Origin of the sequence: Escherichia sp. E10V10 (assembly GCF_004211985.1) — a bacterium.
Lineage (GTDB): Bacteria > Pseudomonadota > Gammaproteobacteria > Enterobacterales > Enterobacteriaceae > Escherichia.
Genome location: NZ_RHJO01000003.1, coordinates 345,779 through 403,449, shown reverse-complemented (window position 1 = coordinate 403,449; position 57,671 = coordinate 345,779). Strand labels below are relative to the sequence as shown.

Sequence of the window (57,671 nt, the reverse complement as noted above, 5' to 3'; positions counted from 1 at the left end):
CACCAACTATCTGACCGAAATGTATGGCATGTCGCTGGTGGCGGCGAGCTACATGGGGATTGTGATCAACAAAATCTTCCGCGCACTGTGCGGCCCACTTGGCGGCATTATCACCACCTACAGTAAAGTGAAATCCCCTACCCGCGTGATTCAAATCCTTTCCATCATCGGCCTGCTGGCACTGACTGCCCTGCTTGTTACCAACTCTAACCCGCAATCGGTCGCGATGGGGATTGGCCTGATTTTACTGCTGGGATTCACCTGCTACGCCTCACGTGGACTGTACTGGGCCTGCCCCGGCGAAGCGAGAACACCGTCTTACATTATGGGTACCACGGTAGGTATTTGTTCGGTGATTGGATTCCTGCCGGATGTCTTCGTTTACCCGATTATCGGTCACTGGCAGGACACCCTGCCCGCTGCAGAAGCCTACCGCAACATGTGGCTGATGGGCATGGCGGCCCTCGGCATGGTGATCGTCTTTACCTTTTTGCTGTTCCAAAAAATTCGTACTGCTGATATCGCCCCCGCAACGGCTAACAGCAAGTAAGCCAGAAAAATTACAGGAGAAAAATCATGTCGAAGAAATACATCATAGGGATTGATGGCGGAAGTCAGAGCACAAAAGTAGTGATGTACGATCTGGAAGGTAATGTGGTTTGCGAAGGGAAAGGCTTATTGCAGCCGATGCACACGCCAGATGCCGATACCGCAGAACATCCTGACGACGATTTATGGGCATCATTATGTTTTGCAGGTCACGATTTAATGAGCCAGTTTGCCGGGAATAAAGAAGATATTGTTGGCATCGGCCTGGGCTCCATCCGTTGCTGCCGTGCGTTGTTGAAAGCCGATGGCACGCCTGCTGCGCCGTTGATTAGCTGGCAGGATGCACGCGTTACACGCCCTTACGAACACACGAATCCTGACGTGGCGTATGTCACCTCTTTTTCCGGTTATCTGACGCATCGCTTAACCGGCGAATTTAAGGACAATATCGCCAACTATTTTGGTCAGTGGCCAGTGGATTATAAGACCTGGGCATGGAGTGAAGATGCTGCGGTAATGGAGAAGTTTAATATCCCCCGTCATATGCTGTTTGATGTGCAAATGCCTGGCACCGTCCTCGGACATATCACACCACAAGCCGCACTGGCGACACATTTCCCGGCAGGACTGCCGGTTGTTTGTACCACCAGTGATAAACCGGTAGAAGCTCTGGGAGCCGGGTTACTGGATGATGAAACTGCGGTAATTTCTCTTGGCACTTACATCGCATTGATGATGAACGGCAAAGCACTGCCGAAAGCTCCGGTAGCGTACTGGCCGATTATGTCTTCTATTCCGGAAACATTGCTGTATGAAGGTTACGGTATCCGAAAAGGCATGTGGACAGTGAGCTGGCTGCGCGACATGTTAGGCGAGTCGTTAATTCAGGATGCCAAAGCACAGGATCTTTCACCGGAAGATTTGCTCAACAAAAAAGCTTCTTGTGTGCCGCCTGGCTGTAATGGTCTGATGACGGTGCTGGACTGGCTGACCAATCCGTGGGAACCGTACAAACGCGGGATTATGATCGGTTTTGATTCCAGCATGGATTACGCATGGATATACCGTTCAATACTGGAAAGCGTGGTGCTGACGCTGAAGAACAATTACGACAATATGTGTAATGAAATGAATCACTTTGCCAAACATGTGATCATTACTGGCGGCGGTTCAAACAGCGATCTGTTTATGCAAATTTTTGCCGACGTGTTCAACCTTCCGGCACGCCGTAATGCCATTAACGGTTGTGCAAGCCTGGGGGCGGCGATCAACACGGCTGTAGGGCTTGGTCTGTATCCAGATTACGCAACGGCTGTCGAAAAAATGGTTCGCGTGAAAGATATCTTTATGCCTGTTGAGAGCAATGCCAAACGCTACGACGCGATGAATAAAGGCATTTTCAAAGATTTAACCAAACACACTGATGTGATTCTGAAAAAATCGTATGAAGTGATGCATGGTGAGCTGGGGAATGCGGATTCTATCCAGAGCTGGTCGAATGCGTAAGTGAGATAAACAGTGCCGGGTAAATGATTAATCCCGGCATATTCACGTTCCCACCACAAAATACCGGGTAACCATTGATGAATATTGTTCTCTCCTGAGCAGCGTTTATGCTTTAATTGCTAAACCGATTTAATTGATTTAGCAATTAGTGTAATGGAGCCTTTATGAGCGCAAGAGTATGGGTACTCGGTGATGCGGTTGTTGATTTATTACCCGAAAGCCAGGGGAGGCTACTACAGTGTCCTGGTGGGGCGCCGGCTAATGTTGCAGTCGGTATCGCAAGGCTGGGGGGAAAAAGTGCCTTTATTGGCAAAGTTGGCGATGATCCTTTCGGTCGTTTTATGTATCAGACTCTGAGTGCAGAAAATGTTGATACACGTTATATGTCACTTGATCCCCAACATCGCACCTCAATTGTGGCTGTAGGACTTGATGAGCAAGGAGAAAGAAACTTTACCTTTATGGTACGTCCAAGTGCCGATCTTTTTTTACAACCTGATGACCTTCCTGCATTCGGACCGGGTGAATGGCTCCATCTTTGTTCCATTGCGCTCAGTGCAGAACCTTCCCGAAGTACCGCATTTCTGGCTATGGAGAAAATCCGCCAGGCTGGCGGAAACATCAGTTTTGATCCCAATATTCGCAGCGATCTCTGGCAGAGTGAAGCGCTATTAAGAAAATACCTTGATCGCGCACTTTCGCTGGCGAATATCGCTAAATTGTCCGAAGAAGAGTTGCTATTCATCAGTGGCAAAAGCCAGGTTCAGCAAGGCGCGCATTCATTAGTGCAGCGTTATTCGTTGACTTTATTGCTTATTACACAAGGAAAAAATGGCGTACTTGTGTATTTTCAGGGGCAGTTTATCCACTATCCAGCCAGGCCTGTTTCTGTCGTCGATACGACCGGGGCAGGAGATGCTTTTGTCGCAGGATTACTTGCTGGCCTGGCCGACTCCGGAATCCCAACAAATACCAGATTGCTTGAACGGATCATCGCACAAGCTCAGACTTGTGGTGCTCTGGCAACCACGGCTAAGGGCGCCATGACAGCCTTACCCCGACAACACGATCTCCCTTCATAATAGTGATCCTGCTGCTGTATCTGTAACCCGATTTGTCGTGCTTGTCACATTTACTAAACCGGTTTAGCGAAAATGATTGCTCTGGCTAAAAAGTCAGCTTTATCATCAAAACCTAAACCGGTTTAGCATTTTAGCAAAATTTATAATTCTCTGATGGGACGCGACAAATTATGTATAAAAAAACAACCTTGGCAGTGTTAATTGCTTTGCTGACCGGTGCAACAACGGTACATGCACAAACGGATATTAGCAGTATCGAATCTCGACTGGCTGCGTTGGAACAACGTTTAAAAAATGCGGAATCCCGCGCCCAGGCGGCAGAAACAAGGGCAAAAACGGCTGAATTGCAGGTGCAGAAACTGGCTGAAACACAACAACGAAATCAGGTAACAACTCAGGAAGTAGCACAGAGAACAGTCCAACTCGAACAGAAATCCGCAGAGAACAGTGGCTTTGAGTTTCATGGCTATGCCCGTTCCGGGTTACTGATGAATGATGCCGCTTCCAGCAGCAAAAGTGGGCCGTATCTGACTCCCGCAGGTGAAACCGGTGGAGCTGTTGGCCGTCTGGGAAATGAAGCCGATACCTACGTCGAATTAAATGTAGAACATAAACAAACACTGGATAACGGTGCGACCACGCGCTTTAAAGCAATGTTGGCTGACGGACAAAGAGATTACAACGACTGGACTGGCGGTTCCAGTAACCTGAATATCCGACAGGCTTTTGCCGAACTAGGCACATTGCCAAGTTTTACCGGAGCATTCAAAGACAGTACTGTCTGGGCTGGTAAACGCTTTGATCGCGACAATTTTGATATTCACTGGTTAGATTCCGATGTCGTATTTTTGGCGGGAACGGGCGGTGGTATCTATGACGTAAAATGGAACGATACATTCCGCAGTAACTTTTCTCTCTACGGACGCAATTTCGGCGATCTCGATGATATCGACAATAACGTTCAGAACTACATCCTCACCATGAATCATTATGCTGGCCCCTTCCAGTTGATGGTTAGCGGATTACGGGCAAAAGATAATGATGATCGAAAAGATGCCAATGGTGATCTCATTCAGACTGATGCTGCAAATACTGGCGTACATGCGTTGGTTGGTCTGCACAATGACACTTTCTATGGCCTGCGTGAAGGGACGGCAAAAACAGCACTGCTATATGGTCATGGACTGGGTGCGGAAGTCAAAGGTATTGGCTCCGATGGCGCCCTGCTGTCTGAGGCAAATACCTGGCGCTTCGCATCTTATGGCACAACACCTCTGGGAAGCGGTTGGTATGTTGCACCAGCCATTCTCGCGCAAAGCAGCAAAGATCGTTACGTCAAAGGCGATAGTTATGAATGGGTAACCTTCAATACACGCCTGATCAAAGAAGTAACACAGAATTTTGCCCTGGCCTTTGAGGGTAGCTATCAATATATGGATCTGAAGCCGAAGGGGTATCAGAACCATAACGCCGTGAACGGCAGCTTCTATAAACTCACCTTTGCACCAACTCTAAAAGCTAACGATATCAATAATTTCTTTAGCCGTCCGGAGCTTCGCCTGTTTGCCACCTGGATGGACTGGAGCAGCAAACTTGATGATTTTGCCAGCAATGACGCTTTCGGCAGCAGTGGGTTCAACACTGGCGGAGAGTGGAATTTTGGTGTCCAAATGGAAACCTGGTTTTAATACCAGACAGCCTCACGAATGTGAGGCTTTTACTGAAATAACAATGAATTAGAGGGTTATATGGATTTCGATAAAATCGCCCAATCGTTGCTTCCTTTATTAGGTGGTAAGGAGAACATCGCCAGTGCAGCACATTGTGCTACTCGCCTACGACTGGTACTGGTTGACGACACACTTGCCGATCAAGATGCCATTGGCCAGATTGATGGAGTGAAAGGTTGTTTTCGTAATTCAGGGCAAATGCAGATCATCTTTGGCACCGGCGTGGTTAATAAAGTCTATGCTGCCTTTATTCAGGCCGCGGGCATTAGCGAATCCAGTAAATCAGATACCGCGCGTATTGCCGCTCAAAAACTCAATCCTTTTCAGCGAATTGCACGCTTACTGTCGAATATTTTTGTACCCATCATTCCTGCCATTGTTGCTTCTGGTTTATTAATGGGACTTCTGGGAATGGTAAAAACGTATGGCTGGGTGAATGCCGATAATGCGATTTATATCATGCTGGATATGTGCAGTTCAGCCGCATTTATTATTCTTCCCATCCTGATAGGCTTTACTGCTGCTCGTGAATTTGGTGGTAATCCTTATCTTGGCGCGACCTTAGGAGGTATCCTGACTCACCCAGCACTCACGAATGCCTGGGGCGTTGCTGCGGGATTTCAGACAATGGACTTCTTCGGTTTTGAAATCGCTATGATTGGTTACCAGGGAACGGTTTTCCCCGTGCTTTTAGCCGTGTGGTTTATGAGCATAGTGGAAAAACAGTTACGCAGGTTTATCCCTGATGCCCTGGATCTCATTCTGACGCCATTTCTGACAGTCGTCATTTCTGGCTTTATCGCTCTTTTAATCATTGGTCCAGCAGGACGAGCGTTAGGCGATGGTATCTCTTTCGTTCTCAGCACGCTGATTGCACACGCTGGCTGGTTAGCAGGGTTGTTATTCGGTGGGCTATATTCAGCCATTGTAATTACTGGCATCCATCATAGTTTTCACGCAATTGAAGCCGGGCTTTTAGGAAATCCTGCAATTGGTGTCAATTTCCTGCTGCCTATTTGGGCAATGGCAAACGTTGCGCAAGGCGGTGCATGTCTGGCGGTATGGTTTAAAACCAAAGATACAAAAATTAAAGCAATCACCCTGCCCTCGGCCTTTTCCGCAATGTTAGGTATAACTGAAGCCGCTATTTTTGGTATCAATCTTCGTTTTGTTAAACCTTTTATTGCTGCCTTAATTGGTGGCGCTGCCGGCGGTGCCTGGGTTGTCTCTGTTCACGTTTATATGACTGCCGTTGGTCTGACAGCAATACCCGGCATGGCAATAGTTCAGCCAACATCGTTGGTTAATTATATTATTGGAATGGCGATTGCTTTCGCTGTCGCTTTTAGTCTCTCTTTATTACTCAAATACAAAACGGACGAGGAATAATGTCGATGCCTTCACAAATGCCCGCGATTTTACAGGCAGTTATGAAAGGTCAGCCCAAAGCACAGGCAGATGCCCACTATCCTTGTTGGCATCTCGCTCCAGTCACCGGACTAATGAACGATCCAAATGGCTTTTGCTGGTCAGGAGGCCGCTATCATCTGTTTTATCAGTGGAATCCACTGGCTTGTGATCATAAGTACAAATGTTGGGGGCACTGGAGTTCGACGGATTTATTGCACTGGCAGCATGAACCATTAGCGCTAATGCCTGATAAAGAGTACGACCGTAATGGTTGTTACTCAGGAAGCGCGGTTAATAATCAGGGAGTTCTCACACTTTGCTATACCGGTAATGTTAAGTTTGATGATGGTAGCAGAACAGCATGGCAATGTCTGGCCACCGAAAATAACCAGGGTGGGTTTGATAAATTAGGCCCGGTAATACCGTTACCTGATGGTTACACCGGGCATGTTCGTGATCCAAAAGTCTGGAAGCACAACAGCCGATGGTACATGGTGCTTGGCGCACAAGATAAAGAGAAACGGGGGAAAGTGCTGCTGTATTCCTCTGTCGATCTGAATACCTGGTCTTTTCATGGAGAAATTGCTGGTAACGGTCTGAATGAAATAGATAATGCAGGATACATGTGGGAATGTCCTGATCTTTTCGCCCTTGATGGTGAATACATTCTCCTCTGCTGCCCCCAGGGAATGGCGCGCGAACATGAGCGCTATCTGAATACTTATCCCTGCGCCTGGCTACATGGACAGTTTGATTACGAGACAGGCAAATTTACGCATGGCGCTTTCTCAGAGCTGGATGCGGGGTTTGAATTCTATGCGCCACAGACGATGGAAGCCCCGGACGGGCGACGATTGCTGGTTGGTTGGATGGGGGTTCCTGATGGTGAAGAGATGTTGCAACCAACCAGAAAACATCATTGGCAGCATCAAATGACCTGTTTGCGCGAACTCTCATTCCAGAAGGGAAAATTGTTGCAGATGCCAATCAGGGAACTCACGCAACTGCGTGAAGCTGAACACTTCTGGCAAGGAAAAGCGGATTATGCGCCGCATGTCGAAATTGAACGCCTGGAAATGGACATCATTCCGTCGGGTGAGCTGTATCTGAATTTTGGCAACGCACTGGCACTACATCTCGATGCCGATGGTATTCAACTACAGAGGAAAAGCCTTGCAGGGCAAGAGAAACTAACTCGTTACTGGCGAGGAAGCGTAACGTCACTGAAGATTCTCTGTGACAGTTCCAGCGTAGAAATATTCATCAATAATGGCGAAGGTGTAATGAGCAATCGTTATTTTCCCCATCATCCAGCTTCGCTGATATTACAGGGTGAGTCTGACGTCACGTTACACTACTGGTCGCTACGCGCCTGCATGGTAGAATGAGGGTTTTGAATTACGGATCCTCGTCGTGAGAAAAACCAAACGCGTTACTATTAAAGACATTGCTGAACTGGCGGGAGTGTCTAAAGCAACCGCCAGTCTGGTTCTCAATGGTCGTGGCAAAGAGTTACGTGTTGCGCAGGAAACGCGTGAGCGTGTGCTGAGTATTGCCCAACAGCAGCATTATCAGCCCAGTATTCATGCCCGCTCATTACGGGACAACCGCAGTCATACCATTGGTCTTGTCGTTCCTGAAATCACTAACTACGGATTTGCAGTATTTTCCCATGAACTGGAAACATTGTGTCGGGAAGCGGGCGTCCAGCTCCTCATATCCTGTACTGATGAAAATCCTTCACAGGAAACAATGGTGGTGAACAATATGATTGCCCGCCAGGTTGATGGGTTAATCGTCGCATCCAGTATGCTGCATGATAATGACTATCAAAAACTTAGCGAGCAATTACCTGTTGTGTTGTTCGATCGCCACATGAACGGCAGCACATTGCCATTGGTCATTACTGACTCTGTTTCTCCCACCGCCGCCCTGGTGGCAGATATTGCACGGAGTCACCCGGATGAATTCTATTTTCTGGGCGGACAACCCCGTTTGTCACCGACACGCGATCGACTGGAAGGATTTACACAAGGCTTGCAGCAAGCCGGAGTAACGCTACAACCTGAATGGATTATTCACGGTAATTATCATCCGAGCTCAGGATATGAAATGTTTGCCGCACTATGCGCTCGTTTAGGACGTCCCCCTAAAGCATTATTCACTGCAGCTTGTGGGTTACTGGAAGGCGTTCTGCGCTATATGAGCCAATATAATTTACTCGACAGTAAAATCCACCTGGCGAGTTTTGATGATCATTACTTGTATGATTCACTTTCGGTAAGAATCGACACGATACAACAGGATAATCGCCAACTTGCTTTTCACTGCTTTGAGCTTATTTCGCAACTGATTGAAGGTGAAACACCATCCCCGTTACAGCGTTATCTTCCTGCCAGTTTACAAAAACGCTATCGATAATCCCGTCACTATCTTGCATCGCCCCTGTAAAACGGGGCGATTGTTTTTCAACCTGAACGTTAAATATTAATGATGCATAATCAAATCAGGCAATATTTAAATATTTATGCGTTTGCATCGACAAACGCCAGTTGCGCGCAATGCAAGTTTCAATGCACAAACGCGTAGCATCTTCCTTCTGGCTAATTGGCTGAAGTGCAATGATTCGCGGTTTATCATCGGTCAGCGTCGCCAGCAATTCATCCAGTGCTTCGATATCCCGTACGCGTCCAACTGGGTGTTTGATTTCGTTAGCTCGCTCCAGGGCTTGCGACAATACTTCATAACCGCCACGCATATTCAGTTTTGGCGACACGGTGACCCAGGTATTCGGCGTACAACGCACTTCATGAGTACCGCTGGTTTCTATCTGGCAACTGAAACCGTTCTTTTCGAGCAGGTCAGTTAGTGGCATTAAGTCATGAATACAAGGTTCACCACCCGTAATCACCACGTGACGCGCGGTGTATCCCTGACGACCGATGACTGCGAGCAAGTCTTCACTGCTTGCTGCTCCCCACTTATCACTCTCTTTCGTTTTCCCCAGAATGCTGAAAAGGGAAACTTCCCGATCCTCAAGCTTTTCCCATGTGTGTTTGGTGTCGCACCAGGCACAGCCGACCGGGCATCCCTGTAAACGAATAAAAATGGCGGGGACGCCGGTAAAGTAACCCTCACCTTGCAGGGTCTGGAACATCTCGTTAATCGGGTACTGCATAGCATTCTCTGAGAAGTGGATAATTGTTAATTATTGCAGATCCTGCCGCAACAATCATGTCTTATTAACATTCTGTTACAGGCGGGTTTAAGGTAAAAAGTGAATCAGATCATTAAGAATAAAATGAAGCGGCGTATTATGTTTTAAAGGATTAAATAAAAGGGATTTAAACATGTTTAGAATATTCATCGTATTTATATTTATTTTCAATTTATCAGGTTGCGGTTATAACGATATTCAAACCTATGATGAGCAGGTTAATGCCTCCTGGTCAGGAGTACTGAATCAGTATCAACGTCGCGCCGATCTTATTCCTAATCTTGTCGCAAGTATTAAAGGTTATTCCAGCCATGAAAAAGAGGTACTGGAGGCCGTTACGTTAGCTCGTAGTCAAGCTAATCGTGCCAGCAGCGATCTTCAGCAAGCTCCGGGAGATGAGCAAAAATTACAAGCCTGGCAACAAGCTCAGGCGCAGGTAACTCGCACTCTCGGGCAGTTAACGATTATTAGTGAACGTTATCCTGAATTAAAGGCTCAGGAACTCTATCAAAATTTAATGGTACAACTCGAAGGAAGCGAAAATAGAATTGCTGTCGCGCGAGGAAGATATATTAAAGCCATTGAACAATATAATGTCACTATCCGCAAATTTCCCGCAGTGTTAACCGCAAAGGTCATGGATTACACACCAAAGAAAAATTATTTGCCGGATGATGTCGCCGCAGTAAGCAAAGCCCCAACAATAGATTTTAGCCAGAATGCGAGTACTCATTAGGCGAGTTAATTATATGAAAAATTTTATCTTACTTCTTGTTCTGGTCTGTTCATCTGCGTTTGCAGTACAAGTTCCAGTACCTGAATCACCTAAATATATGAATGATTTAACAGGGACATTAACCAGAGGGGAAGTAAGTACGCTGACCAGCCAGATTAAAGCCCTGACGCAAAAAGAACAGACGCAGCTTGTGGTATTGGTGGTTGAAACCACAGGCGAAGAAACCATCGAGCAATATGCAACACGTGTGTTCGAGAGTTGGCAGCCCGGCCATAAAGGTCGTGATGACGGTATTTTACTGGTAGTTGCCTGGCAAGATCATACAGTTCATATTGAAATCGGTTACGGGCTTGAGGGTATTCTTACTGATGCACAGTCCGGGCAAATTATTCGCAACAGTATTATTCCAGCGTTTAAAAAAGGCGACCTTACTGGCGGCTTGCAACAGGGTATCAGTGATATTGAAACCCGACTATCAGGAAATGGTTTAGGCAATAATACATCGCCCGATCACCCTTTACCCTTTAGTGGTTGGTGGGCTTTGTTAGTCTGGGCGATAGTACTGACGTTTATTTCTGCCAGAGGATATGTCAAAGCGCTGGGAGTGATTTGCTTTGCTGCCATAATATTGGCCTTTGTACTTCCCATCGCTGGATATAGCGGGAGCTGGGGAGTTCTTGCCACATTATTATGTTTCGCCACACCGTTCCTGGTCGTAGCTATCGCTTTCACACCTTTCGGCAGAAAGGTGCGTGCTTCAATGCGTAGTGCCAAGCGACCGTCACGTTACGAAAGAAGCAACCCGGCCTCCTGGCATTCTTCATCATCGTCGTCATCTTCCTCTTCATCGTCTTTCGACAATGACAATTTCAGCGGTGGCGGCGGTTCATCTGGTGGCGGTGGCGCTTCCGGCCGTTGGTGATCGTAATGCGCTTAATCTTTATTTTACTCGCTTTGTGGTGCCTTCCGGTGCTTGCCCAGCAAATTGCTGTGCCGGAGCTGCGCCACCAGGTGACCGATATTACTGGTACGTTAAGCTCGTCTGAACAACAATCACTGACACAGCAGCTGCAGGATATTACACAAAAAACACGAGCCCAGGTCGCCGTATTAATTGTGCCATCCACCGGGGACGATACCATTGAACAATATGCAACTCGCGTTTTTGATAGCTGGAAACTGGGGGATGAGCGGCGTGACGATGGTATTCTGATCCTGGTCGTCTGGGAAGATCGTAAAGTTCGCATTGAAGTGGGCTACGGGCTGGAAGGGGTGGTTACCGACCTGCAAGCGGCGAAGATTATCCGTGATATATTAATCCCTGCCTTCAAAAGTGATGACCTTATGGGTGGGTTAACACTGGCAAGCGAAAATATTGGCGCGCTTCTGTTGAATGGTGAATTACCGGAAAACAGGGGGAATTACTACAGTATCAATCCCCCTATTCCATTATCGCTTGCTGTAATTATATTACTGGCGGTGCTTTCATATTTTATTGTTTTTACCGATCCGTCAAATCTCCCCTGGATAGCACTCACTGGCGCAATTTACGGGATGGTATTCCTTTATGTTGCAGAGCCAGGACCATGGACGAATTTAATCGTTGCCTGCGGTATGTTAACGCCTTTCGCGATCGTAGTGCTGCTTATCTTTTGGCTTATCGTTAGTAAAAAACTACGCGCCAAATATAAGAAACTCGGTAAAGAAAGAGCTTCAAGAAAAGGTTCTTCTTCATCCTCTTCCGGTGGCGGCTCAAGTGGTGGTGGGTTTAGCGGCGGCGGCGGATTTAGCGGAGGTGGCGGTTCTTCTGGCGGCGGCGGCGCGTCCGGCCGCTGGTAACTCGACCATAAAAAATGCCAGCCCGAAGGCTGGCATTTTTAAATCAGATAAAGTCAGACTTATGCCTGGCCTTTGATCTCTTTACGACCGTTGTACGGTGCTTTTTCGCCCAGAGCTTCTTCGATACGAATCAGCTGGTTGTATTTAGCAACACGGTCAGAACGGCTCATAGAACCAGTTTTGATCTGGCCTGCAGCAGTACCAACAGCCAGGTCAGCGATGGTAGCGTCTTCAGTTTCGCCAGAACGGTGAGAGATAACTGCAGTGTAGCCAGCGTCTTTCGCCATCTTGATTGCAGCCAGAGTTTCGGTCAGAGAACCGATCTGGTTGAATTTGATCAGGATGGAGTTCGCGATACCTTTTTCGATACCTTCTTTCAGGATCTTGGTGTTGGTTACGAACAGGTCGTCACCAACCAGCTGGATTTTGTCGCCCAGTACTTTGGTCTGGTATGCGAAACCGTCCCAGTCAGATTCGTCCAGACCGTCTTCGATAGAAACGATCGGGTACTGTTTGGTCAGTTCTTCCAGGAAGTGAGTGAATTCTTCAGAGGTGAAAGCTTTGTTGCCTTCGCCAGCCAGAACGTATTTACCGTCTTTGTAGAATTCAGAAGCTGCGCAGTCCATCGCCAGAGTGATGTCTTTGCCCAGTTCATAACCAGCAGCTTTAACAGCTTCAGCGATAACAGCCAGAGCTTCAGCGTTGGAACCCAGGTTCGGCGCATAGCCACCTTCGTCACCAACTGCAGTGTTCATGCCTTTCGCTTTCAGAACTTTTGCCAGGTGATGGAAAACTTCAGAACCCATGCGGATGGCTTCTTTCACAGTTTTCGCGCCAACCGGCTGAATCATGAATTCCTGGATATCAACGTTGTTGTCAGCGTGCTCACCACCGTTGATGATGTTCATCATCGGAACCGGCATAGAGTATTTGCCCGGAGTGCCGTTCAGTTCAGCGATGTGCTCATACAGAGGCATCCCTTTAGCAGCAGCAGCAGCTTTGGCGTTAGCCAGAGATACAGCCAGGATTGCGTTCGCGCCGAAGTTAGATTTGTTTTCGGTGCCGTCCAGGTCGATCATGATCTTGTCAATGCCAGCCTGATCTTTGGCATCTTTGCCAATCAGCGCCTGAGCGATCGGGCCGTTAACCGCAGCAACAGCTTTGGTTACGCCTTTGCCCAGGAAACGGGATTTGTCGCCATCGCGCAGTTCCAGAGCTTCACGGGAACCAGTAGAAGCACCTGATGGAGCAGCTGCCATACCGACGAAACCACCCTCCAGATGTACTTCGGCTTCAACAGTCGGGTTACCACGGGAGTCGATGATTTCACGACCGATGATTTTTACGATTTTGGACATTAGGTTTTCCTCAAGTCACTAGTTAAACTGAAACTCCAGACAAACAACGCGTACCTAAGGTACGCGTTGCCGTTCTAACTTTTTTTACTTACTTCGCCTGACGTTTCTGGAACTCGCTGGCGGCTTTTACAAAGCCAGCAAACAGCGGGTGTCCATCACGTGGAGTAGAAGTAAACTCCGGATGGAACTGGCAAGCCACGAACCACGGGTGATTCGGAACTTCGATGATCTCGACCAACTGATCATCCCCGGAACGGCCCGCAACGCGCAGACCTGCATCTTCAATCTGTTTCAGCAGCATGTTGTTGACTTCGTAGCGGTGACGATGACGCTCAACAATTGTCGGCGCATTGTACAGCTGGCGAACCAGACTATTGTCAACCAGTTGGCACTGCTGTGCGCCGAGACGCATGGTGCCACCGAGATCGCTCTTCTCGCTACGAACTTCAACGTTGCCGTTTTCATCGCGCCACTCGGTAATCAGCGCCACAACCGGGTACTTACAGTCTGGCACAAATTCCGTAGAGTTGGCGTTCTCCATGTTGGCAACATGGCGAGCGTAATCAATTAACGCCACCTGCATACCCAGGCAAATGCCCAGATAAGGAATATTGTTCTCACGCGCAAAGCGCGCGGTAGTAATCATGCCTTCTACGCCACGATAGCCGAAACCACCAGGTACGAGGATCGCGTCCAGACCTTTAAGGATTTCAACACCGCGCGTTTCAACATCTTGTGAATCGATCAGTTTGATGTTGACGCTGACACGATTCTTCAGCCCACCGTGTTTCAGAGCTTCGATCACGGATTTGTAAGCGTCCGGCAGTTCAATGTACTTGCCGACCATACCGATAGTGACTTCACTCACCGGATTCGCTTCTTCGAAGATAACCTGTTCCCATTCGGACAGATTCGCTTCCGGGCAGTTTAAGCTGAATCGTTTACAAATATAATCGTCCAGCCCCTGAGATTTCAACAGGCCCGGAATTTTATAGATGGAATCGACGTCTTTCAGAGAAATAACCGCTTTTTCCGGAACATTACAGAACAATGCAATCTTCGCACGTTCGTTAGCCGGAACGGCGCGATCTGAACGACAAATCAGGATGTCAGGCTGGATACCGATGGAGAGCAGCTCTTTTACAGAGTGCTGGGTCGGTTTGGTTTTGACTTCACCAGACGCTGCCATGTACGGCACCAGCGTCAGGTGCATAAACAGAGTGTGCTCACGGCCAATTTCAACAGCCAACTGGCGAATCGCTTCGAGGAACGGCAGGGATTCGATGTCACCTACGGTACCGCCGATTTCGACCAGAACCACGTCGTGGCCTTCACCACCTGCAAGAACGCGTTCTTTGATAGCGTTAGTGATGTGTGGAATAACCTGTACGGTTGCGCCGAGGTAGTCACCGCGGCGTTCTTTACGCAGAACGTCTGAGTAGATACGACCCGTGGTGAAGTTGTTGCGGCGGCTCATTTTGGTACGAATGAAACGCTCGTAGTGACCCAGGTCCAGGTCGGTTTCAGCGCCGTCTTCAGTAACGAACACTTCCCCGTGTTGGATTGGGCTCATAGTACCTGGATCGACGTTAATGTACGGATCCAGTTTCATGATGGTCACATTGAGGCCACGGGCTTCAAGAATGGCTGCGAGGGAGGCTGCGGCAATGCCTTTACCCAGAGAGGATACGACCCCGCCGGTCACAAAAATATAGTTCGTTGTCATGCTGAACCTGAGAAGTTAGGTTGAAAAGACGATGGAATAACCAGGACGGGAAAGCAGTATACCCGAACATGACCTGTGCCACAAACTTTCATTATCCCTCCTCTTCGCCAGCGCACTATTGAAATCAGGAGTGAGAAAATAGCCCCTTTGGGGTAAATGTTTTTGACGCAAATCAAGCGCTTGTCATTTAAAAAATGACACAAATGGCGCTTGACCGCGTAATTCCCTTAGAGATCAATTTCCTGCCGTTTTACCTGTTGCCAGACTTCTTCCATTGTTTCGAGGTCAACACCTGTCATTTCCAGTCCACGCGCGGCAACAATACGCTCCACTTCGCGAAAACGACGCTCGAATTTTTCATTCGCTTTTTGCAATGCGATTTCTGCTTTCGTCCCTAAATGGCGAGCCAGATTAACCGTTGCAAACAGCAGGTCGCCCATTTCCTCCTCCAGTTTAGCCTGGTCGACAACAGCCTGCCGCGCCTCGTACATCACCTCGTCGATCTCTTCGTAGACTTTATCGACCACCGGGCCAAGCGTCGTCCAGTCGAAACCAACGTTGGCGCAACGTTTCTGGATTTTTTGCGCACGCATTAAAGCCGGTAAACTACGAGGAATATCATCCAGCGCCGAATGCTGTGCTTTCTGCGCGCGCTCTTCAGTTTTGATTTGCTCCCAACGGGCGAGCACTTCACTACTGTTTTCGGCAGAACTGTCAGCAAAAACATGCGGATGGCGACGCTCTAATTTATCGCTGATCGCAGCACAAATATCATTAAAGTCAAAGCGCCCTTCTTCCTGGGCCATTTGCGCGTAAAACACCACCTGGAACAACAGATCGCCGAGCTCACCGCGCAGATCGTCAAAGTCTTCGCGGGCAATGGCGTCCAGCACTTCGTAGGTTTCTTCAAGTGTGTAAGGTGCTATAGAAGCAAATGTCTGCTCTTTATCCCACGGGCAGCCGTTTTCCGGATCGCGCAGGCGCTGCATGATAGTGAGCAAACGGTCGATTTGATTCATTGAAATGTCCTGAAAATTGCGGGTCCGTCAGGTGGAAACCTGTGACCAGAATAGAAGTGAGTTAGTAACACTACCCAATCAGCACGTTAATTTTGGCTTTAATGAGTTGTAATTCCTCTGGGGCAACCGTTCCTTTCTTCGTTACTCCTCTTGCCCGCCAGGCGATACTTTTTACCTGATCAGCTAACGCTACGCCATCACGTTCCTGACCGGATAGAACAACTTCGAACGGATATCCTTTTGATTGCGTTGTACAAGGAACACACAGACACATACCTGTTTTGTTGTTGTACATGAACGGACTCAGGACAACAGCCGGATGATGTCCGGCTTGCTCGCTACCTTTTGTCGGGTCAAAATCAACCCAAATCAGATCGCCCGTTTCGGGTACGTATCGGCTTACCATTACCAGACTTCCTTATCTTTCGGCTCCCCCCAGTCGATATTCTCGTGGAGGTTTTCCGGCGTGATGTCGTTGACCAGTTCAGCAAGCGTAAATACGGGCTCTTTACGCACTGGCTCAATAATTAATTTGCCATCCACCAGGTCAATCTTCACTTCATCATCAATATTCAGATTGAGCGCCTGCATTAACGTAGCCGGGATCCGCACCGCCGGTGAATTTCCCCAACGCTTTACGCTACTGTGGATCATAACCCTTTCCTCAAACCGCTATCATATGTAGATACAGTATATATCAATCTACATTGTAGATACGAGCAAATTTCGGCCTAACTCCCGTGCAGTCGACGCGCGTCGATAACATCCGGCACCTGGTTGAGTTTACCCAGCACGCGGCCCAACACCTGCAGGTTATAAATCTCAATGGTCATGTCGATGGTTGCCAGTTGCTGTTTGGTGTCGCTACGGCTGGCAACGCCAAGCACGTTCACTTTCTCATTGGCGAGAATGGTCGTGATATCACGTAACAACCCACTACGATCATTAGCCAGCACGCGGACCACCAGCGAATATCCGGCGGAGTAGCTCTCGCCCCATACAGCATCAACAATGCGTTCTGGCGCATGGGAGCGCAGTTCCGCCAGTTGTTCGCAATCGGCGCGGTGTACTGAAATACCGCGCCCCTGGGTAATGAAGCCGACAATCTCATCTCCAGGAATCGGCTGGCAGCAGCGCGCGATGTGGTGCATCAGGTTACCGACACCTTCAACCACCACGCGACCGTTATCTTTACTGCGGTTTTGCGGCGTGTAGCTTTTTTGCTGAAGCTGTTTCAGCGCGGCGGCGTCCTGCTCTTCGGCACTCGGCTTATTAAATTGCGATTGCAGGAAATTCACCATCTGATTGAGCCGGATATCCCCGCCCCCAATCGCCGCCAGCAACTCGTCGACATCATTGAAGTTGTAACGCGGCAGCAGATGTTTTTCTGCTTCTTTCAGGCTGATCCCCAGATGTTCCAGCTCGTCATCAAGGATTTGTCGTCCAGCCAGAATGTTTTTGTCACGATCCTGTTTACGGAACCAGGCATGAATTTTCGAACGCCCACGGCTGGTTGTGACATAGCCCAGGTTTGGGTTTAACCAGTCACGGCTGGGATTGGGCTGTTTCTGGGTGATAATTTCAATCTGGTCCCCCATCTGTAACTGGTAGGTGAATGGCACAATCCGCCCGCCAATTTTTGCCCCGATGCAGCGGTGTCCGACATCGCTGTGGATGTGATAAGCGAAGTCCAGCGGCGTTGATCCCGCAGGTAAATCAACAACATCCCCTTTCGGCGTAAAGACGTATACCCTGTCGTCAAACACCTGACTGCGTACTTCGTCGAGCATTTCACCGGAATCAGCCATCTCTTCCTGCCACGCAATCAGTTTACGCAGCCAGGCAATCCGGTCTTCATGTCCCGAACGTGCGCCGCCAGCTGCCGCGCCTTCTTTGTATTTCCAGTGCGCAGCAACGCCCAGTTCTGCATCTTCATGCATCTGTTTAGTGCGGATTTGGATCTCAACGGTTTTGCCACCCGGCCCCAGTACCACAGTATGAATAGACTGATAGCCGTTTGGTTTCGGATTTGCGACGTAATCATCAAATTCATCCGGCAAGTGGCGATAGTGAGTGTGCACTATCCCCAGCGCGGCGTAGCAGTCTTGTAAACGCTCGGCAACAATACGTACTGCACGGACATCAAACAGCTCATCGAAGGCGAGGTTCTTTTTCTGCATTTTGCGCCAGATGCTGTAGATGTGTTTCGGACGACCATACACTTCAGCTTTAACGCCTTCAGCTTTCATCTCAGCGCGCAGATGACCGACAAACTCTTCGATATAGTGTTCGCGGTCGAGACGGCGTTCATGCAGCAATTTGGCGATGCGCTTGTATTCGGTCGGGTGGAGATAACGGAAGCAGTAATCTTCCAGTTCCCATTTCAGTTGCCCGATCCCGAGACGGTTCGCCAGCGGCGCGTAGATATTGGTGCACTCTTTTGCTGCAAGTACGCGTTCATCTTCTGGCGCGTCTTTCACTTCGCGCAGATGGGCAATTCGCTCCGCCAGTTTGATGACCACGCAACGGAAGTCATCGACCATCGCCAATAACATCCGGCGAACGTTATCGACCTGTTCGGAGGAAACCGAATCAGTGTGCGTCGCTTTCAGCTGGCGGATTGCCGCCATATCGCGCACACCGTGAATAAGATTAACGACCGACTTACCGACGCTCTCGCGCAGTACGTCTTCGCTGACTACGTTGGCATCGGCCAGAGGGAACAGTAGCGCCGCCCGCAGCGTGTCAATGTCCATACTTAATGTCGAGAGGATCTCCACCATCTCGACACCACGCCACAACAGCAAACTGGCATCCGGATGCCCCTGCGTCTGCTGCAGACAATACGCCCAGGTTTCGGCTAAGCACTCACACGACTTCTGGCTGGCAATCCCCAGACTTGCGATCCATTTGTCCGGATCAAATTCACCAGCCTTATTGATATGTGCACTTCTTACCGCAACCATTGTCCTCTCCTTTAGGGACCTGACCTGCCGAAATCAGCAAATCGTAACTATTTAACGCGCGAAAAAAGCACCATCGACTCCAGATGCCCCGTGTGTGGGAACATATCCAGCATCGCCAGTCGCGCAATGGTATATCCTGCTTTTAATAACGCCTCGCTATCCCGAGCCAGCGTCGCAGGGTTACAGGATACATAAACTATACGAATGGGTTCCAGTTTTATAATTTGCTGCATGACGCCAGCAGCACCTGCTCGCGCCGGGTCCAGCAACACTTTGTCAAAGCCGTTTTTAGCCCACGGCTGCTTTGTGACATCATCTTCAAGATTTTCATGATAAAACGTCACATTTTGTAAACCATTAAGTCGCGCATTTTCCTGACCTTTCTCCACCAGCGCAGCAACACCTTCTACCCCTACCACGCTAGCCGCTCGTGTCGCTAATGGCAGTGTGAAATTGCCCATACCGCAGAACAGATCAAGCACGCTGTCTTCAGCCTGCACATCCAACCACTCCAGCGCGCGCGCTACCATTTTCTGGTTCACACCCGCGTTGACCTGAATAAAATCACGCGGGCTAAAAGTTAAACGCAATCCGTTTGAGTCATACCAGGGCATCTCGCCAGAGACGGTTTCGAGTATCTCACTATCGGGGGCGAGAAACAGATCCAGGCCTTCAGAATGCGAAAAGCGTTCCAGTTTTTCACGATCAGCCGAACTTAGCGGTGCGGTATGGCGTAAAATCATCAGCGTGCCGCTGGTTGCCTGCACCAGTTCAACGTGCCCAAGATGACGCATGGCTTGTAAGCTGCCCAGGCATGCCCTGACTTTGGGCAGCAATGCTTCAAGTTGGGGCGCTAAAATGGGGCATTGCTTAACATCGACAATGTCACTGGAACCCGCTTTGCGAAATCCCATCTGTAATTGTTGTGTTTTCGGCTGATAGTTCAGGCTTAAGCGCGCGCGGCGACGGTATCCCCAGGGAACATCGGCGATCACTTCAGAGACGTCATGCTTCATTAACCGGGCGAGCGCCGCACTTTTGCTTCGCTGCTGTAGTTCGATGCTGGCGTGTTGTTGCTGACAGCCGCCGCATACGCCAAAATGAGGGCAGCGTGGCGTTTCGCGTTCCGGGCTGTCGCTTAGCCTGCGCACGACTTTAGCGCGGGAATACTGTTTTTTATCTTCAGTAACAGTAACTTCCGCATCTTCCTGCGGCAATAGCCCGGGGATAAATAACGCTTTTCCGTTATGTCGTGCCACGCCCTGACCAAAAGAGTCGAGGTCGTTGCCTGAAACGGTTATGATCTGACGCGTCGTCACGCGTCGTTTTGCAGAGTAGAATTGCGCCATTGGCGAGACTTTCTCAATTTAACAGTGTGACCTTAATTGTCCCATAACGGAACTCCATGACCAACTACAGCCTGCGCGCACGCATGATGATTCTGATCCTGGCGCCGACCGTCCTTATTGGTTTATTGCTCAGTATCTTTTTCGTCGTGCATCGCTATAACGACTTGCAGCGTCAACTGGAAGATGCCGGTGCCAGCATTATTGAGCCGCTTGCAGTTTCTACTGAATATGGCATGAGCCTGCAAAATCGCGAATCTATCGGTCAGTTGATAAGCGTTTTGCATCGTCGCCATTCTGATATTGTTCGCGCCATTTCAGTTTACGATGAAAATAACCGACTCTTTGTCACCTCCAATTTTCATCTCGACCCTTCAGCAATGCAGCTCGGTAGTAACGTGCCATTTCCGCGCCAGCTCACTGTCACACGTGATGGCGATATTATGATTTTGCGTACGCCGATTATCTCCGAAAGTTATTCTCCCGACGAATCGCCCATTAGCGATGCCAAAAATAGTCAGAATATGCTGGGGTATATTGCCCTTGAGCTGGACCTTAAATCGGTGCGCTTACAGCAATATAAAGAGATTTTTATTTCCAGCGTGATGATGCTGTTTTGTATTGGTATTGCGCTTATTTTTGGCTGGCGACTCATGCGCGATGTAACCGGTCCGATTCGCAACATGGTGAATACTGTCGACCGCATCCGCCGAGGACAACTCGACAGCCGGGTGGAAGGATTTATGCTCGGCGAGTTGGATATGCTGAAAAACGGCATTAACTCGATGGCAATGTCTCTGGCGGCTTATCACGAAGAGATGCAGCACAATATCGACCAGGCAACGTCTGATCTGCGTGAAACGCTGGAACAGATGGAAATTCAGAACGTTGAGTTGGACCTGGCGAAAAAGCGCGCCCAGGAAGCGGCGCGTATTAAGTCCGAGTTTCTGGCGAATATGTCACATGAGCTGCGTACACCGCTGAATGGAGTTATTGGCTTTACCCGCCTGACGCTGAAAACTGAATTAACGCCAACGCAGCGCGATCACCTGAACACGATTGAACGCTCGGCAAATAATTTGCTGGCAATTATTAATGATGTTCTCGACTTCTCGAAACTGGAAGCGGGCAAGCTGATCCTGGAAAGTATTCCGTTCCCGCTGCGCAGCACGCTGGATGAAGTGGTTACTCTTCTGGCGCATTCTTCTCACGATAAAGGGCTGGAATTGACGCTCAATATTAAGAGCGACGTGCCAGATAACGTGATAGGCGATCCACTGCGTTTACAGCAAATTATCACTAACCTGGTGGGGAATGCGATTAAATTCACCGAGAATGGCAACATCGATATTCTGGTGGAAAAACGAGCGCTGAGTAATACCAAAGTTCAGATTGAAGTGCAGATCCGCGATACCGGTATTGGTATTCCTGAACGCGATCAATCGCGCCTGTTCCAGGCCTTCAGGCAGGCAGATGCCAGTATTTCACGCCGTCATGGCGGCACCGGGCTGGGGCTGGTAATTACGCAAAAACTGGTTAATGAGATGGGCGGAGATATCTCGTTCCATAGCCAGCCGAATCGTGGCTCAACCTTCTGGTTCCATATTAATCTCGATCTGAACCCGAATATTATTATTGAAGGACCATCCACCCAGTGCCTCACCGGCAAACGCCTGGCTTATGTCGAACCGAACTCGGCAGCCGCGCAGTGCACGCTGGATATTTTAAGCGAAACACCGCTTGAGGTGGTCTACAGCCCAAGCTTCTCGGCCCTCCCTCCCGCGCATTACGACATGATGTTGTTAGGGATTGCGGTGACTTTCCGCGAACCGCTAACGATGCAACATGAGCGGTTAGCGAAAGCGGTGTCGATGACCGATTTTCTGATGCTCGCCCTTCCGTGCCATGCACAGGTCAATGCCGAAAAGCTCAAGCAAGATGGTATCGGCGCGTGTCTGCTGAAACCCCTGACGCCTACACGTCTGTTGCCTGTACTGACCGAGTTTTGTCATCAAACACAAAATACGCTGTTGCCTGTCACCGACGAAAGTAAGCTGGTAATGACGGTTATGGCTGTTGATGATAACCCCGCCAACCTGAAACTTATCGGCGCGTTGCTGGAAGACATGGTTCAGCATGTGGAGTTGTGCGATAGCGGACATCAGGCGGTTGAACGAGCAAAACAGATGCCGTTCGATTTAATCTTAATGGATATTCAAATGCCGGACATGGACGGCATTCGTGCATGCGAACTTATCCACCAGCTTCCGCACCAGCAACAAACGCCAGTCATCGCGGTGACTGCACATGCGATGGCTGGGCAAAAAGAGAAATTACTTGGCGCGGGGATGAGCGATTATCTGGCGAAACCGATAGAAGAAGAACGATTGCATAATTTGCTGCTGCGCTACAAACCCGGCAGCGGCATTTCTTCCCGCGTTGTGACGCCAGAAGTGAACGAAATTGTGGTGAATCAGAATGCGACTCTGGACTGGCAACTGGCGCTACGCCAGGCCGCTGGCAAAACCGATCTGGCGCGCGATATGCTGCAAATGTTGCTCGATTTCCTGCCAGAAGTTCGCAACAAAGTTGAGGAACAACTGGTTGGGGAAAACCCGGAAGGCCTGGTTGATTTGATTCATAAACTGCATGGCAGTTGCGGCTATAGCGGTGTGCCGCGTATGAAGAATCTCTGTCAACTTATCGAACAACAGCTACGAAGCGGTACTAAAGAAGAAGATTTGGAGCCGGAGCTACTGGAATTGTTGGACGAGATGGATAATGTGGCACGCGAAGCCAGTAAAATTCTTGGGTAATGGACGTCTTGTCGAGTAGCAATAGGCTTTTTATGAAGCTGGTTTCAGATTGGTGACAAAGTGCCTGTTTTTATGCCGGATGCGGCGTTAACGCCTTATCCGGCCTACAAAACCAACTAAATTCAATGAATTAAAAAATGATGTAGACCTGATACGTAGCGCAACAGGCAATTTTGCGTTTGGCATCAGTCTCAAACCGGCTCCTGACAGAGCCGGTTTTTGTTTTCTGTCTTAACGCACCATGCACGGACGCTTGTTATCGAACGTCCAGCCAGGAATCAGGTACTGCATCCCCATCGCATCATCACGCGCGCCAAGCCCGTATTTCTGATACAGCTCGTGGGCTTTCATCACTTGATCCATATCGATTTCGACACCCAGCCCCGGTTTTTCCGGTACCTGAACCAGACCGCCTTTGATCTCAAAAGGCTCTTTGGTCAGGCGCTGATTGCCTTCCTGCCAGATCCAGTGTGTATCAATAGCAGTAATTTTACCCGGTGCAGCAGCGGCAACATGGGTAAACATCGCCAGGGAAATATCGAAGTGGTTGTTAGAGTGTGAACCCCAGGTCAGGCCAAATTCATGGCACATTTGCGCCACACGTACCGAACCCTGCATCGTCCAGAAATGCGGATCCGCCAGCGGGATATCAACGGATTGTAACGAGAGCGTATGGCCCATCTGCCGCCAGTCGGTGGCTATCATATTGGTTGCAGTCGGCAGGCCAGTTGCGCGACGGAACTCTGCCATCACTTCACGCCCGGAGAAACCTTGCTCCGCACCACACGGATCTTCTGCATAAGCCAGCGAACCTTTCAGGTATTTACCAATTTTAATCGCTTCGTTCAGCGACCAGGCACCGTTAGGATCGAGCGTAATACGCGCCTGCGGGAAGCGTTGCGCCAGTGCCACAATAGATTCGGCTTCTTCTTCCCCGGCCAGTACACCGCCCTTCAGTTTGAAATCGTTGAAGCCATATTTTTCATACGCCGCTTCCGCCAGGCGCACCACCGCATCCGGCGTCATCGCTTCTTCGTGACGAAGACGATACCAGTCGCATTTGTCATCCGGCTGGCTTTGATACGGTAACGGTGTGGCTTTGCGATTGCCGACAAAGAACAGATAACCGAGCATTTCGACTTCGCTACGCTGTTGACCATCACCCAGCAGGGATGCCACGTTAACCCCAAGGTGTTGCCCAAGCAGATCAAGCATTGCCGCTTCGATCCCGGTTACCACGTGGATAGTGGTACGCAGATCAAAAGTCTGTAAACCACGCCCGCCAGAATCACGATCGGCAAAAGTATTACGTACCAGCGTCAGAACGTTTTTGTATTCACCCAGCGTTTTACCTACCACCAGCGGAATCGCATCTTCCAGCGTTTTACGGATTTTCTCGCCGCCGGGAATTTCCCCTACGCCGGTGTGACCAGAATTATCTTTGATGATCACAATATTACGCGTGAAGAACGGTGCGTGTGCGCCACTCAGATTCATCAGCATACTGTCATGACCCGCCACCGGGATGACTTGCATTTCAGTAACAACAGGCGTCGTAAATTGAGAATTCATATTTATGTCCTTATTCAAAATCAATGACGGCCGAAAACGGGACGTTTACGGTCAAAGGTCCAGCCGGGGATCAGGTACTGCATCGGACCTGCGTCGTTACGCGCGCCGCCAGGCAGACGTTTATAGGCCTCATGTGCCTTTTGTACCTGTTCCCAGTCCAGTTCCACGCCCAGGCCGGGCGCATCAGGAACGGCAATTTTTCCGTTTTTAATCTCCAGCGGATTTTTGGTCAGGCGACAATCGCCCTCCTGCCAAATCCAGTGGGTATCGATAGCGGTAGGATTACCCGGTGCCGCCGCGCCCACATGGGTAAACATCGCCAGAGAGATATCGAAGTGGTTGTTGGAATGACAGCCCCAGGTCAGCCCCCAGTCGTCGCAAAGCTGCGCCACGCGGACTGCTCCAGAAAGCGTCCAGAAGTGCGGATCGGCAAGTGGAATATCTACCGCATTGAGCATCACCGCATGACCCATTTCGCGCCAGTTGGTGGCGATCATGTTAGTCGCGACGGGTAAGCCGGTCGCCCGCCGAAACTCCGCCATCACTTCACGACCGGAGAAACCCTGTTCTGCGCCGCATGGATCTTCGGCATAGGTAAGAACATCATTCAGCCCTTTGCATAGAGAAATGGCTTCATCAAGTAGCCAGGCACCGTTGGGATCAACGGTAATCCGCGCATCCGGGAAGCGTTTCTTCAATGCACGAACGGTGTCAATTTCTTGCTCACCAGGTAACACACCGCCCTTAAGTTTGAAATCTTTAAAGCCATAGCGATCCTGTGAGGCTTCCGCCAGACGCACAACGGCTTCGCTGTTCATCGCTTTCTGGTGGCGCAACTGATACCACTCATGGTTACCTGGTGTACTCTCCAGATAAGCAAGATCGGTTTTAGTCCGATCACCGATATAAAACAGATAACCGAGGACGGTAATAGCATCGCGTTGCTTGCCTGGGCCAAGCAGTTCACAGACCGGAACATTCAGCGCCTTACCTAACAGGTCGAGTAAAGCGGCTTCCAGCGCCGCCACGGCGTTAACGCGCAATTCAAAGGTCCAGGCACCTTTGCCGAAGGTATCAAAATCGGCGGCCTGATTACCTTTATGCACCTGCTGGACCACTTTATTCAGTCGCGCGACTTCCTGGCCCAGAACCATCGGAATAGCATCGACAAGTGTTTGATAAATCACCTCTCCGCCCGGCGCTTCACCAATGCCGGTATGTCCGGCATTATCGGTGAGTACCACAATGTTGCGGGTGAAATATGCGTTATGTGCACCACCAATATTGAGCAACATGCTGTCATGTCCGGCGACCGGAATGACTTTCATATCAGTAATGACTGGACTGGATTGTGTCGTCATCTTATTGCCCCGCGACAGGTTTCAGCTCGATACGCTTAATATCGCCCACCAGCACCAGGTAGCTCAGCACCGCGATTAAGGCATGAACCCCGACATAAATCAGCGCCGCCAGTCGTGCCAACGATATAACCAATTGCGATTGGCGTGACGATACCGGAAATGTTACCGAACATATTGAACAGACCGCCGGAAAGACCGCTAATCTCTTTCGGCGCAGTATCTGCCATTACCGCCCAACCCAGCGCCCCGATGCCCTTACCGAAGAAGGCCAGCGCCATAAAGCCGATGATCATCCACTCAACGTTGACGTAGTTGCAGAACACCATCACCATCGACAGCAACATGCCCATTACGATCGGTGTTTTACGCGCAATGTTCAGCGATCCCGTGCGGCGCATCAGCCAGTCGGAAATAATCCCCCCCAGCACGCCGCCGATAAAACCACAAACAGCAGGAACGGAAGCCACAAAGCCCGCTTTCAGAATCGACATCCCGCGCGCCTGCACCAGATAAACCGGGAACCAGGTAATAAAGAAGTAAGTCAGGGCGTTGATACAATACTGACCGATATAAACACCGATCATCATCCGCGAACCGAGCAGCTGTTTGATCTGCCCCCACTTCACGCTGAACGGCACTTTAACTTTGGTGTTTTGCTGATCCATATTGATCAGCGCGCCGCCAGCGGCGATGTACTCCAGCTCTTTCTGATTTACACCCGGATGCTGGTTTGGCTCGTGGATGACTTTCAGCCAGATAAAGCTGATGACAATGCCCAGACCGCCCATAAAGAAGAAGACGTGTGACCAGCCCACTTCATGAGTCAGCCAGCCCATAATCGGCGCGAAGATCACCGTTGCGAAGTATTGGGCGGAGTTAAAAATCGACACCGCCGTTCCCCTTTCCTGCGCCGGGAACCAGGCTGCCACGATTCGGCTATTGCCGGGAAAAGAAGGTGCTTCGGCAAGCCCGACCAGGAAGCGCAGCGTAAACAGGGCAACGATAATGCCGAATCCACTAAAGATATCGACGAAACCTTGCAGCAAGGTAAACATCGACCAGATAAAGATTGACCAGAAGTAGACGCGTTTTGAACCAAAGCGATCCAGCAACCAGCCGCCAGGGATCTGCCCAATAACATAAGCCCATGAGAAAGCAGAGAACACATAGCCCATACCCACTGGGTCAAGGCCGATATCTTTGGCCATTTCCGAACCGGCGATCGAGAGCGTAGCGCGATCGCCGTAGTTGAAAGATATGACGATAAACAGCATCACCACTATCCAGTAACGAGCATTCGTGCGTTTTTCCACACTGCTCGCAGCCTGACTTAAAGAACTCATTGTTGCACTCCTGAAAATTCGCGTTAGCCACGCTCACTCTGGACTGCGACATCGCCAGGAAATCAGAGGTGACGTAGGGTGTTTTTGCCGTTTTTATAGGTCGTTCGCCGAATGCGGCGCGTGTTTATATCTGGCAATAGCAGTATAAAAAGCGCGCCATAGCGGCTCACCGTGCAACAACACAACATTAATGCGTTCAATGAGGCTCGATTTTGGCATTAGCCCTGGACGGTGGAATCCACTTCACGGAAATGAAAACAAGAACAAGAAAGGAAGGGTTAAATCGGAGAAATAAAGAAGAGTATGAAATAGATCGCTTGACTCCAGGCAAACACCAGTAAAAATCCGCGCTATGAAGCAGTTTTTACTGGCATTTGCCTGAAAAGATTCGATTCAGCACCGCTAAAACGGCATTTACCGCTCGCTCAACATATCAGGACAACAGCGTGCCCCAATGTTCGACCCACGGATTTGATTCCGTTTCCGGTTCCGGGTTTTCACTGGCATCAATCAGCAGCATTTCCCCTATTCGCTGCGCGCTCTGTTCCTGTAACAAGGCATCGAACTGTTTGCCGCCGTTGCAGAAATTCACATAACTGCTGTCGCCGAGCGCAATCACGCCGTAACGCAGGTTCGGCTGGAAACCAAGGTTATCCTTTATGCCCAGAAAGAGTGGCACAATGCTATCAGGAAGGTCGCCCTGCCCGGTGGTGGACGTAACTACCAGAACATACTTGTCCTGATAAGGTAGCCAGTCGCTTAATTCTGGGTCTTCAAACACCGTTGCTTTGTGGCCCTGCGCGGTCAGAATCGCTTCCGCTTCTTCGGCGACTAACAGCGCATTACCGTACATAGTGCCCACAAAAATACCAATTTCCGCCATACCGTTTTCTCCCTGGATTAGGAACTTATCTCATCATCCTGACCCGATGGCGCGCTGAACTCAACCCTTTCATTTTCAGGAAGCAGACCGCGCCAGCCAAATTGTGATAATGCCTGCATCCAGGTGTCGTCCAGACCAGCGTGGATAGTCAGCGGCTCGCCAGTAAAAGGATGCGTCAATGACAACTTACTGGCGTGCAACATTAACCGCTGGAGGCCAAAATGTTCAGCTGCGCTGCGATTCTGGCGCAAATCGCCATGTTTGCTGTCGCCAATAATCGGATGGCGCAAATGGGCGAGATGGCGACGAAGCTGATGTTTGCGTCCGGTTTTCGGCTCCAGTTCCACCAGACCGTAGCGTGTCGTCGGGTAACGCCCGGTCGCGACTGGCATTTCAACCGTCGCCAGACCGCGATAATGCGTCACTGCTGGCTGCGGGCCTTTATCTTCGCGGGCATACTTATCGGCGATTTTATCCAGTTCTTCCACCAGCGGATAATCCAGCACCGCTTCTTCCATCAGCCAGCCACGCACAATCGCATGGTAACGTTTCTGGATTTGGTGCTGTTCAAACTGTTGCGCTAACAGCCGTCCGGCCTCGCTGGATAATCCCATCAGCAATACGCCGGAAGTCGGTCGGTCCAGCCGATGCGCGGTAAACACGTGCTGACCAATCTGGTCACGTACGGTTTGCATGACCACCACTTTTTCGTCGCGATCCAGCCAGCTGCGGTGAACCAGCCAGCCAGACGGTTTGTTAACCGCAACCAGCCATTCATCCTGGTAGAGTATTTCCAGCATCAGTTTGTATCATCCGCAAAAAGCGCATCCAGTTTTTCCAGCTCCGCCAGAATAAGCGCGCGCTGGGGGTGGTCCGTCGCCAGCGCCATTTCATAATACGGCGCCACGGCGAAAGCCCCTGGCAATGGCTGATTATTATCTAAGAGATCGTGCATTCGTGGGATCAGTACCCATTGCAACCACTCCAGTGGCTCCATCGTATCCATAAAGAAAGGTTGGGTACTGTTAAATTGATGCGGCTGCGGTTCATCGCTCCGCCAGTGCTGATGTTCACGCAGTAATGTTTCAAGTGCCTGCAACTGAAGACGAACGCGGTCATGAGTGGTCATAAAACAACCTCAAGAAGAAAAAACTGCCGCGAAGGATAGCAGGAATAAAAAAAGGGAGCACTGTATTAACAGTGCTCCCGGTTCGTTTCGCAGCATTCCAGCTACTTTTGTTGCTCCCTGCTCATCCTTGACAACTTTTCCTGTGGCCTTGCGGCCAATCGTTCATCCTGAACTAATGCTTCCTGCTCACACCACCCCGATGTGATACTTCATCCTGAAGTGTCCCTGGCCTTCCTGACCCACCGAATCATCCTGACCGGTTCTCATTCTCCGTCCTGGAGGTGTCCTTTAACGCATCCAGCGTTTTCCTCTTCGCTTCATCCAGAAGCCTTTCCCTGAAACACCATCCTGGCGTGTCCTTTAGAAGTGTCATCATCCTGATGTTCACTTCGTTGTCTGACTCCCTGTCGACGAAGATAGAATCGTCTTTTTCACTGAGTCTTACAAGGCGCTTACAGACAATGCCTTAAGGAAAATTTCATACGAAAGTTAAGGATTATCAGTCAACTCATTGATTTAAAATAGAAATATGATTCTTATCTTTTTAAGTATTCACTTACTTTCTGGCGATCTCCTACAGGGTCTGTAAGAGATCTCTCACAACCAGACGGGGTAATTGGATTACAGAAGAGGCTTAAGCTGCGTAAGGAATTCCGCAAGATTTGAGGCTAAATGGGTACGATTCCGCGTACCCAGCGTCTCTTTGCATACTTCGCCAGAGAGATTACACACCGAAATCACCTCCAGCTCTTCTTCCAGTGTGGCGATAAATAACGTGGGGGGCAGTTTCAGACGTTTCTGGGTAACCAGATGTCCAATCAGGTTTTCCTGCACCCGGCGGAAGTCGTCTTCGCTCCAGGTTTGCAGTAATGTCAGTTTGATATCGCCAAACTGCGCATGCATATCCCCGGCAAGCTGGGTCGTATAGAAGGTATGAATTGCGGGTTGTATCACAATATCAAACGCACGCTCAACCGCGTTTACATTTTGCTCACCGCTAAACGGCTGCGGTTGCCAGAACACAGCATCATTAGTGGTTGAAATAATGCACGGTGAAGGAACGCCATACAGCTCCTCGCTTAACGGCCAACTATTGTGCTGTTCGTGCCAGGCATCGCAGTAACGCGTGGTAAAATCTCTCAAGGCTTGTGCGGTCAATTCGTCCACTAATTTCTCTCTTCACTTAAACCAGATACACTTGTCGTTTAGTTTATCTGGTTTATGACGGTGAAACATGTCTTCTTATGCAAACCATCAGGCACTTGCGGGCCTGACTCTTGGAAAATCAACCGATTACCGGGATACCTATGACGCCAGCCTGCTACAAGGCGTTCCACGTAGTTTGAATCGCGATCCGCTGGGCCTGAAAGCAGATAATCTGCCTTTTCACGGTACGGATATCTGGACGCTATATGAACTTTCCTGGCTGAATGCGAAAGGTTTGCCGCAGGTTGCCGTGGGTCATGTTGAACTTGATTACACCAGCGTAAATCTCATTGAGTCGAAGAGTTTTAAGCTCTATCTCAACAGCTTTAACCAGACACGCTTTAACAATTGGGAGGAAGTGCGTCAGACGCTGGAGCGCGACTTAAGCACTTGCGCCCAGGGTAACGTTAGCGTGGCGTTATATCGTCTTGATGAACTGGAAGGCCAGCCGGTGGGGCATTTCAATGGCACCTGCATTGATAAGCAGGATATCGCTATCGATAACTATGAATTCACCACTGACTATCTTGAGAATGCCACCAGCGGCGAGAAAGTGGTGGAAGAAACACTCGTGAGCCACCTGCTGAAATCAAACTGCCTGATTACTCATCAACCAGACTGGGGATCTATCCAGATTCAGTATCGTGGACGCAAGATTGACAGGGAAAAACTGCTGCGTTATCTGGTTTCTTTTCGTCATCATAACGAGTTCCATGAACAGTGCGTAGAGCGCATTTTTAATGACCTGTTACGCTTCTGCCAGCCAGAGAAATTAAGCGTTTACGCACGTTATACCCGTCGTGGCGGTCTGGACATTAACCCATGGCGTAGTAACTGTGATTTTGTCCCATCGACAACCCGTCTGGCACGGCAATAAAATTTTTCTCAATTTTGCGTGCTGGATTCACACATAAGGTTGTGAAAGGTCATCAGGCAGGGCTATTGTAATCAAAGGGAATGACGATAATCGTCCCATAAGGAGTTTTTTTTGATTACACATATTAGCCCGCTTGGCTCCATGGATATGTTGTCGCAGTTGGAAGTGGACATGCTTAAACGCACCGCCAGCAGCGACCTCTATCAATTATTTCGCAACTGTTCACTCGCTGTTCTGAACTCCGGTAGCCTCACCGATAACAGCAAAGAATTGCTGTCCCGTTTTGAAAATTTCGACATTAACGTGCTACGCCGTGAACGCGGCGTGAAGTTAGAACTGATCAATCCCCCGGAAGAAGCTTTTGTCGATGGGCGTATAATTCGCGCCTTGCAGGCCAACTTGTTCGCTGTCCTGCGCGACATTCTCTTCGTCTATGGGCAAATCCATAACACCGTTCGTTTTCCAAATCTGAATCTCGACAACTCTGTTCATATTACCAACCTGGTCTTTTCTATCTTGCGCAATGCTCGCGCGCTGCACGTGGGCGAAGCGCCCAATATGGTGGTGTGCTGGGGTGGTCACTCCATCAACGAAAACGAGTATTTGTATGCCCGTCGCGTTGGTAATCAGTTGGGGCTGCGTGAGTTAAATATCTGCACTGGCTGTGGCCCAGGCGCGATGGAAGCGCCGATGAAAGGCGCGGCGGTCGGACACGCCCAACAGCGTTACAAAGACAGCCGTTTTATTGGTATGACTGAACCATCGATTATCGCTGCTGAACCGCCTAACCCGCTGGTTAACGAACTGATCATCATGCCGGATATCGAAAAACGTCTGGAAGCATTTGTCCGTATCGCCCACGGCATCATTATTTTCCCTGGCGGTGTGGGTACAGCGGAAGAGCTACTGTATTTGCTGGGAATTTTAATGAATCCGGCCAACAAAGATCAGGTCTTGCCATTGATCCTCACCGGCCCGAAAGAGAGTGCTGATTACTTCCGCGTACTGGACGAGTTTGTCGTGCATACGTTGGGAGAAAACGCGCGCCGCCATTATCGCATCATCATTGATGACGCTGCAGAAGTAGCCCGTCAGATGAAAAAAGCGATGGCGCAGGTGAAAGAAAACCGTCGCGATACGGGCGATGCCTACAGCTTTAACTGGTCAATGCGTATTACGCCAGATTTGCAAATGCCGTTTGAGCCGTCTCACGAGAATATGGCTAATCTGAAGCTTTACCCGGATCAGCCCGTTGAAGTGCTGGCTGCCGACCTGCGTCGTGCATTTTCTGGCATTGTGGCGGGGAACGTAAAAGAAGTCGGTATTCGCGCTATTGAAGAGTTTGGGCCATATAAAATCAACGGTGATAAAGAGATCATGCGCCGTATGGACGACCTGCTTCAGGGGTTTGTTGCCCAACATCGTATGAAGTTACCAGGTTCTGCCTACATCCCTTGCTACGAAATCTGCACCTAATCCCCCCTTCCCCGGTAACGTTTGTTGCCGGGTTTTTCTCTTTTTTGGTCGCTCACTAATCAAGCTATTTCATTTGTTATATGAATGTTTCAGAGCGTCATCATGTCATTAATATCACCACCTACAATATGTCATACAATTTATGTTGTAGCGCAAACGTTTCCCTTCATTTGAAGACCGCATTTTATCTCCGCAAAAAAGAAAATCTTGCAATCATTAACTAAAAGTATTGATTTTTGCAGTTCAACCTACATATATTGCGCGCCCCGGAAGAGGTCAGATGTCGTTAATCTGCCAAATATTGCCCTTAAATTCTCTTTTACTTTTGATTTACAGAGTAAAGCGTTGGGATTATCTATCTTCCAAGTAGATTATTGTATTTGAGATCAAGATCACTGATAGATACATAACTTGTGTGTATCTTTCCGCCCTCAAATTATTACGGCGGAAAATGATTAAGCCATCGCCGATAGACAGATTTCATTTTTACGGCCAGGCACCTTCCCGGGCTGAACTGGCTAAAAGCTGAATTATTTGCATTCCTCCAGGAGAAATAGATGGAAACGACTCAAACCAGCACGATTGCGTCGAAAGACTCTCGCAGTGCCTGGCGCAAGACAGATACCATGTGGATGCTGGGCCTTTACGGCACGGCGATCGGCGCGGGCGTGCTGTTCCTGCCAATCAACGCCGGTGTTGGCGGTATGATCCCGCTGATCATCATGGCTATCCTTGCGTTCCCGATGACGTACTTTGCGCATCGTGGCCTGACTCGCTTCGTGCTGTCTGGTAAAAACCCAGGCGAAGACATCACCGAGGTAGTAGAAGAACACTTTGGTATTGGCGCAGGTAAACTGATTACCCTGCTCTACTTCTTCGCTATCTACCCGATTCTGCTGGTTTACAGCGTGGCAATCACCAACACGGTTGAAAGCTTCATGTCTCACCAGCTGGGTATGACGCCGCCGCCGCGTGCGATTCTGTCACTGATCCTGATCGTGGGTATGATGACCATCGTTCGCTTCGGTGAGCAGATGATCGTTAAGGCGATGAGTATTCTGGTATTCCCGTTTGTTGGCGTACTGATGCTGCTGGCTCTGTACCTGATCCCGCAGTGGAACGGCGCAGCACTGGAAACTCTGTCTCTGGACACTGCATCTGCAACCGGAAACGGTCTGTGGATGACCCTGTGGCTGGCAATTCCGGTAATGGTGTTCTCGTTCAACCACTCTCCGATCATCTCTTCTTTCGCCGTTGCGAAGCGTGAAGAGTACGGCGATATGGCAGAACAGAAATGCTCGAAGATCTTGGCATTCGCTCACATCATGATGGTGCTGACCGTAATGTTCTTCGTATTCAGCTGCGTACTGAGCCTGACTCCGGCAGACCTGGCTGCGGCTAAAGAGCAGAACATCTCGATTCTGTCTTACCTGGCTAACCACTTTAACGCGCCAATCATCGCGTGGATGGCTCCGATTATCGCGATTATCGCTATCACCAAATCCTTCCTGGGCCACTACCTGGGCGCACGTGAAGGCTTCAACGGTATGGTGATCAAATCACTGCGTGGTAAAGGTAAGTCTATCGAAATCAACAAGCTGAACCGTATCACTGCGCTGTTCATGCTGGTAACGACCTGGATTGTTGCCACCCTGAACCCGAGCATCCTGGGTATGATTGAAACCCTGGGCGGCCCAATCATCGCGATGATCCTGTTCCTGATGCCGATGTACGCCATTCAGAAAGTACCGGCAATGCGTAAATACAGCGGTCACATCAGCAACGTATTCGTTGTCGTGATGGGTCTGATTGCAATCTCCGCAATCTTCTACTCTCTGTTCAGCTAAGTCCTTTCGCGCCGCTTTCGGGCGGCGCTTCCTCCGTTTTAACGCGATGTATTTCCTATGATTAGCGTATTCGATATTTTCAAAATCGGCATTGGCCCTTCCAGTTCTCATACCGTTGGACCAATGAAAGCGGGTAAACAATTTACCGACGATCTGATTGCCCGTAACCTGCTTAAAGACGTGACCCGCGTGGTGGTTGACGTCTATGGTTCGCTCTCTCTGACCGGCAAAGGGCACCACACTGATATCGCCATTATTATGGGCCTGGCAGGGAATCTGCCGGATACCGTGGATATCGATTCTATCCCTGGTTTTATTCAGGATGTGAATACTCACGGTCGCCTGATGCTGGCAAACGGTCAGCACGAAGTCGAGTTTCCGGTTGATGAATGCATGAACTTCCATGCCGATAACCTTTCTCTGCATGAGAATGGCATGCGCATTACCGCGCTGGCGGGCGATAAAGTTGTTTACAGCCAGACGTATTACTCCATCGGCGGTGGCTTTATCGTTGATGAAGAGCATTTTGGCCAGCAGGATAGCGCACCGGTTGAAGTTCCATATCCGTACAGTTCTGCTGCCGATCTGCAAAAACATTGCCAGGAAACCGGGCTGTCACTCTCTGGTCTGATGATGAAAAACGAGCTGGCGCTGCACAGCAAAGAAGAGCTGGAACAGCACCTGGCGAACGTCTGGGAAGTGATGCGTGGCGGTATTGAACGCGGTATTTCCACCGAAGGCGTGTTGCCAGGCAAACTGCGCGTTCCACGTCGTGCCGCGGCACTGCGCCGGATGCTGGTCAGCCAGGATAAAACCACCACTGACCCGATGGCGGTTGTTGACTGGATCAACATGTTCGCACTGGCAGTGAACGAAGAGAACGCTGCGGGCGGTCGTGTGGTGACTGCGCCGACTAACGGTGCGTGCGGGATTATCCCGGCAGTGCTGGCGTACTACGACAAGTTTATCCGCGAAGTGAACGCTAACTCACTGGCTCGTTACCTGCTGGTAGCCAGCGCCATTGGTTCTCTTTATAAGATGAACGCGTCGATCTCTGGTGCCGAAGTGGGTTGCCAGGGTGAAGTTGGCGTGGCGTGCTCAATGGCGGCGGCGGGTCTGGCAGAACTGTTAGGCGCAAGCCCGGCGCAGGTGTGCATCGCGGCGGAAATCGCTATGGAGCATAACCTCGGCCTGACGTGTGACCCGGTTGCTGGACAGGTTCAGGTACCGTGCATTGAGCGTAACGCCATTGCGGCAGTGAAAGCGGTGAACGCCGCGCGTATGGCACTGCGCCGTACCAGCGAACCGCGCGTCTGCCTCGATAAAGTTATCGAAACCATGTACGAAACAGGTAAAGACATGAACGCCAAGTACCGCGAAACATCTCGCGGCGGCCTGGCAATGAAGATCGTTGCCTGCGACTAATCGCTCTCCAGAGGCCTCGTTTTGCGAGGCCTCACATTGTTGAGAATGTGCCTGTTGTTTATGTCGGATGCGGCGTAAATGCCGCATCCGACCTATAAAATAGTGCAAATTCAATAGATTGCAATTCTTTTGTAGGCATGATAAGCGTAGCGCATCAGGCAATTTGTCGTTGTCATCAATATCAGTTCTCGTTTTGCGAGCCCTCTTCCTGTTTTCTCATCCAGTCGTAGCCTGTTCCGGTGACCAATGTTACCCTTATCGCCTGATCTTTAAGGGGGAATATTGTGGCTGTTCATTTGCTTATCGTCGATGCACTGAATCTTATTCGTCGCATTCATGCCGTGCAGGGGTCACCCTGTGTCGAAACCTGCCAGCACGCCCTTGATCAACTTATTATGCACAGCCAGCCGACCCACGCCGTCGCCGTTTTTGATGATGAAAACCGCAGTAGCGGCTGGCGTCATCAGCGCCTGCCTGATTACAAAGCGGGTCGCCCGCCAATGCCGGAAGAGTTGCACAACGAAATGCCCGCGTTACGCGCAGCCTTTGAACAACGCGGCGTCCCGTGCTGGTCAGCCAGCGGCAACGAAGCCGATGACTTAGCCGCCACGCTGGCGGTCAAAGTGACACAGGCCGGGCATCAGGCAACCATCGTTTCGACAGATAAAGGCTACTGTCAGCTACTTTCACCTACATTACGTATTCGCGATTACTTCCAGAAACGTTGGCTGGATGCACCGTTTATCGATAAAGAATTTGGCGTTCAACCGCAGCAGTTACCCGATTACTGGGGGCTAGCGGGGATCAGCAGTTCAAAGGTACCGGGTGTTGCGGGGATCGGACCAAAAAGCGCCACGCAGCTGCTGGTCGAGTTTCAGAGTCTGGAAGGGATATATGAGAATCTGGATACGGTTGCCGAAAAGTGGCGCAAGAAATTAGAAGCCCATAAAGAGATGGCGTTCCTGTGCCGTGATATCGCCCGCTTACAGACTGATTTGCATATCGACGGCAATTTACAGCAATTGCGGTTGGTACGGTAACGGCGAGCCGGATGCAAACGATTATCAACACATTGAATTTAATGCACTTATATACCGGATAAGACGCGGCTAGCGTCGTATCCGGCATTATCACATCAGCGCATTTACCAGGCGGTATGGTAAAGCTCTACAATATCCTCAAGCGTTGCTTCACGCGGGTTGCCACCGGTACAAACATCATCCAGTGCCGCCTGCGCCAGTGCCGGAATGTCTTCCTTGCGTACACCAACATCACGCAAATGTGGCGGAATACCGACATCACGGTTGAGAGCAAACACCGCTTCAACAGCGGCATTACGCGCCTCTTCCAGGCTCATACCTTCCACTTTCACGCCCATAACGCGCGCGATATCGCGGTACTTCTCACCGGTAAAATCAGCGTTATAGCGCATGACATGCGGTAACAGGATGGCGTTCGCAACACCGTGTGGAGTGTTGTAAAACGCACCCAGTGGATGCGCCATACCATGCACCAACCCTAACCCAACATTCGAGAAGCCCATACCCGCAACATACTGCCCGAGCGCCATTTCTTCTCCGGCATCCTTATCACCAGCAACCGATCCTCGCAGCGCCCCAGCAATGATTTCAATCGCTTTAATGTGCAGCGCATCGGTTAACGCCCACGCGCCACGGGTAATATACCCCTCAATAGCATGAGTGAGCGCATCGACACCCGTCGCAGCTTTCAGCGTTGGAGGCATACCATCCATCATGTCAGCATCAATAAACGCCACCTGCGGGATATCATGCGGATCAACGCAAACAAACTTGCGCCGTTTTTCTTCGTCAGTGATCACGTAGTTAATGGTCACTTCTGCCGCAGTGCCTGCTGTGGTGGGGATTGCCAGAATCGGTACGCTGGGTTTATTGGTCGGGGAAAGCCCTTCCAGGCTACGCACATCGGCAAACTCCGGGTTGTTGCTGATAATGCCAATCGCTTTACAAGTATCCTGTGGAGAACCACCACCAATAGCGATCAGGTAATCCGCGCCGCTATTCTGGAATACACCGAGCCCTTCTTTGACGACAGTAATTGTTGGGTTGGGCACTACACCGTCGTAAATCGCCCATGCCAGCCCTGCAGCATCCATCTTATCGGTCACTTTCGCCACCACGCCGCATTGCACCAGCGTTTTATCGGTGACGATCAGCGCCTTCTGATAACCACGGCGTTTCACCTCATCGGTTAAAGCCCCAACAGCACCCCGACCAAACCATGCCGTTTCGTTCAGAATCATTCTGTTAGCCATCATCCTTCTCCTTGTTGCTTTACGAAATTACTCTTCAATCCGTAACCCATAGGTTTTGAATTTCTCCAGCACTACGGCAATCTCTTCATCGCTCAGCGCTGGCACCGGGTCCGTAATCGCCAGGGTCGTCAGGTAAAGTTGCGCCAGCACTTCAACTTCATGCGCCAGCCATAACGCTTTTTCCAGATTCACCTCACAAGCGATAAGCCCATGATGTTGTAACAAAGTTGCCTTACGATTTTTGAGAGCCAGCGCAACATGTTCAGAAAGTTCGCGTGTTCCAAAGGTCGCATAAGGCGCGCAAGGAATAGAATTACCGCCAGCCGCCGCAATCATGTAGTGAATAGCGGGGATCGGTCGGTTAAGAATGGAAACTGCCGTGCAGTGAACGGCATGATTGTGAACAACCGCGTTGGCATCTGGTCTGCTTTGATAGGCCGCCATATGGAAACGCCATTCGCTGGAAGGAATCTTACCTTCTTCGTATTTGCCGTTGCCATCAACATAGACAATCATATTCTCCGTCATTCTTTCATAAGGAATACCGCTGGGAGTAATCAACATGCCGTTTTCAAAACGTGTGCTGACATTCCCCGCAGTCCCCTGATTTAACCCAAGGCGCGTCATTTCCAGACAGGTTTCAATTATTTCACGGGATAAACGTGTTCTTTCCATCTTTATTCTCCAGATACAGTTCCAGCTCGCCTTGTTGCGTAAAACAGCACCGCAAATGAAGACGGGGTTATTTTTAGTAAGGGGAGGCCACTGAATATCATTGTTCAATAGCCTGATTATCTTTTGGCGATTATTATTTTTTTCTTATGCGCTTAATTAATTTCATTTCTACTTTGACTGTTTTTTTGACTGGTCTTTCTTCGATCGCGCTTAACATCATTTCGAACGCTTTTTCTGCCCAGGCATTTTCATCCTGCTGCATTGACCAGACATTGTTGGCGAGAAATCCCAGCATGGGATGTTCATCGAAAGTGCCAATATTGATTTCTGGCGGTACAGCGCCAAGACGGTCGCGAATCGCGCGGACAGCGCCTTCAAGTACAGGTAAAGACGAGGCGATAAATGCCTGCGGGCATCCCTGCTCTTCAATGAGTTTTTCCATAATGACATAGCCGCCTTCCGGAGTATTTACCGGGCCTTCCCGCACCCAATCGCGATGGGTAATCCCTTTTTTTGCCAACGCATTCAAATAACCTGCCAGACGATCGCTGATACTCGGCAAACCGGCATCTCCCAGCAAAAACCATACTGGAGCCTGCCCGGCCTCAAGAATATTTTGCGTCAGCTTTTCTCCGCCAGAAATATTATTACTCTCTACCAATGCGTTATCGGTATATTTAAAATCACGATCGAGTAAAACCATTGGCTTACGAATTTTGCGTAAATGATGCTGCTGATTTTCCAGCGTCGAAGGAACAATAAAAAGACCATCTACATTTCGTGCGATAAATGCTTTCGTCAATTTATTTTCATAGTCAACATCATCATAAGTACAACTGATCGTAAGTTGATATCCGGAACGTCGACAGCGTTGTTCGAGTTTTTCTGCCAGCGTAGCAAAAAAGACGTTGGATATGTTGGGAACAATCAACCCTAATGTATCAGTTTTGTTAAGTTTAAGGCTGCGAGCGGAATGATTAATGATATAACCATAGCGTTCAACATATTCATTGATACGCGTTTGGGTTTTGACGCTGATTCGATATTGTTCCGCTTTTCCATTTAGCACCAGTCGCACGGTCGTAACCGATAAATTCAGGTCGCTGGCTATCTGCTCTACTGTTTTAGCCATAGGTATTTCCCAGTTAACATCCAGACGTCAAATCACAATCATAAAAGTATTTTCAACTTTTGTCTTATTGCATCAGTTGGTTAACCGCCTGTTGTTGCTCCCAAAGCGTCAGGTAAACCCGGTATTTACGCTCTAAAAATTCACGGCGTTGTGGATTTACCTGAATAACCTCTCCGGCTTCAACCATTGCTTTACACGCAGATGTAAAATCCCCCCATGCGCCGCTGGCAACAGCGCCGCTAATTGCTGCGCCCAACGTAACGGCATCTTCTTCTTGCATCAGGTGGATATCGCAGCCTGTCACGTCTGCATATTCGCGTAGCCATAAAGGGTTGTGCGTTGCACCACCACATAATGTTAATCGGGTAATGGTATGCCCATTTTCCCTGAGAGTTTCAATAATATGTCTGGTGCCAAAGGCTATTGCCTGTAAAGTCGCAAGATAAAGCCGCGCGAGCTGATTTTCACCACGCTCCAGTGTTAAACCATAAACACTGCCTCTGGCATCGGGCCGCGCTCGTGGCGAACGGTTGCCGTGATGATCGGCAAGCACATGTAAATTTCGTGTGGGTTCTGACTCGTTAGCTTCCAGGGCGGCTACCCATTCATTAATCAGTTGAATCGGATGACACCCGCGTTGCTGCGCCTTGTTAAAAAGATTTGCGCTTGCCCCGGACTCCTGAAGCGTCCACTCCACCAGCGCCCCTGCGGCGCTTTGCCCGCCTTCAGTTAGCCAGTAATTTGGCAACATGGCCGACCAGTATGGCCCCCAGACGCCAGGGGTGAATATTTCTTTTTCACTGCACAACATATGGCAATTCGACGTTCCGCTTATCAATGCCAGCGTTCCTGATGGCTGCGCGCCAGCCAGCGCCATGCCACCGGCATGGGCATCAATCAAACCACTGGCCACGATAACATTGGTCGTTAATCCTAATTCTTCAGCAGCTGTGGCAGTTAAAGTTCCCACGGCAGCGCCAGGCGGAAGAATTTCGGCGGGAATTCTTTCGAGCATGTCGGTCAGGTCTACCGATTCCAGTAAGCTATGGCTAAAGCGTTGTTCATGGGCCAGATAATTCCATTTACACGTTAGCGTGCACAATCCCGCGACGTCTCGCCCTGTTGCTTTCCAGACCAGAAAATCCGCCAGATCGAAAAAGCGATGAGCGGCCTGCCAGGTTTGCGGTAGATGCGTCTTCAACCAACGTAACTTTGGTAACTCCATCTCGACGCTCACTTCGCCGCCAACGTAGCGCAATGCGGGATCCTTCGTTGCGTTAATCTGTGCCGTCTCGACAGTTGCACGATGATCCATCCACATAATAATGTCGTGATTCGCAGATCCACCGGGCGAAACCGCTAAACCCTGGCCTTGTTCATCAAGAACAACCAGCGAGCAGGTAGCGTCAAAACCCAGTGAGCGAATTGCGGAAATGGGGATGCCTGCCAAAGCTGTCGCCTCTTTCACCGTTTTACAAACTTGTTGCCAGATCTCCGCCGAAGACTGTTCGACACGCTCGCCGCCAGGGCGAAACTGGGAGACGGGCGCAGTAGCGAATGCCAGCCTGTGGCCACTGGCACTGTAAACGCCTGCCCTGACACTGGCCGATCCGACATCGACACCGAGAAAATAACCGTTGTGCATAAAGCCTCCCTGACGCTGGAGATAACGGGGATGAAAATTCATCCCCAATTTTTTTATTTCTTACCGAATGGGTGCAGGAGTTTGTCGATTTCTGGCGTGTTAATATTCTCGGCATTAACAAATTTCACGGGAATATCGATCTCTTTTTCAACGGCTTGCCCCGAAAGGGCCGCGTTCAACGTTTTGATCCCTTGATAGCCAATCTGGTATGCATCCTGAACAACAAAGCCCTGAATGACGCCGTTCTTCAGGAAGTTAATAATCGCTTCCGTACTATCAAAACCAATGACTTTCACCTTACCTTTCAGATTCTGGCTATCAATGGCATTCGCCACCCCGAGCGTTGAACCTTCATTGGTGCCATAGATCCCAGCAAGATCGGGATTGGCCTGAATCATATCGATAGTTTTATCCATCGCTTTTTGCGGGTCACCATCGCTGTACTGAACGGATAATACTTTGATGTCAGGATATTTTTCTTTCATACGCTCCATGAAGCCTTCCGAGCGTTCAATAGCGGAAGATGTTCCTGCAACGTGCGCGATAATCCCAACTTTCCCTTTATTATTTACCTGCGCGGCTAAGGCATCAGCTGCCTGAGCGCCTGCTTTACGGTTATTGGTGGCGACAAAACTCACCGGAATGTCTGAATTGATGCCTGAATCAAAGGTCACCACTTTGATACCGCGTGAATTTGCCGTTTCTACCAGTGGGGCGAGCGCATTCGCGTCGAGGGCTGCCAGAAGCAAGCCATTCGGTTTCTGCGCCATCGCATTTTCGACTAACTGAATTTGCTCGGCTATTTGCGTTTCATCAGCCGGGCCAACATAGCTGGTTTTATCCCCCAACTCTTTAGCCGCAGCTTCAGTTCCCATTTTTACGGTTTGCCAGAATTCATGTTGGAAACCTTTACTAACAACCGGAAGATTTAAATCCTTAGCCAGTGCGCTGGAACTTACGCAAGCCAGCAGAGATAACGCATAGATAAAATGCCTGGTTTTCATTGTTGTACTCCGTTCTGAGTGAATCACCCTTAACGTCAGGGCAGTTGTTTCCCGATAAAACAGGGAGCCTAAGTCAACGAATCTTTTTGCGTAATGTATCGAGGTAAACGGCAGCGACCACAACTACGCCCATCGCGACCATTTGCCAGAACTGGGAGACGCCCATTAAATTGAGGCCATTTTTCAGTACACTCATAATGAAAGCGCCAATGATTGTGCCGCCAATAGTGCCAATACCGCCCATTAAGCTGGTTCCGCCGATCACTACCGCGGCAATAGCTTCCAGTTCATAACCCACACCTACCGTCGGTTGTCCGGAGTTGAGACGAGATGCCAGAATGACACCTGCAATCCCCGTTAATAATCCACAGAAGGCATAGACGAAAATTTTCACACGCTGAACTTTAATACCAGAAAGATGAGCAGCAACTTCATTACTGCCTACGGCATAGACATAGCGACCAATGACGGTTTTCTTCAGGATGTAAGCGCCGACAAGCGCTACAATGACAAGGTAGAAAACAGGATAAGGCAGCACATCAAATAAGCGTCCCTGAGCGAGCGTTTTGAACATCGGGTAATCGGCAAAATAGATGGCGCGCCCGTCAGTCATCACCATATTTATACCTCTGACGGACATCATCAGGCCCAACGTAGCGATAAACGGTGGAATGGTCATTTTAGTGACCAACAAACCATTCACATAGCCGCACAATCCACCGGCCAAAACACCAGCAATAATACACACAGGCAGCGGCAGGCCCAGCGTGGCGCAAATACCTACGGCGACACCAGAAAAAGCCACCACGGAGCCCAATGAAAGATCGATGCCAGCGGTAATAATGACGAAAGTTACCCCAATGGCCATAATGCCGATTACCGACGTTTGTAGAGCAATCGTCATGATATTTTCGGTATTAAAGAAAAAGGGAGAGCTGAAACTAAAAAACAGCACTAATATAATTAAACTAAAAAGAGGCGCAAGGCGCATCAAAAGTTCTTTATTTATCTTTATTTTCTTATTATTACTGTCTGGAGAGGTTACAGAGATAGTCATAATTTAATCCTCTAACGTCGCGTATTGCATGATTTTTTCTTGTGTCGCTTCTTTTGCGCTAATTTCGCCGGTAATTCGACCACTGCGCATCACTAAAATACGGTCGCACATTCCTAACACCTCTGGCAATTCAGAAGAGATCATGATGATTGATTTCCCTTTTGCCACCAGGCGATTCATTAACTCATAGATTTCCAGTTTGGCGCCAACATCAATGCCGCGAGTGGGTTCATCGAAGATTAAAATATCAGTATCTTTACACACCCAACGTGCAATTATAATTTTTTGCTGGTTTCCTCCACTTAGATTTAATGCGGCCTGTTCAAGATTTGGCGTTTTAATCCTTAACGCTTTTACCTGTTCCTCACTGGTTTGTTGGCAACGACGCGAATCGACATTTCCCAAACGATCGGAATACTCAGGGTAGTTTCCTAACATAATATTTCGTTCAACAGATAAATTCAGCGCCAGCCCTTCTTTTTTTCGGTCTTCCGTTAAATAGCTTATCCCTTGCTGAATAGCATCCGAAATATCTTTAATAACGGTTTCCTTACCATTTAATTTTAGCGTTCCGCTGTCAATGGAGTCCGCACCAAAAATCGCACGCGCAAGTTCAGTACGCCCCGCCCCCATCAGTCCGGCAAAGCCGAGGATCTCGCCACGATAAAGCGTAAAATTAATATCGTTCAGTACGCCTTTGCGCGTCAGTCCGTTGACCTCCAGGACCGGCATCCGCTGCTGTAAGGCCTCGCGGCGGGGATAGATATTCCCTAAATCGCGACCAACCATCATGGCAATTAGATCGCTGATTTTTACGCACTCATAATCCACCGTGCTGATGTACTGACCATCTCGCATGACTGTCGCGCGGTCGGCAATTAGCGCCAACTCCTCCAGACGGTGGGAGATATACACAATGCCGGTCCCCTGCTCTTTCAATAACCGGGTGACGCGAAACAAGCTTTCAATTTCAGTTTCTGTTAACGCCGCAGTAGGTTCATCCATAATGAGAATCCTGGCGTTAACCGAAATGGCCTTGGCAATTTCTACCATCTGCTGTTGAGCTACCGTCAGGTCAGCAACCAGAGTATCTGGTTTGATCGCCAAATTTAATTTTTGCAAAATTTCAATCGTCGCCTGGCGTTGCTGTTTTTCATCCAGACGCCAGCGATTTTTTTTACAAAACTCCCTGCCGATAAAAATATTTTCTTCTACTGTAAGCTCGGGGAATAAATTAAATTCCTGGTGAATAATAGTAATACCTACGTTTTGCGCACTTAACGGATCAGAAAATGAGACTGTTTTATCTTCAAAAATTATTTCACCTTCATCAGGTTGATAAACCCCCGACAAAATTTTCATTAAGGTGGATTTTCCTGCACCATTTTCACCTAATAATGCATGAACCTCGCCCCGGCGTAGGGTAAATTGCACGTCATTAAGCGCCAACACTCCAGGAAAGCGTTTGGTGATATGCTTCATTTGCAAAAATGTTTCAGACATTGCAGCTTTCCTCAATAATCAGAAACTGAAAATGTGAAGTACGGCATAAACGTCGCTACTAAGCCATCTCCACTATGATACGAATAACGCTCGAATAGACATTCATCGCATCAATTTATTCTTCGCATTTTGCTAACTCGAGTTAGCGATCGCCTTTTAAAGCTATTTTAGGTATACAAATTAGCCAAATCATTTGAGCTAAAACTGTGATGCATAACCATTAAAATCTTATAACTTAATGATTAATAAAAATATTATTTTTCACACTGACAAATAACAATTTGACAGAGATCGAATTTTAACCACTTCTCGTGAACCCCCTCACATTTCAACAACAAAAAAGTTGTGTATAAAAAGCCTATAAACCTAAGCTAACTCGAGTTAGCAAATAATGACCAATACTACTGCTTCGGTGGTTTCCTTTCTCCGCCTTAGCAGAGCGCCAATAAAGCGAGATGAGGAATCCTGATGAAAATTAATACGTTACCGAAAATTGGTATCCGCCCGGTTATTGACGGTCGTCGCATGGGTGTTCGTGAGTCGCTTGAAGAACAAACAATGAATATGGCGAAAGCCACGGCCGCACTGCTGACCGAGAAACTGCGCCATGCCTGCGGAGCTGGCGTCGAGTGTGTCATTTCCGATACCTGTATCGCGGGTATGGCTGAAGCCGCTGCTTGCGAAGAAAAATTCAGCAGTCAGAATGTAGGCCTCACCATTACGGTAACGCCTTGCTGGTGCTATGGCAGTGAAACCATCGACATGGATCCAACCCGCCCGAAAGCCATTTGGGGCTTTAACGGCACTGAACGCCCCGGCGCTGTTTACCTGGCAGCGGCTCTGGCAGCTCACAGCCAGAAAGGCATCCCGGCATTCTCCATTTACGGTCATGACGTTCAGGATGCCGATGACACATCGATTCCTGCCGATGTTGAAGAAAAACTGCTGCGCTTTGCCCGCGCCGGTTTGGCAGTCGCCAGCATGGAAGGTAAAAGCTATCTGTCGCTGGGCGGCGTTTCGATGGGTATCGCCGGTTCCATTGTTGATCACAACTTCTTTGAATCCTGGCTGGGAATGAAAGTCCAGGCGGTGGATATGACCGAACTGCGTCGCCGTATCGATCAGAAGATTTACGACGAAGCCGAACTGGAAATGGCGCTGGCCTGGGCTGATAAAAACTTCCGCTATGGCGAAGATGAAAATAACAAACAGTATCAACGCAATGCCGAGCAAAGCCGCGCTGTTTTGCGCGAAAGTTTACTGATGGCGATGTGTATCCGCGACATGATGCAAGGCAACAGCAAACTGGCCGATATCGGTCGCGTGGAAGAATCACTTGGCTACAACGCCATCGCTGCGGGCTTCCAGGGGCAACGTCACTGGACCGATCAATATCCCAATGGCGACACCGCCGAAGCGCTCCTCAACAGTTCATTTGACTGGAATGGCGTACGCGAACCCTTTGTCGTGGCGACCGAAAACGACAGTCTTAACGGCGTGGCAATGCTGATGGGCCACCAGCTCACCGGCACCGCTCAGGTATTTGCCGATGTGCGTACCTACTGGTCACCAGAAGCAATTGAGCGTGTAACAGGGCATAAACTGGACGGACTGGCAGAACACGGCATCATCCATTTGATCAACTCCGGTTCTGCTGCGCTGGACGGTTCCTGTAAACAACGCGACAGCGAAGGTAACCCGACGATGAAGCCACACTGGGAAATCTCTCAGCAAGAGGCTGACGCTTGCCTCGCCGCTACCGAATGGTGCCCGGCGATCCACGAATACTTCCGTGGCGGCGGTTACTCTTCCCGCTTCCTTACCGAAGGCGGCGTCCCGTTCACCATGACTCGTGTCAACATCATCAAAGGCCTGGGACCGGTACTGCAAATCGCGGAAGGCTGGAGCGTGGAGCTACCGAAGGATGTGCATGACATCCTCAACAAACGCACCAACTCAACCTGGCCAACCACCTGGTTTGCACCGCGCCTCACCGGTAAAGGGCCGTTTACGGATGTGTACTCGGTAATGGCGAACTGGGGCGCTAACCACGGCGTTCTGACCATCGGCCACGTCGGCGCAGACTTTATCACTCTCGCCTCAATGCTGCGTATCCCGGTATGTATGCACAACGTTGAAGAGACCAAAGTGTATCGTCCTTCTGCCTGGGCCGCGCACGGCATGGATATTGAAGGCCAGGATTACCGCGCTTGCCAAAACTACGGTCCGCTGTACAAACGTTAATACGTTACTCCCTGATGCTATGCCCGGTCGCTCCGGCTACCGGCATGAACAAGCAAGAGTGGATAGCCGGATAAGTGATGTTATCCGGCTATATTTCAGGAGCGATTATGAAACAAGAAGTTATCCTGGTACTCGACTGTGGAGCGACCAATGTCAGGGCTATCGCGGTTAATCGGCAGGGGAAAATCGTTACCCGCGCCTCAACGCCAAATGCCAGCGATATCGCCATGGAAAACAGCACCTGGCACCAGTGGTCTTTAGACGCCATTTTGCAACGCTTTGCTGATTGCTGTCGGCAAATCAACAGTGAACTGACTGAATGCCACATCCGCGGTATCGCCGTAACGACCTTTGGCGTGGACGGCGCTCTGGTTGATAAGCAAGGCAATCTGATCTATCCGGTCATTAGCTGGAAATGTCCGCGAACAGCCGCGGTAATGGACAATATTGAACGGTTGATCTCCGCACAGCAGTTGCAGGCTATTTCTGGAGTCGGAGCCTTTAGTTTCAATACGTTATATAAGTTGGTGTGGTTGAAAGAAAATCATCCACAACTGCTGGAACGCGCGCACGCCTGGCTCTTTATTTCGTCGCTGATTAACCACCGTTTAACCGGCGAATTCACTACTGATATTACGATGGCCGGAACCAGCCAGATGCTGGATATCCAGCAACGCGATTTCAGTCCGCAAATTTTACAAGCCACCGGTATTCCACACCGACTCTTCCCTCGTCTGGTGGAAGCGGGTGAACAGATTGGTACGCTACAGAACAGCGCCGCAGCAATGCTCGGCTTACCCGTTGGTATACCGGTGATTTCCGCAGGTCACGATACCCAGTTCGCCCTTTTTGGCGCTGGTGCCGAACAAAATGAACCCGTGCTCTCTTCCGGTACATGGGAAATTTTAATGGTCCGCAGCGCCCAGGTTGATACTTCGCTGTTAAGTCAGTACGCCGGTTCTACTTGCGAACTGGATAGCCAGGCAGGGTTGTATAACCCAGGTATGCAATGGCTGGCATCCGGCGTGCTGGAATGGGTGAGAAAACTGTTCTGGACAGCTGAAACTCCCTGGCAAATGTTGATTGAAGAAGCTCGCCTGATCGCGCCTGGCGCAGATGGAGTGAAAATGCAGTGTGATTTATTGTCGTGCCAGAACGCTGGCTGGCAAGGAGTGACGCTTAATACCACGCGGGGGCATTTCTATCGCGCGGCGCTGGAAGGGTTAACCGCGCAATTACAGCGCAATCTACAGATGCTGGAAAAAATCGGGCACTTTAAAGCCTCTGAATTATTGTTAGTCGGCGGAGGAAGTCGCAACACATTGTGGAATCAGATTAAAGCCAATATGCTTGATATTCCGGTAAAAGTTCTCGACGACGCCGAAACGACCGTCGCAGGAGCTGCGCTGTTCGGTTGGTATGGCGTAGGGGAATTTAACAGCCCGGAAGAAGCCCGCGCGCAGATTCATTATCAGTACCGTTATTTCTACCCGCAAACTGAACCTGAATTTATAGAGGAAGTGTGAAATGCTGAAAACAATTTCGCCGTTAATTTCTCCCGAACTATTGAAAGTGCTGGCAGAGATGGGACATGGAGATGAAATTATTTTTTCCGATGCTCATTTTCCCGCCCATGCGATGGGACCGCAGGTGATCCGCGCTGATGGCCTGCTGGTGAGCGACTTGCTCCAGGCGATTATCCCGTTATTTGAACTGGACAGTTATGCACCACCGCTGGTGATGATGGCGGCGGTAGAAAGTGACACTCTCGATCCTGAAGTAGAACGACGTTACCGTAATGCGCTTTCACTACAAGCCCCATGTCCTGACATCATCCGCATCAATCGTTTTGCGTTTTATGAACGGGCGCAAAAAGCCTTTGCGATCGTTATCACAGGCGAACGAGCGAAGTACGGGAATATTCTTTTAAAAAAAGGGGTAACACCGTAATCTCATACCGGTACGCCCGCATGACGTGGGCGGTTATCGAATGATGGGGTGAAAAATATGAAAGCAGCACGCCAGCAAGCGATAGTCGACCTCTGCTGAACCATACCAGCCTGACCACGGAAGCTCTCTCTGAACAGCTAAAGGTCAGTAAAGAAACCATTCGTCGCGATCTCAATGAATTACAGACGCAGGGTAAAATTCTGCGCAATCATGGACGCGCTAAATATATCAACCGTCAAAATCAAGACAGTGGCGATCCCTTTCACATCCGGCTGAAAAGCCATTATGCGCATAAAACAGATATCGCGCGCGAGGCGCTCGCGTGGATTGAAGAAGGGATGGTGATAGCCTTAGACGCCAGTTCAACTTGCTGGTATCTGGCACGCCAGTTGCCTGACATCAACATCCAGGTCTTCACCAATAGCCATCCGATTTGCCATGAACTCGGTAAACGCGAACGCATTCAACTGATCAGTTCCGGCGGCACACTTGAGCGCAAATATGGCTGTTACGTCAATCCCTCGCTGATTTCCCAACTTAAATCGCTGGAAATCGATCTATTTATTTTTTCTTGTGAAGGGATCGATAGCAGCGGTGCACTGTGGGACTCCAATGCCATCAACGCTGATTACAAATCGATGCTATTAAAACGTGCCGCGCAATCGTTGTTATTGATTGATAAAAGTAAATTTAATCGTTCAGGGGAAGCCCGCATCGGGCATCTGGATGAGGTAACGCACATTATTTCTGATGAGCGCCAGGTTGCAACTTCTTTGGTAACAGCCTGCCGGAAAGGGTAGCAGGCCGGAGACGACGCCCCGGCCTTGCCTGTTATCGTTCGTCGCGACGCCCACCCACCGCAGCCCAGATGCGACGGACATGCACCGTCACTTCTTCGCGATCGTGATACAACTGACGCGCCTGAATCTGGGCGTTAATGCCATGTTCATCAAGCTGTGCCTGAATGTACGCCAGATTGTGTGATACTTCTTCGTAGCGTTTTTTCATCGGCAATTTAAGGTTGAAGATAGTTTCACGACACCAGCCATTAACCAGCCACTGCGCCATCAAAGCCGCGACCTTCGCCGGTTTTTCCACCATGTCACACACCATCCACGAGATATTGCTACGTGTCGGGCGGAATTTAAAACCATCTTCCCGCAGCCACGTTACTTGTCCAGTATCCATCAGACTTTGCGCCATCGGGCCGTTATCAACGGAGTAAACCCACATGTTGCGCTTCACCAGTTGGTAGGTCCAGCCGCCCGGGCAAGCGCCCAAATCCACCGCCCACATCCCGTTCGCCAGGCGTTCATCCCATTCATCCGCAGGAATGAACACATGAAATGCCTCTTCCAGTTTGAGTGTGGAACGACTTGGTGCATCTGCCGGAAACTTCAGGCGCGGAATGCCCATATAGAACGGCGAGTTATTATTGCTGTAGGAATAGCCGGTATAACAGCAGCCTGGCGCGATAAAGAACACATGCACCACTGGACGCTTCGGCGTTTCATAGCTCGCCAGGACGCCCGCATCACGCAAGGCAGCCCGTAACGGTACAGTAAATTTGCGGCAGAATTTCAGTAACTCTTTACTTTCGTTGGTGTCCGCGACTTCAACGCGAAGTTCGCCGCCCTTCTCTACCACACCCTGCAACATGCCAACTATTGGCGTAATGCGGTCTTCCTGCGGCAAATGCTGGAGCAGTTCTCCCACCACAAACCACTGGCGGGCAAAAATTAATGAACTAAATGGCAGTTCACGGATTAACTTATCGCCATCTTCCGCTTGATAACATTCATAAATCACATAACCCGCATTCTCTTTTACACGGGCAAAACCGAATATTTCCCGCTGCCCGGCTTTATCGGTAATTTCTGCGGCGCACTCTTTTTCAAAGCCCGGACGGCACAGCAATACAACCTTATTCATGACTTACGCCCTTGCGCTTTAAACGGATAGCACCAACTAACATTAACGCCCAGCCCGCGAGAAAACTCACACCGCCAACCGGTGTGACAAACGCCCACAAACGCAGATGGGACAGCGCCAGGCAATAAAGGCTGCCGCTGAACAGCACCGTACCTAGCGCCAGAAAGACGCTACTCCAGTAAAACCAGATACTGATGCGACGTTGCATTGCCACCGCCAGACCTAAAATTGCCAGCGTATGAAATGCCTGGTATTCGAGGCCGGTCTGGATCCAGCCCATTTCAACGGCGCCCATGGTTTTACTTAAAACATGCGCACCAAAAGCACCCAGAGCGACAAAAATGAAGCCGCTAATGGCGGCGAAAATCAGCATAAAACGGCTGGTCATGGTCGTACCCTACATAAATTATTGTTCATAACGAAAGCGGAATTTTTCTTGTTCAGCAGCGGCTTTCGCCAGGATCCATTGGCGAAAGGCGGCTATTTTACCCAGTTCTGCCTGGCTGTCATGACATACCAGATAAAAAGCATTTTTACTGACCAATACGTCATTAAACGGGCAAACAAGGCGTCCGGCCTCGATTTCAGATTGCGCCATCACGTTATTTGCCAGCGCCACACCCTGCCCGTGAATGGCTGCTTGTAGCACCATGGCGCTATGGCTGAAGATAGGCCCTTGCTGAACGTTAATATGAGTCAGCCCCAACTGGCGGGTATATGTCTGCCAGTCTCGCCGGGATGCATCGTGTAATAACGTATGTTTAGCCAGATCTTCCGGCGTCTTCAAGGATTTCTCACCGGTTAATAGTAAAGGCGAACACACTGGCAACAGGTATTCGGCGTAAAGCTTTTCCACCCGCAGCCCCGGCCAGTTGCCTCGACCATAAAATATCGCCACATCGACATCATCCGCCAGTTTATCTTCCTGTCGGTCGACCGCCTGGATTCGAACGTCGATTCCCGGATAAGCTGAATTAAAGCTGGAAAGTCGCGGTACCAGCCAGTGGATGGCAAAACTGGGGAGTAAGCTGACCGTCAATGCCCCTTTGGCGCTACGGGCCTGGAGTTTACGCGTCGCTTCGGTTAATTGCGAAAATATCTCTTTGATATCGAGAAAATAGCTTTGCCCTTCCTCGGTCAATAGAAGTGAACGATTACGGCGGCGGAACAGTTTTAGCCCCAAAAAATCCTCAAGGGACTTGATTTGATGACTTACTGCGGCCTGGGTCACAAAAAGCTCTTCTGCTGCACGCGTGAAGCTTAAATGGCGGGCTGCGGCATCAAAAACTCGTAAGGCATTTAGCGGTGGTAATCGTTTAGACATGGCTTTTAAACTTTGATGTTAAATGAATTTAACAATTAGGTCACACCGTGTAACCTATTAGTTTTTTTAATCTGAGCCATTATAAATTGTCCGTTGAGCTTCTACCAGCAAATACCTATAGTGGCGGCACTTCCTGAGCCGGAACGAAAAGTTTTATCGGAATGCGTGTTCTGGTGAACTTTTGGCTTACGGTTGTGATGTTGTGTTGTTGTGTTTGCAATTGGTCTGCGATTCAGACCATGGTAGCAAAGCTACCTTTTTTCACTTCCTGTACATTTACCCTGTCTGTCCATAGTGATTAATGTAGCACCGCCTAATTGCGGTGCTTTTTTTTACCTTGCGATCGCGAATTACTGATCCAGTTCGACCATCTCTTTCACGTCGGTACGGTTGATCTGCTGTTTGTTGCCATTAGCGTCTTTATAAGAAATCATACCGGTTTCATCATCCGTCATCGGCTTACCATCAGATACAATGGTACGTCCGTCGTTGGTGTGCATGACATAATTTGAACCGGAGCAGGCGCTAAGGGCAAAAGTCAGCATACAGGCAGAGATAATTGCGGCGGTCTTTTTCATCTTCTTCTCCTTAAAGCGATTATTAGCTCGCAATGAAAATCAATTAACAGGCTAAAATTTGCACCTGACACTATTCAGCATATGTCACTGCTGCGGTTTCGCCTGGATATCCAGACAATTCCGATGGTTAGCACTCACCTTGTATCAAAGTGAATTTTGCGTCACGATCGGCGAATCAAGCCGAGGAGTCTCATGAACGTTTTTAATCCCGCGCAATTTCGCGCCCAGTTTCCCGCGCTACAGGATGCGGGCGTTTATCTCGATAGTGCAGCGACCGCACTCAAACCCGAAGCTGTGGTTGAAGCAACCCGGCAGTTCTATAGCCTGAGCGCCGGAAACGTCCATCGCAGCCAGTTTGCCGAAGCCCAACGTCTGACCGCACGTTATGAAGCTGCTCGGGAAAAAGTAGCGCAATTGCTAAATGCACCGGATGATAAAACTATCGTCTGGACGCGCGGCACCACCGAATCCATCAACATGGTGGCACAATGCTATGCCCGTCCGCGTCTGCAACCGGGCGATGAGATTATTGTCAGCGTGGCAGAGCATCACGCTAACCTCGTTCCCTGGCTAATGGTTGCCCAACAAACCGGAGCCAAAGTGGTGAAACTGCCGCTTAATGCGCAGCGGTTGCCGGATGTCGATTTATTGCCGGAGTTAATTACTCCCCGTAGTCGAATTCTGGCGTTGGGCCAGATGTCGAACGTCACTGGCGGTTGCCCGGATCTGGCGCGAGCGATTACCTTTGCTCATTCAGCCGGGATGGTGGTGATGGTTGATGGTGCTCAGGGCGCAGTGCATTTCCGTGCCGATGTTCAGCAACTGGATATCGATTTCTATGCTTTCTCTGGTCACAAACTGTATGGCCCGACGGGTATCGGCGTGCTTTACGGCAAACCAGAACTGCTGGAAGCGATGTCGCCCTGGCTGGGTGGCGGCAAAATGATTCACGAAATGAGTTTTGACGGCTTCACTACTCAATCCGCGCCGTGGAAACTGGAAGCCGGAACGCCAAATGTCGCTGGTGTCATAGGATTAAGCGCAGCGCTGGAATGGCTGGCAGATTACGATATCGACCAGGCAGAAAGCTGGAGCCGTAGCCTGGCGACGCTTGCAGAAGACGCTCTGGCAAAACGTCCAGGCTTTCGTTCATTCCGCTGTCAGGACTCCAGCCTGCTGGCCTTTGATTTCGCAGGCATTCATCACAGCGATATGGTGACGCTACTGGCGGAATATGGTATTGCCCTGCGCGCCGGGCAGCACTGTGCTCAACCGCTGTTGGCAGAATTAGGCGTAACCGGCACTCTGCGCGCCTCTTTTGCGCCATATAATACAAAGAGTGATGTGGATGCGCTGGTGAATGCCGTTGACCGCGCGCTGGAATTATTGGTGGATTAATGACGAACCCGCAATTCGCCGGACATCCGTTCGGCACAACCGTTACCGTAGAGACGTTACGCGATACTTTCGCGCCATTGACGCAATGGGAAGACAAATATCGCCAGCTGATTATGTTGGGGAAACAGCTTCCTGCGTTGCCAGACGAATTAAAAGCACAGGCCAAAGAAATTGCCGGATGTGAAAACCGCGTCTGGCTTGGATATAACGTCGCAGAAAACGGCAGGATGCATTTCTTTGGTGATAGTGAAGGACGCATTGTGCGCGGTCTGCTGGCCGTATTGCTGACTGCCGTTGAGGGCAAAACTGCCGCCGAGTTAAAAGCACTGTCGCCGCTGGCATTGTTTGATGAGCTGGGATTGCGTGCGCAACTTAGCGCCTCTCGCAGTCAGGGATTGAATGCGTTAAGCGAGGCAATTCTCGCCGCGGCGAAGCAAGCTTGATGTTACACAGATACTGGTCGGATAAGACACACCAGACGTCGCATCCGACCTAATGTTTACCCCTGACGCGCCGCTTTCGCCATCATCTTCTTCAGCGCATGAGAAACCGCAACAAACCCAAAGGTGGCGGTTACCATTGTCGCGGCGCCAAATCCAGATGCGCAATCCATCCGCTTTGGCCCTTCCGCCGTGGCTTTCATTGCACAGACCGTGCCGTCTGACTGCGGGTACACCAGTGCTTCGGTAGAGAACACGCAATCCACGCCGAGCTTACCTTTACTGTTTTTCACCACGCCGAAATCGCTTTTCAGGCGCTCGCGCAGCTTCGCCGCCAGCGGATCCTGAATCGTTTTCGCCAGATCGGTAACCTGAATCTGCGTCGGATCAATCTGCCCACCAGCGCCACCGGTCGTGACTAGCGGGATTTTATTGCGCCGACAATATGCAATCAGCGCCGCTTTGGGTCGCACGCTATCAATGGCATCAACTACATACGAATAACCGGCACTCATGTATTGCGCTACGTTATCCGGCGTCACGAAGTCATCTACTACTGTTACACGGCACTCAGGGTTAATCTGGCGAATGCGCTCCGCCATCACTTCCGCTTTTGCCAGCCCGACGTTATCGCGCAGGGCATGAATTTGCCGATTGGTATTGGTGACGCACACATCATCCATATCAATAAGCGTGATTGCGCCAATCCCCGTGCGCGCCAGCGCTTCCGCAGCCCAGGAACCGACACCACCGATACCCACCACACAAATATGCGCATCAGCGAACAGTTGCAACGCTTTTTCACCATACAGACGCGCTGTGCCACCAAAACGCTGACGCCATGCATCACTAATTACAACAGACATAGCACCTCAGAATTAAAAAGGGCGAGGTTATCCCTCACCCTAAACGCATAAATGCCTGATGCGCTACGCTTATCAGGCCTACATAACTCCTGCAATATATTGAATTTGCATGATTTGTAGGCCGGATAAGGCGTTCACGCCGCATCCGGCATGAACAACGCGCACTTAGTCAACAATCAGGAGGTGAGATTATCCCTCACCCTGCCTTATCCGTAAAAACGGCATACAGAATATCACATCAGCCGCTAAAGACGTTACCTGCGCCCGGGGCCGTTTTCAGCACCCAAACCCGGCCATAGTGGTTATACCAACCTGCGCGGTGTCCGGCTTCCGGTCCAATCCCCTGGTAGATATCGAAGTGTTGGCCTTTGATTGCGCCACCGACATCCAACGCCACCATCAAACGCAGTTCGTACTGACCGTTAAATTTGCCGTTATTATCCAGCAGCGGCACTTCTGCCAGCAAGGTTGTACCTGGCGGGATAATGGAACGATCGGAGGCAACTGAAGCGCGACCAACCAGCGGCACCGCACTTGCCCCTTTCACCGGTGCAAAAGACTGCGGCTTAAAGAAGACGAAAGACGGGTTCTGTTCCAGCAGCTCGCGAACTTCGGCTTCACTGTGTGTTTCACCCCAGTGACGAATCGCCTGCATCGACATATCTTCTTTTTTCACTTCGCCACGGTCGATCAGCACCTTACCAATACTGCGATAGGCATGACCATTCTTTCCGGCATAGCTGAAGAAGTTAAGCGGACTGCCATCACCAAAATCAATATACCCGCTACCCTGCACATCCATAATGAAGTTATCCATCAGAGAGTTGCTGTAAGCGAGGATATATTTATCACTCAATGCTCCCGCGTAGATCTCCGCGCGAGACGGCAAACGCCCACGTTTTGGCGGCATTCGATAAATAGGATACTGGAACTCGCCCTGACGAGTATGGCGCGCCTGAATCACCGGCGTGTAATAGCCCGTAAACTGCACGTTACCGTAATTATCCGCACCTTCCATCTGCCAGGCGTCAATGCCGAACTGGCGCATATTGCGGGTATCACCGCCTGCACGCAGCCACTCCTGCACGGCGTTGTAAACGCTACTCTGGTTGCCATACAGACGCGGCGACGCGTTGCGGATATGGTTAATTTGTTCGGCAAAATCACCGGCGTTAATCGGCGCGCCAACAGCATCTGGTTGGTTCACCAGA

General features: G+C 49.8%; 47 protein-coding genes and 3 pseudogenes (2 of these 50 running past the window's edge). 22 read left to right on the top strand and 28 right to left on the bottom strand.

The features are described 5' to 3' along the window. From D9736_RS08305 to D9736_RS08275, 7 genes are all read left to right on the top strand, one after another. Positions 1-550: the 3' portion of an MFS transporter gene (locus D9736_RS08305; protein ID WP_130258101.1), read on the top strand. The gene continues 728 nt to the left of window position 1, outside the view; the window shows 550 of its 1,278 coding nt (coding positions 729-1,278); the start codon falls outside the window, past its left edge; the stop codon is at positions 548-550. Between the two features lie 26 nt (positions 551-576). Beyond that, complete coding sequence (locus tag D9736_RS08300; RefSeq protein ID WP_130258100.1) at positions 577-2,055, top strand: FGGY-family carbohydrate kinase; 1,479 nt, start codon at positions 577-579, stop codon at positions 2,053-2,055. A 164-nt stretch (positions 2,056-2,219) separates the two neighbouring features. Beyond that, positions 2,220-3,137 carry an aminoimidazole riboside kinase gene (locus D9736_RS08295; protein WP_130221518.1) on the top strand — a complete coding sequence of 306 codons (918 nt, stop codon included), beginning with the start codon at positions 2,220-2,222 and terminating at the stop codon, positions 3,135-3,137. Positions 3,138-3,307: 170 nt separating this feature from the next. Next, positions 3,308-4,825 carry a carbohydrate porin gene (locus tag D9736_RS08290; protein WP_130214523.1) on the top strand — a complete coding sequence of 506 codons (1,518 nt, stop codon included), beginning with the start codon at positions 3,308-3,310 and terminating at the stop codon, positions 4,823-4,825. 60 nt (positions 4,826-4,885) lie between these two features. After that, positions 4,886-6,256: a sucrose-specific PTS transporter subunit IIBC gene (locus D9736_RS08285; protein ID WP_130214525.1), complete on the top strand. Its 1,371-nt coding sequence runs from the start codon at positions 4,886-4,888 to the stop codon at positions 6,254-6,256. Continuing rightward, positions 6,256-7,665, top strand: coding sequence for a sucrose-6-phosphate hydrolase (locus D9736_RS08280; protein WP_130258099.1), 1,410 nt, complete (start codon positions 6,256-6,258; stop codon positions 7,663-7,665). The genes D9736_RS08285 and D9736_RS08280 overlap by 1 nt, the downstream gene beginning before the upstream one ends. Positions 7,666-7,690: 25 nt before the next feature. Beyond that, complete coding sequence (locus D9736_RS08275; RefSeq protein WP_001232702.1) at positions 7,691-8,698, top strand: LacI family DNA-binding transcriptional regulator; 1,008 nt, start codon at positions 7,691-7,693, stop codon at positions 8,696-8,698. 85 nt (positions 8,699-8,783) lie between these two features. Here D9736_RS08275 and queE read toward each other — a convergent pair whose 3' ends face one another. Further along, positions 8,784-9,455, bottom strand: a complete 672-nt coding sequence (gene queE, locus D9736_RS08270; protein WP_130207676.1) for a 7-carboxy-7-deazaguanine synthase QueE — start codon at positions 9,453-9,455, stop codon at positions 8,784-8,786. Positions 9,456-9,627: 172 nt separating this feature from the next. Between queE and D9736_RS08265 the strand changes: the two genes are divergently transcribed. The 3 genes and pseudogenes from D9736_RS08265 to D9736_RS08255 all read left to right on the top strand — a co-directional run bounded on the left by D9736_RS08265 (position 9,628) and on the right by D9736_RS08255 (position 12,069). Continuing rightward, complete coding sequence (locus tag D9736_RS08265; RefSeq protein WP_130258098.1) at positions 9,628-10,230, top strand: LemA family protein; 603 nt, start codon at positions 9,628-9,630, stop codon at positions 10,228-10,230. Between the two features lie 13 nt (positions 10,231-10,243). Then, a pseudogene (locus tag D9736_RS08260) lies at positions 10,244-10,915 on the top strand (YgcG family protein); the annotation flags it as partial. 233 nt (positions 10,916-11,148) lie between these two features. Continuing rightward, complete coding sequence (locus D9736_RS08255; protein WP_130258096.1) at positions 11,149-12,069, top strand: YgcG family protein; 921 nt, start codon at positions 11,149-11,151, stop codon at positions 12,067-12,069. 59 nt (positions 12,070-12,128) lie between these two features. Here the strand turns inward: D9736_RS08255 and eno are convergent, their stop codons facing one another. The 7 genes from eno to rlmD form a co-directional block, all read right to left on the bottom strand. Continuing rightward, a complete protein-coding gene (eno, locus tag D9736_RS08250) occupies positions 12,129-13,427 on the bottom strand; it encodes a phosphopyruvate hydratase (protein WP_064528183.1) in 1,299 nt (432 codons plus the stop codon). An 88-nt stretch (positions 13,428-13,515) separates the two neighbouring features. Then, positions 13,516-15,153, bottom strand: a complete 1,638-nt coding sequence (gene pyrG, locus D9736_RS08245; RefSeq protein WP_130207680.1) for a CTP synthase (glutamine hydrolyzing) — start codon at positions 15,151-15,153, stop codon at positions 13,516-13,518. 227 nt (positions 15,154-15,380) lie between these two features. Beyond that, complete coding sequence (mazG, locus tag D9736_RS08240) at positions 15,381-16,172, bottom strand: nucleoside triphosphate pyrophosphohydrolase (protein ID WP_112912024.1); 792 nt, start codon at positions 16,170-16,172, stop codon at positions 15,381-15,383. Between the two features lie 70 nt (positions 16,173-16,242). After that, entirely contained in the window at positions 16,243-16,578 is a 336-nt protein-coding gene (mazF, locus tag D9736_RS08235; RefSeq protein WP_130258095.1) for an endoribonuclease MazF, read from the bottom strand. Next, entirely contained in the window at positions 16,578-16,826 is a 249-nt protein-coding gene (gene mazE, locus D9736_RS08230; RefSeq protein WP_000581937.1) for a type II toxin-antitoxin system antitoxin MazE, read from the bottom strand. The genes mazF and mazE overlap by 1 nt, the downstream gene beginning before the upstream one ends. A gap of 77 nt (positions 16,827-16,903) precedes the next feature. After that, positions 16,904-19,138 carry a GTP diphosphokinase gene (gene relA, locus D9736_RS08225; RefSeq protein WP_130221513.1) on the bottom strand — a complete coding sequence of 745 codons (2,235 nt, stop codon included), beginning with the start codon at positions 19,136-19,138 and terminating at the stop codon, positions 16,904-16,906. Positions 19,139-19,185: 47 nt separating this feature from the next. After that, entirely contained in the window at positions 19,186-20,487 is a 1,302-nt protein-coding gene (gene rlmD, locus D9736_RS08220; RefSeq protein ID WP_130258094.1) for a 23S rRNA (uracil(1939)-C(5))-methyltransferase RlmD, read from the bottom strand. A gap of 56 nt (positions 20,488-20,543) precedes the next feature. Between rlmD and barA the strand changes: the two genes are divergently transcribed. Next, complete coding sequence (barA, locus tag D9736_RS08215; protein ID WP_130207684.1) at positions 20,544-23,300, top strand: two-component sensor histidine kinase BarA; 2,757 nt, start codon at positions 20,544-20,546, stop codon at positions 23,298-23,300. Between the two features lie 231 nt (positions 23,301-23,531). On the opposite strand, the gene gudD is transcribed toward barA, so the two are convergent. From gudD to syd, 7 genes and pseudogenes are all read right to left on the bottom strand, one after another. Beyond that, a complete protein-coding gene (gene gudD / locus D9736_RS08210) occupies positions 23,532-24,872 on the bottom strand; it encodes a glucarate dehydratase (RefSeq protein ID WP_130214541.1) in 1,341 nt (446 codons plus the stop codon). A gap of 20 nt (positions 24,873-24,892) precedes the next feature. Beyond that, complete coding sequence (locus tag D9736_RS08205) at positions 24,893-26,233, bottom strand: enolase C-terminal domain-like protein (protein ID WP_130258093.1); 1,341 nt, start codon at positions 26,231-26,233, stop codon at positions 24,893-24,895. Position 26,234: 1 nt separating this feature from the next. Beyond that, positions 26,235-27,576 (bottom strand): annotated as a pseudogene (gene gudP / locus D9736_RS08200) (galactarate/glucarate/glycerate transporter GudP). 433 nt (positions 27,577-28,009) lie between these two features. Beyond that, entirely contained in the window at positions 28,010-28,459 is a 450-nt protein-coding gene (locus D9736_RS08195) for a flavodoxin (RefSeq protein ID WP_130214545.1), read from the bottom strand. A 17-nt stretch (positions 28,460-28,476) separates the two neighbouring features. Then, a complete protein-coding gene (gene truC, locus D9736_RS08190; protein WP_130214547.1) occupies positions 28,477-29,259 on the bottom strand; it encodes a tRNA pseudouridine(65) synthase TruC in 783 nt (260 codons plus the stop codon). Beyond that, positions 29,259-29,588 carry a YqcC family protein gene (locus D9736_RS08185; protein WP_130207692.1) on the bottom strand — a complete coding sequence of 110 codons (330 nt, stop codon included), beginning with the start codon at positions 29,586-29,588 and terminating at the stop codon, positions 29,259-29,261. Before D9736_RS08185 ends, truC begins: the two co-directional genes overlap by 1 nt. Positions 29,589-30,209: 621 nt before the next feature. Further along, positions 30,210-30,755: a SecY-interacting protein gene (gene syd / locus D9736_RS08180; RefSeq protein WP_130214549.1), complete on the bottom strand. Its 546-nt coding sequence runs from the start codon at positions 30,753-30,755 to the stop codon at positions 30,210-30,212. A 67-nt stretch (positions 30,756-30,822) separates the two neighbouring features. Between syd and queF the strand changes: the two genes are divergently transcribed. The 5 genes from queF to xni all read left to right on the top strand — a co-directional run bounded on the left by queF (position 30,823) and on the right by xni (position 37,459). After that, complete coding sequence (queF, locus tag D9736_RS08175) at positions 30,823-31,671, top strand: NADPH-dependent 7-cyano-7-deazaguanine reductase QueF (protein ID WP_130258092.1); 849 nt, start codon at positions 30,823-30,825, stop codon at positions 31,669-31,671. 111 nt (positions 31,672-31,782) lie between these two features. Next, a complete protein-coding gene (gene ppnN, locus D9736_RS08170; protein ID WP_130214553.1) occupies positions 31,783-33,147 on the top strand; it encodes a nucleotide 5'-monophosphate nucleosidase PpnN in 1,365 nt (454 codons plus the stop codon). Positions 33,148-33,704: 557 nt separating this feature from the next. Then, complete coding sequence (gene sdaC / locus D9736_RS08165) at positions 33,705-34,994, top strand: HAAAP family serine/threonine permease SdaC (protein ID WP_064528228.1); 1,290 nt, start codon at positions 33,705-33,707, stop codon at positions 34,992-34,994. 57 nt (positions 34,995-35,051) lie between these two features. Beyond that, positions 35,052-36,419, top strand: coding sequence for an L-serine ammonia-lyase II (gene sdaB, locus D9736_RS08160; RefSeq protein ID WP_130207700.1), 1,368 nt, complete (start codon positions 35,052-35,054; stop codon positions 36,417-36,419). A gap of 284 nt (positions 36,420-36,703) precedes the next feature. Further along, entirely contained in the window at positions 36,704-37,459 is a 756-nt protein-coding gene (gene xni, locus D9736_RS08155) for a flap endonuclease Xni (protein ID WP_130221506.1), read from the top strand. 104 nt (positions 37,460-37,563) lie between these two features. Here the strand turns inward: xni and fucO are convergent, their stop codons facing one another. The 7 genes from fucO to D9736_RS08120 form a co-directional block, all read right to left on the bottom strand. Beyond that, positions 37,564-38,712: a lactaldehyde reductase gene (gene fucO, locus D9736_RS08150; protein WP_130258139.1), complete on the bottom strand. Its 1,149-nt coding sequence runs from the start codon at positions 38,710-38,712 to the stop codon at positions 37,564-37,566. 27 nt (positions 38,713-38,739) lie between these two features. Continuing rightward, positions 38,740-39,387 (bottom strand): L-fuculose-phosphate aldolase, encoded by a 648-nt coding sequence (fucA, locus tag D9736_RS08145; protein ID WP_130221505.1) that lies wholly within the window; start codon positions 39,385-39,387, stop codon positions 38,740-38,742. Positions 39,388-39,520: 133 nt separating this feature from the next. Then, positions 39,521-40,519 (bottom strand): LacI family DNA-binding transcriptional regulator, encoded by a 999-nt coding sequence (locus D9736_RS08140; protein ID WP_130221504.1) that lies wholly within the window; start codon positions 40,517-40,519, stop codon positions 39,521-39,523. A 64-nt stretch (positions 40,520-40,583) separates the two neighbouring features. Then, positions 40,584-42,164, bottom strand: a complete 1,581-nt coding sequence (locus D9736_RS08135) for an FGGY-family carbohydrate kinase (RefSeq protein ID WP_130258138.1) — start codon at positions 42,162-42,164, stop codon at positions 40,584-40,586. A gap of 53 nt (positions 42,165-42,217) precedes the next feature. Further along, complete coding sequence (locus D9736_RS08130; RefSeq protein ID WP_130221503.1) at positions 42,218-43,168, bottom strand: ABC transporter substrate-binding protein; 951 nt, start codon at positions 43,166-43,168, stop codon at positions 42,218-42,220. A gap of 73 nt (positions 43,169-43,241) precedes the next feature. Next, positions 43,242-44,225, bottom strand: a complete 984-nt coding sequence (locus D9736_RS08125; RefSeq protein ID WP_001352556.1) for an ABC transporter permease — start codon at positions 44,223-44,225, stop codon at positions 43,242-43,244. 3 nt (positions 44,226-44,228) lie between these two features. Beyond that, the gene (locus D9736_RS08120; protein WP_130221502.1) at positions 44,229-45,728 is read right to left on the bottom strand and encodes a sugar ABC transporter ATP-binding protein; all 1,500 of its coding nucleotides are present in this window, start codon (positions 45,726-45,728) and stop codon (positions 44,229-44,231) included. 468 nt (positions 45,729-46,196) lie between these two features. Between D9736_RS08120 and fucI the strand changes: the two genes are divergently transcribed. The 4 genes and pseudogenes from fucI (at position 46,197) to fucR (ending at position 50,722) form a co-directional block, all read left to right on the top strand. Next, positions 46,197-47,972 carry an L-fucose isomerase gene (fucI, locus tag D9736_RS08115; protein ID WP_130221501.1) on the top strand — a complete coding sequence of 592 codons (1,776 nt, stop codon included), beginning with the start codon at positions 46,197-46,199 and terminating at the stop codon, positions 47,970-47,972. 107 nt (positions 47,973-48,079) lie between these two features. After that, a complete protein-coding gene (gene fucK / locus D9736_RS08110) occupies positions 48,080-49,498 on the top strand; it encodes an L-fuculokinase (protein ID WP_130258091.1) in 1,419 nt (472 codons plus the stop codon). Between the two features lies 1 nt (position 49,499). Further along, positions 49,500-49,922 carry an L-fucose mutarotase gene (fucU, locus tag D9736_RS08105; protein ID WP_130258090.1) on the top strand — a complete coding sequence of 141 codons (423 nt, stop codon included), beginning with the start codon at positions 49,500-49,502 and terminating at the stop codon, positions 49,920-49,922. Positions 49,923-49,979: 57 nt separating this feature from the next. Next, positions 49,980-50,722: pseudogene (gene fucR / locus D9736_RS08100) on the top strand (L-fucose operon activator). Between the two features lie 31 nt (positions 50,723-50,753). Here the strand turns inward: fucR and rlmM are convergent. The 4 genes from rlmM to D9736_RS08080 form a co-directional block, all read right to left on the bottom strand. After that, positions 50,754-51,854 (bottom strand): 23S rRNA (cytidine(2498)-2'-O)-methyltransferase RlmM, encoded by a 1,101-nt coding sequence (gene rlmM / locus D9736_RS08095; protein ID WP_130214557.1) that lies wholly within the window; start codon positions 51,852-51,854, stop codon positions 50,754-50,756. After that, positions 51,847-52,242, bottom strand: coding sequence for a DUF423 domain-containing protein (locus D9736_RS08090; RefSeq protein WP_000203905.1), 396 nt, complete (start codon positions 52,240-52,242; stop codon positions 51,847-51,849). Before D9736_RS08090 ends, rlmM begins: the two co-directional genes overlap by 8 nt. Positions 52,243-52,260: 18 nt before the next feature. Further along, entirely contained in the window at positions 52,261-53,178 is a 918-nt protein-coding gene (gene gcvA / locus D9736_RS08085) for a glycine cleavage system transcriptional regulator GcvA (protein WP_130207706.1), read from the bottom strand. Between the two features lie 350 nt (positions 53,179-53,528). After that, positions 53,529-53,756, bottom strand: coding sequence for a YgdI/YgdR family lipoprotein (locus D9736_RS08080; RefSeq protein WP_130207708.1), 228 nt, complete (start codon positions 53,754-53,756; stop codon positions 53,529-53,531). Positions 53,757-53,948: 192 nt separating this feature from the next. On the opposite strand from D9736_RS08080, the gene csdA reads away from it, so the two are divergent. After that, the gene (gene csdA / locus D9736_RS08075; RefSeq protein ID WP_130258089.1) at positions 53,949-55,154 is read left to right on the top strand and encodes a cysteine desulfurase CsdA; all 1,206 of its coding nucleotides are present in this window, start codon (positions 53,949-53,951) and stop codon (positions 55,152-55,154) included. Then, a complete protein-coding gene (gene csdE, locus D9736_RS08070) occupies positions 55,154-55,597 on the top strand; it encodes a cysteine desulfurase sulfur acceptor subunit CsdE (protein WP_130221497.1) in 444 nt (147 codons plus the stop codon). Before csdA ends, csdE begins: the two co-directional genes overlap by 1 nt. A 56-nt stretch (positions 55,598-55,653) precedes the next feature. Here csdE and tcdA read toward each other — a convergent pair whose 3' ends face one another. Then, the gene (gene tcdA / locus D9736_RS08065) at positions 55,654-56,460 is read right to left on the bottom strand and encodes a tRNA cyclic N6-threonylcarbamoyladenosine(37) synthase TcdA (protein WP_130258088.1); all 807 of its coding nucleotides are present in this window, start codon (positions 56,458-56,460) and stop codon (positions 55,654-55,656) included. Between the two features lie 238 nt (positions 56,461-56,698). Continuing rightward, positions 56,699-57,671: the 3' portion of a murein transglycosylase A gene (gene mltA / locus D9736_RS08060; RefSeq protein WP_130214565.1), read on the bottom strand. It continues 125 nt past the right edge of the window; only the last 973 of its 1,098 coding nucleotides appear in the window; the start codon falls outside the window, past its right edge; it ends in the stop codon at positions 56,699-56,701.

Excerpts from the sequence above, each read along its gene's own strand:
- D9736_RS08300 (WP_130258100.1), top strand. The coding sequence starts at position 577 with ATGTCGAAGAAATACATCATAGGGATTGATGGCGGAAGTCAGAGCACA.
- D9736_RS08295 (WP_130221518.1), top strand. The coding sequence starts at position 2,220 with ATGAGCGCAAGAGTATGGGTACTCGGTGATGCGGTTGTTGATTTATTA.
- D9736_RS08290 (WP_130214523.1), top strand. The coding sequence starts at position 3,308 with ATGTATAAAAAAACAACCTTGGCAGTGTTAATTGCTTTGCTGACCGGT.
- D9736_RS08285 (WP_130214525.1), top strand. The coding sequence starts at position 4,886 with ATGGATTTCGATAAAATCGCCCAATCGTTGCTTCCTTTATTAGGTGGT.
- D9736_RS08280 (WP_130258099.1), top strand. The coding sequence starts at position 6,256 with ATGTCGATGCCTTCACAAATGCCCGCGATTTTACAGGCAGTTATGAAA.
- queE (WP_130207676.1), bottom strand. The coding sequence starts at position 9,455 with ATGCAGTACCCGATTAACGAGATGTTCCAGACCCTGCAAGGTGAGGGT.
- D9736_RS08265 (WP_130258098.1), top strand. The coding sequence starts at position 9,628 with ATGTTTAGAATATTCATCGTATTTATATTTATTTTCAATTTATCAGGT.
- eno (WP_064528183.1), bottom strand. The coding sequence starts at position 13,427 with ATGTCCAAAATCGTAAAAATCATCGGTCGTGAAATCATCGACTCCCGT.
- pyrG (WP_130207680.1), bottom strand. The coding sequence starts at position 15,153 with ATGACAACGAACTATATTTTTGTGACCGGCGGGGTCGTATCCTCTCTG.
- mazG (WP_112912024.1), bottom strand. The coding sequence starts at position 16,172 with ATGAATCAAATCGACCGTTTGCTCACTATCATGCAGCGCCTGCGCGAT.
- mazF (WP_130258095.1), bottom strand. The coding sequence starts at position 16,578 with ATGGTAAGCCGATACGTACCCGAAACGGGCGATCTGATTTGGGTTGAT.
- mazE (WP_000581937.1), bottom strand. The coding sequence starts at position 16,826 with ATGATCCACAGTAGCGTAAAGCGTTGGGGAAATTCACCGGCGGTGCGG.
- relA (WP_130221513.1), bottom strand. The coding sequence starts at position 19,138 with ATGGTTGCGGTAAGAAGTGCACATATCAATAAGGCTGGTGAATTTGAT.
- rlmD (WP_130258094.1), bottom strand. The coding sequence starts at position 20,487 with ATGGCGCAATTCTACTCTGCAAAACGACGCGTGACGACGCGTCAGATC.
- barA (WP_130207684.1), top strand. The coding sequence starts at position 20,544 with ATGACCAACTACAGCCTGCGCGCACGCATGATGATTCTGATCCTGGCG.
- gudD (WP_130214541.1), bottom strand. The coding sequence starts at position 24,872 with ATGAATTCTCAATTTACGACGCCTGTTGTTACTGAAATGCAAGTCATC.
- D9736_RS08205 (WP_130258093.1), bottom strand. The coding sequence starts at position 26,233 with ATGACGACACAATCCAGTCCAGTCATTACTGATATGAAAGTCATTCCG.
- D9736_RS08195 (WP_130214545.1), bottom strand. The coding sequence starts at position 28,459 with ATGGCGGAAATTGGTATTTTTGTGGGCACTATGTACGGTAATGCGCTG.
- truC (WP_130214547.1), bottom strand. The coding sequence starts at position 29,259 with ATGCTGGAAATACTCTACCAGGATGAATGGCTGGTTGCGGTTAACAAA.
- D9736_RS08185 (WP_130207692.1), bottom strand. The coding sequence starts at position 29,588 with ATGACCACTCATGACCGCGTTCGTCTTCAGTTGCAGGCACTTGAAACA.
- queF (WP_130258092.1), top strand. The coding sequence starts at position 30,823 with ATGTCTTCTTATGCAAACCATCAGGCACTTGCGGGCCTGACTCTTGGA.
- sdaC (WP_064528228.1), top strand. The coding sequence starts at position 33,705 with ATGGAAACGACTCAAACCAGCACGATTGCGTCGAAAGACTCTCGCAGT.
- sdaB (WP_130207700.1), top strand. The coding sequence starts at position 35,052 with ATGATTAGCGTATTCGATATTTTCAAAATCGGCATTGGCCCTTCCAGT.
- fucO (WP_130258139.1), bottom strand. The coding sequence starts at position 38,712 with ATGGCTAACAGAATGATTCTGAACGAAACGGCATGGTTTGGTCGGGGT.
- fucA (WP_130221505.1), bottom strand. The coding sequence starts at position 39,387 with ATGGAAAGAACACGTTTATCCCGTGAAATAATTGAAACCTGTCTGGAA.
- D9736_RS08140 (WP_130221504.1), bottom strand. The coding sequence starts at position 40,519 with ATGGCTAAAACAGTAGAGCAGATAGCCAGCGACCTGAATTTATCGGTT.
- D9736_RS08135 (WP_130258138.1), bottom strand. The coding sequence starts at position 42,164 with ATGCACAACGGTTATTTTCTCGGTGTCGATGTCGGATCGGCCAGTGTC.
- D9736_RS08130 (WP_130221503.1), bottom strand. The coding sequence starts at position 43,168 with ATGAAAACCAGGCATTTTATCTATGCGTTATCTCTGCTGGCTTGCGTA.
- D9736_RS08125 (WP_001352556.1), bottom strand. The coding sequence starts at position 44,225 with ATGACTATCTCTGTAACCTCTCCAGACAGTAATAATAAGAAAATAAAG.
- D9736_RS08120 (WP_130221502.1), bottom strand. The coding sequence starts at position 45,728 with ATGTCTGAAACATTTTTGCAAATGAAGCATATCACCAAACGCTTTCCT.
- fucI (WP_130221501.1), top strand. The coding sequence starts at position 46,197 with ATGAAAATTAATACGTTACCGAAAATTGGTATCCGCCCGGTTATTGAC.
- fucK (WP_130258091.1), top strand. The coding sequence starts at position 48,080 with ATGAAACAAGAAGTTATCCTGGTACTCGACTGTGGAGCGACCAATGTC.
- fucU (WP_130258090.1), top strand. The coding sequence starts at position 49,500 with ATGCTGAAAACAATTTCGCCGTTAATTTCTCCCGAACTATTGAAAGTG.
- rlmM (WP_130214557.1), bottom strand. The coding sequence starts at position 51,854 with ATGAATAAGGTTGTATTGCTGTGCCGTCCGGGCTTTGAAAAAGAGTGC.
- D9736_RS08090 (WP_000203905.1), bottom strand. The coding sequence starts at position 52,242 with ATGACCAGCCGTTTTATGCTGATTTTCGCCGCCATTAGCGGCTTCATT.
- gcvA (WP_130207706.1), bottom strand. The coding sequence starts at position 53,178 with ATGTCTAAACGATTACCACCGCTAAATGCCTTACGAGTTTTTGATGCC.
- D9736_RS08080 (WP_130207708.1), bottom strand. The coding sequence starts at position 53,756 with ATGAAAAAGACCGCCGCAATTATCTCTGCCTGTATGCTGACTTTTGCC.
- csdA (WP_130258089.1), top strand. The coding sequence starts at position 53,949 with ATGAACGTTTTTAATCCCGCGCAATTTCGCGCCCAGTTTCCCGCGCTA.
- csdE (WP_130221497.1), top strand. The coding sequence starts at position 55,154 with ATGACGAACCCGCAATTCGCCGGACATCCGTTCGGCACAACCGTTACC.
- tcdA (WP_130258088.1), bottom strand. The coding sequence starts at position 56,460 with ATGTCTGTTGTAATTAGTGATGCATGGCGTCAGCGTTTTGGTGGCACA.